The sequence below is a fragment of the Streptomyces sp. Y20 genome, from assembly GCF_043195475.1.
Lineage (GTDB): Bacteria > Actinomycetota > Actinomycetes > Streptomycetales > Streptomycetaceae > Streptomyces.
This window is the reverse complement of record NZ_JBIDDP010000001.1, coordinates 335582-390369: the sequence shown is the minus strand read 5'-3', so window position 1 is coordinate 390369 and position 54788 is coordinate 335582. Positions and strand designations below refer to the sequence as shown.

Sequence of the window (54788 nt, the reverse complement as noted above, 5' to 3'; positions counted from 1 at the left end):
CCGCGCTCGTGGGCACCGTCCCCCGAGGAGGTGCCGGCGCGCGCCCATCCGGAGCTGGTCACCGGGCGCGGACCGGCCGGAGGGCGGACGCTCTACGGGGTGGACGCAGCGCCGTGAACGCCCCCGGCAGGGACGGTTCGGCCCAGGGACGTGGGCCGGACGGCCCTTCCGGGTACCCGCCGGGCCGCCGGAGGGTGGGGTGCTGTGCCTCCGGCACGCGTCGTCACCCACCGACCGCCTCCCGACCCGGGGAAGGACCCAGATGTCCGTCGACACGCAGCAGGTGCCCGCCGAACTCACGGACGAGGAGCTCGCCACCCTGGACGCTCACTGGCGCGCCGCGAACTATCTCGCCGTGGGCCAGATCTACCTCCTGGCCAACCCGCTGCTGACCGAACCCCTGCGTCCGGAACACATCAAGCCGCGCCTGCTCGGCCACTGGGGCACCTCACCCGGCCTGAACCTGGTCCACACCCACCTCAACCGCGTCATCAAAGGCCGCGACCTGAACGCCGTCTGCATCTGGGGGCCCGGCCACGGCGGCCCGGCCGTCCTGGCCAACTCCTGGCTGGAGGGCTCGTACACCGAGACCTACCCGGACATCACCCGGGACGCGGCCGGCATGGCCCGGCTGTTCCGGCAGTTCTCCTTCCCCGGCGGAGTCCCGAGCCATGTCGCCCCCGAGACCCCGGGCTCGATCCACGAGGGCGGGGAACTCGGCTACTCCCTCTCGCACGCCTACGGCGCCGCCCTCGACAACCCGGACCTGCTGGTCACCTGTGTGATCGGCGACGGCGAGGCGGAGACCGGCCCGCTGGCCGCCTCGTGGCACTCGAACAAGTTCCTCGACCCGGTCCACGACGGTGCCGTGCTGCCGGTCCTGCACCTGAACGGCTACAAGATCGCCAACCCGACGGTGCTGTCGCGGCTGCCCGGATCGGAACTCGACGACCTCCTCAAGGGCTACGGCCACGACCCGATCCACGTCAGCGGCGACGACCCGGCGGCCGTCCACCGCGCGATGGCCGATGCCATGGACACCGCCGTCGACCGCATCACCGCCCTCCAGCGCGCCGCCCGCGAGGACGGCGCCACCGACCGGCCCCGCTGGCCGGTGATCGTCCTGCGCACCCCCAAGGGCTGGACCGGCCCCGCCGAGGTCGACGGGCTGCCGGTCGAGGGCACCTGGCGCGCCCACCAGGTGCCGCTCTCCGCCGTACGGGACAACCCCGAGCACCTGCGGCAGCTGGAGCGGTGGATGCGCTCCTACCGGCCCGGGGAACTGTTCGACGAGGACGGCGCTCCGCGCGCGGACGTGCTGGCCTGCGTCCCGCACGGAACCCGGCGGCTCGGCGCCACACCGCACGCCAACGGCGGCCTCCTGCTGCGCGAACTGCCCCTCCCGCCACTGGGCAAGTACGCCGTCGAGGTCGACAAGCCGGGCGCGAGCATGCACGAGCCGACCCGCGTCCTCGGCGACATGCTCCAGGACGTCATGGCCGCCACCACCGGCCGGCGCGACTTCCGCCTGGTCGGCCCCGACGAGACCGCCTCCAACCGGCTCCAGGCGGTCTACACGGCCAGCGGCAAGGCCTGGCAGGCCGAGACCCTGCCGGTGGACGAGCACCTCGACCCGCACGGCCGCGTGATGGAGATCCTCTCCGAACACACCTGCCAGGGCTGGCTGGAGGGTTACCTCCTCACCGGCCGCCACGGGATGTTCTCCTGTTACGAGGCGTTCGCCCACATCGTCGACTCGATGGTCAACCAGCACATCAAATGGCTGCGCACCACCCGCCGCCTGTCCTGGCGGGCTCCCGTCGCCTCCCTCAACTACCTGCTCACCTCCCACGTGTGGCGGCAGGACCACAACGGCTTCTCCCATCAGGACCCCGGGTTCGTCGACCATGTCCTCAACAAGAGCCCGGACGTGGTGCGGGTCTATCTGCCGCCGGACGCCAACACCCTGCTGTCCGTCGCCGACCACGCCCTGCGCAGCCGCGACTACGTCAACGTGATCGTCGCCGGCAAACAGCCCTGCTTCGACTGGCTGTCGATGGAGGAGGCGAAGGTCCACTGCGCCCGCGGCGCCGGCATCTGGCAGTGGGCCGGCACCGAGGACGGCACGCGTGAACCGGACGTGGTGCTGGCCTGCGCGGGCGACGTACCCACCCAGGAGATCCTGGCCGCCGCCCGGTTGCTGCGCCGCCACCTGCCGGAGGTGAGGGTGCGGGTGGTGAACGTCGTCGACATCGCCCGGTTGCTGCCGGCCGGGGAACACCCGCACGGCATGGGGGACTTCGAGTACGACGGACTGTTCACCACGGACAAGCCGGTGATCTTCGCGTACCACGGCTACCCCTGGCTGATCCACCGCCTCGCCTACCGCCGCACCGGCCACCCGCACCTGCACGTACGCGGCTACAAGGAGATCGGCACCACGACGACACCGTTCGACATGGTGGTCCGCAACGACCTCGACCGCTACCGCCTCGTCATGGACGTCATCGACCGCGTCCCCGGCCTGGCGGTGCGGGCCGCCGCCCTGCGTCAGCTCATGGAGGACACCCGGCAACGGCACCACGTGTGGATCCGCGAGCACGGTACGGACCTGCCCGAGGTGGCCGACTGGTCCTGGGACGACTGAACGGTCGGGCCGGGCGGGAGCACCCGGCACCGGGCCACTTCCAGGGCCGGGTTTCCCGCGCCGCCGGCGGCCGGGTGGCCGAAGCGGGGCCGGCCGACCCTGGTCACCGGACCCGCGGCGGGGGGAGGATCGGCGGGGAGGACCGCACACGTCACAAGGAGCGAGCGATGGCGGAGCACGAGCCGGCCGGACCCGACCACCCGATCCGGGTGTTCCTCCTCGACGACCACGAGGTGGTACGGCGCGGGGTGCATGACCTGCTGGACGACGAGCCGGACATCACGGTGGTCGGCGAGGCGGCCACCGCCGGGCAGGCCCTGGCCCGCGTCCCCGCCCTCCGGCCCGACGTGGCGGTCCTCGACGTCCGCCTGCCGGACGGCGACGGGATCACCGTGTGCCGGGAGCTGCGCTCGCACCTGCCCGGCCTGGCCTGTCTGATGCTGACCTCCTTCGACGACGAGGAGGCGCTCCTGGACTCGATCATGGCGGGCGCGTCCGGGTACGTCCTCAAGCAGATCCGGGGCTCGGACCTGGTGTCGGCCGTGCGGACGGTGGCCCGCGGGCAGTCCCTGCTGGACCCGAGCGCCACCACGCGGATCATGGCCAGGCTGCGCGGCGGGCAGCGGGCGGCCGAACCCGAGGCGCTGCCCGGACTCACCGAGCGGGAGCGGGAGATCCTGGCGCTCATCGGCGAGGGCCTCACCAACCGGCAGATCGGCCAACGGCTGTACCTGGCCGAGAAGACCGTGAAGAACCACATCTCGCGCCTGCTCGCCAAGCTCGGTGTCGAACGGCGTGTCCAGGCCGCCGTCATCGCCACCCAGGCGCAGGACCGCCCGCACACCCGGGGACGCTGAGCGCCGCCGCCGCTCGACCGCTCCCCGGCCCCCGCCCGCTCACCCGCCGCCCGGCAGCCGGCGCCCCGTGACCATCTCGGAGGCGATCCGTACGAACACCCGGTCCCGGACGGGCAGCCAGGAGTCGGGGCCGCACCGCGCGAGACGTTCGTGCTCGGCGGAATCCGTCACGAGTGTGGCCCGGCCGGTCACGACCACACTCCAGCCGGAGTGGGTCACCGCGTCGAACTCGTCCGCCTCGAAAGCGACCACGGCGCCGTCCACCGCGCGGACCAGGTCCGAGCCCGCCGAGGTCCCCAGCACCACGGAGGCGTCCCCGTCGAGGCGGAAATTGACCGGCAGTACGGCCGGGAGCGCCTGCCTGGTGTACACGACGCGGCCGACGGGGACCCTGCCCAGCAGCGACAGGCAGGCTTGCCTGCCGAGTTCGGGGAAGTCGCCGTCGTGAAGCACTGCACCATCGTCTGCGCGGGGCCCCCGGCAGGGGTAGGGCCGACCGGCCCCCTTGCCCCCGGGAAGCGGGCCGGGGCGGCGGAGGACACCCGGGTCCGATCGCCGTGCCGCCGTCCGCCGTGATCCCGTATCGTCCCCCTCGCGGGGCCCGGCTACCGTGGCAGGGGGCGGGGTCACCGTATGCGGGGCACGGGGGGCTGGGAGGAAGCAGTGGGAAGCTCCGAGGAGGCGCGCGCGGCAGGGGTGCGGTTGCCGCAGCTCGGGCTGGACGAGCTGCTGGCCGAGTTGCAGGCCCGCCTCGACGCGGCCCGCGGCACCCAGGACCGGGTGCACAGCCTGCTGGAGGCCGTGCTCTCCGTCGGCCGCGAACTGGACCTGGAGCAGGCGCTGCGCGGCATCGTGGAGGCGGCGGCGGCCCTGGTCGACGCCGAGTACGCGGCGCTCGGCGTGATCGGCTCGGACGGCAGACGGCTGTCGGCGTTCATCACGGTCGGGATCGGCGCGCAGGAGATCGCCCGCATCGGCCCGTACCCGGAGGGCCACGGCATCCTCGGCGAACTCATCCGCCACCCCGAGCCCCTGCGGCTGTCGAAGCTCTCCGAGCACGCGGCGTCGTACGGCTTCCCGCCCGGCCATCCGCCGATGAACAGCTTCCTCGGCGTCCCGATCCGCGTGCGGGACCAGGTCTTCGGCAACCTCTACCTGACCGAGAAGCGCGGCGGACGGCAGTTCGACGAGGACGACGAGTCGCTGCTGTCCACGCTGGCCGTGGCGGCGGGCGTGGCGATCGACAACGCCCGCCTGTACGAGGAGTCCAGGCTGCGGGAGCGCTGGCTGGCGGCGAGCGCGGAGATCACCAGCAGTCTGATGTCCGGCGCCGACCAGCACGAGGTGCTGGGGCTGATCGCCGAGCGGGCCCGGGACATCACCGGCGCGGCCCTCGCCACGCTGGCCATCCCCGTGCCCGGCACCGGCACCCTCGCGGTGGAGCTGGCCATCGGCCGGGAGGCGCAGGCCCACCGTGGCCTCCTGCTCCCCGTGGAGGGCACCCTCACCGGAGCGGCCTTCGCCCTCGGCGCGTCCGTGAGCAGCCCGGACGTCGCGCACGACGAGCGGATCAGCGCGGGCCCGGCGCGGTTCGCCGGTCTGGGCCCGGCCGTGGCCGTGCCGATCGGCCGTGAGGACCGCGTGCGGGGGGTCGTCCTGCTGGCCCGCCGGGCGGGTGCCGGAGAGTTCTCCGACAAGGAGACCGTGCCGCTGAAGGGGTTCGCCGCGCAGGCCGCCCTCGCCATGGAACTCGCAGAGCGCCGCCGGGACGCCGAACAGATCGCGCTGCTGGAGGACCGCGACCGGATCGCCCGGGACCTGCACGACCTGGCCATCCAGCGGCTCTTCGCCACCGGCATGACGCTCCAGAGCGCGGGCCGGTTCATCGAGCACACCCAGGCCTCGGAGCGGGTGCTGCGCGCCGTGGACGACCTCGACGAGACCATCAAGATCATCAGATCGACGATCTTCGGTCTGCGCACCCATGACGCCGACGAGGTCTGCGGGCTGCGGGCCCGTGCGGTACGGGTGGCCGGCGAGGCGGCACCGGTGCTGGGCTTCGCGCCCAGTGTCCGGATGGAGGGCCTGCTCGACACCCGGGTACCGCCCGAGGTCGCCGACCACGTCGTGGCCGTCCTGTCCGAGTCCCTGACCAACATCGCCCGCCACGCGCACGCCGACCGCGCGGACGTGGTGCTGGAGACCGACGGGAACGAGGTGCGGCTCACCGTCACCGACAACGGCGTCGGCGTCCCGGCCGGGGGCCGCCGCAGCGGTCTGCGCAACATGACGGAGCGGGCCCAGGGCCTCGGCGGGGACCTGGAACTCGTCCGTCCGCGGGACGGGGGCACCCGGCTGGTGTGGCACGCGCCCCTGAAGCGGACGCCGCCGGCCCCACGCGGTTAGCCCGCGGTCTGCGGCGTACGGCCGGACCCGGCCCAGAGTTTCAGCGTGAACCAGGTCGTCTTGCCCTCGTCGGTCGGCCGCACCCCCCAGCTGTGGGCGAGCGTGCGGACCAGCAGGAGGCCCCGGCCGGACTGCTCGTCCTCGGCCGCGTGGCGGGGCTGGGGAAGCTGCGGGCTGTGGTCGCTGACCTCCACGGTGAGATCGGTGGAGGTGTGGCACAGACGGAGCCCCAGCGGGCCCGCGGCGTGCTGCACGGCGTTGGTGAGGGTCTCGGACAGCAGCAGGAGGGCGTCGTCGGCCGGTGCCGCGCACTCCCACGAGGCCAGCGTCCGCCGGAGGAAGGCGCGGCCCTCGGGGACGGAGGACGCGGTGGCGGGCAGCTCGGTGGTCACGGCGGCCAGGGGGGCGGCCGGGAGCTGGGTCAGCAGGAGCGTCACGTCGTCGTTGTGGCCCTCCGCGTCGGGCAGCAGCGTGGCCAGCACGTGGTCGGCGGCGGCCTCCAGCCCGTCCGCCCGGAGGAAGAAGGCGTCGAGGACGGCGGTGAGTTCGTCGAGGCGCGCTTCGATGTCACTGTCGGGCGTCTCGATCAGGCCGTCGGTGTACAGCACGAGCGTGGCGCCGGGCGTCATGTCGGTGCGGGACTGCTCGTAGAGGACGTCGCCGACGCCGAGCGGGGCGTTGACCGGGGCAGGAAGCGCGCGGACGCCGTCCCGGGGGCCGATGACGAGGGTCGGCAGATGCCCGGCGGAACACACCGTCACGGTACCGGCGTCCGGGGCGATGATCAGATAGCAGCAGGTGACCAGCTGGTCCGGCACGTCCAGGTCCGTGACGACCGTGTCGAGAGCCTGCATCAGCTGGCGGGGCTGCATGCCCGTCTTGGCGAGCGCGTGCGCGGCCGAGCGCAGCTGGCCCATCACGGCAGCCGCCTCCAGCCCGCGGCCCATCACGTCGCCGATGAGGACCCCGACCCGCCCCGCGCCCAGCGGTATGAGGTCGAACCAGTCACCGCCGACGCCGGCGCCCTGCGTCGCGGGCCGGTAGCGGCTGGCGGTGGCCAGGCCGGGGATGGCGGGCGGCGTCCCCATGAGACTGCGCTGCAACGTGAGGGCGATGTGCCGCTGTTGCTCCAGCAGGGCCGTGAGTTCGGCCTCCGCGCGCTTGCGGTCGCTGATGTCCCGCACGATGGCACAGGCGCTGACGACCTTCCCGCAGCTGTCCCGGGTCGGCCACAGCGTGACGTCCACGTCCAGCAGCGCCCCGCCCCTGGTGACCCGCAGGGCCTCGAAGTGCTCGACCTTCTCGCCCTCGCGGAGCCGTTCCAGCAGGGCCCGGATGTCGTCCTGCATCTCGGCCGGGGCGAGCAGCGATACGTGCCGGCCGATCGCCTCCTGGGCGGTGTAGCCGTACAGCCGTGTCGCGGCGGCGTTCCAGTAGGTGATGTAGCCGTCGAGGGTCTTGGCGAGGATCGCGTCCTGGGAGGACTCGACGAGCGCGGCGAGTTCGTTGATGCGGGCCTCGGCCGCCTTGCGGTCGCTGACGTCGCGCACGGCGGCCGACACCAGCAGTCCGTCCGCCGTCTCCATCGGGCTGAGGCTGATCTCCACGGGGAACTCGCTGCCGTCCTTGCGCAGTCCGTGCAGTTCCAGCCCGGCCCCCATGGGACGCACCTGGCGGTTGGCGGCGTAACCGTCGCGGTGACGGGTGTGATGGCTCCGGAAGCGGTGCGGGACCAGCAACTCCACGGGCCGGCCCAGCAGTTCCTCGCGCCGGTAGCCGAACAGGGCCTCCGTCTGGGCATTGACCAGCCTGATGGTGCCGGTGTCGTCGACGATGACCATGGCGTCCGGCGCCGCCTCCAGCAGCCCGCGGAACCGCTCCTCGGCCGCCGACGGACCGCCCTGCCGCACGTCGGCACCGCACCGGCACTGCCCGGGGACCGCAGGCGCCGCGGAGTGCGCCGGCCCGTACACGAAAGTGTTCATACGTACCCGCCAGTTCGTTCGTGATGCTGCGGCCATCCCAGCGCATGCGGGGCACGACGGCCGTGACTTGTCGCGCCCTGTCCGGACGGTGCGCGGAACGCTTCGAGCAGTGGCGAAATTGTCCGTTGTCCGCCCCTGTCTGATCACAGCCGGTCATGTGGTGGCCGTGCCGTAGGGCCGGTCGGCCTCACACGTAGACCTGCGGACCCTGCCCCCGCCCCGCCGCGGGCCGCGAGGCTGAGAGGGTCCCGACATCAGGAGGCGGACCCCACGTCCCGCACCGTCACCGCGCGGGCCTCGACGGTCCGCAGGAGAGCCGGACCGCCGCCGAGTGGGCGGACCGCGAAGCGCGGCTGCGCGCGCTGCCGCTGCGGCTGGTGCGCGTGTGGGAGCCGGTGGCCCCCATGGCGCGGGCCCCGCTGCCGGGCGCGAAGACGCACCAGCGGTGGACCGAGCGCGTTCCGGAGGAGACGGCCGAGGGCCTGCGGCTGCGGCACCCCGCGGTGGAGGTCGTCGCCGGGCAGCGCGCAGGCAGCCCCGGCGAGGTATTCACGGCGGTGGCCGGCGGGGCCGAGCCGATGGTGCCCGGTCCCCGGAGCGACGGCGGTGTCGGGGGCTTCCTGGTGGGCTCCGTCGGCCTGACGGTCGCCGCACACGCCCGGCGCCCCGTGGTGCTCGTACGGGGCGGGCGGGGGACAGGCCGCCGACGAACACGAAGCAGGACCCCGCCGGGGTACCGTCCGCCGCGACGCCCTACCGGTCCGTCGTGCTCGGCGTGCACATCACCGCCCCGGACGACACGGTTCCCGCGTTCGCCTTCGGGGAGGCCGCCCGGCGCGGGACGGCCGTGCGGGCCGTGCGGGCCGTGCGCGCCTGGGCCGCACCTCCGTACTACGTCTGTCTACGGACTGGCCGTCGACCCGGCGTTCGAACGGGAGGTCGCACGGCAGGAGACGGCCGCGCTGTCCGAGGCGCTGCGGCCCTGGCGGGGAATACCCCTCCGCGGCGGTCGGCGAGGCCTGCGGGGCCGGAAGCTCGTCCGTGCGTCCGGTCGACGCCTCGCACGAGGCGCCCCCGGTCGTCGCGGGCCCCGCACGCGCCCGGCCCCGCTGGGCCTGCGCGTCGGCCCGATCGCCCACGCCTGCACCGCGCCACCGCACCGGTCGCCGCCGTCCCGCACGGGTGACCGTAGGGCTGGACGCCCGCGGGCAGCCGGCCCCGCCGGCCGACGGGGCCGCTGACCGCGGGGCCTGACAGGGCCGGGCGGCGCACGGTCACGAACGGCTGCCGCTGCCACTGCCGTACGGGGCGTAGAGGTCCAGGAGGCGGATGCGGGCGGCCTGGAGGCGGTGGGCCACCACACGGCCGACCCACACGGCGACCGCGCGGCCGATCTCGGCGTCACGCGCGCACAGGTCCCGCACGGCCTGCGCGTCGAACTCGTAGGCGCGCACCGGACTGGTGGTCTCGGCGCCCAGCTGCCAGATGTACGGAGCGAAGTGCCAGGACCAGCCGACGAGTTCGCCGTAGCCGAGGGTCTCGATCACGGCGGCGCGGCGGCCGGGCACATGCAGGTCCAGGGCGACGGTTCCGGTGCGGATGATCCAGAACCGGTCGGCCCGCCGCCCTTCCTCGAACAGGCGCGTACTCACCGGAAAGGACACCTCGCGGGCGAGGTTCATCAGCCGCTCCCGGTGGCCCACCGGGAGGGCCGCGGCCAGGGTGGTGGAGGTCATGACTCCGGCTCCTTTCGTTCCCGCCGCTGCCGGCCGGCGGGGCGCAGTGACGCTGCTGCCTTCCAGCTTCCGCGCGGCCGGTGCCGGGCACCACTGGCCGCCCGGCCCCCCACGCAGGGCCGACCGGCCCTGCGTACGAGGGGGCCGTACCGGTGCGGCCCGGCGAGCGTGCCGGCCGAGCATGGTCCGCCCGGTCCGGGCCGAAGGTCCCGTGGAGGGGGCGGACCGGCCCTTCGCGGCGGGCCGCGGCGCGTGTCACGGTGGGACGGCAGGTCCCGGACCGCCGGCATGCCGGCCCGGAGGAAGGCGGTGAACCCGATGACGGAACTGCCCCTCGTCGTGGGCGTGGACGGATCGGCGTCCAGCCTGACGGCGGTCGACTGGGCGGTGGACGAGGCCGCCCGCCACGGACGGGAGCTGCGGCTGGTGTACGCCTGCCTCTGGGAGCGCTACGAGGGTGTCCTGCCGCCGGACAGTCCGGACCGCCCGTCGGAGCAGATGATGGCCGAGCACGTCGTCGCCTCCGCGGTGGAGCGGGCCAGGCTGCGCGGCCCGGACGTCAGGACCGCCACCGCCGTCCTCCCCGAGGAACCGGTGGACGCCCTGCTGCGTGAAGGCGACGAGGCCTTCGCCGTGGTGACCGGAGCACGCGGACGGGGCGGGATCAAGGGGCTGCTCCTCGGCTCGGTCGGTCTTGCCGTGGCCGCCCGCGCCCACTGCCCGGTCGTCGTCGTCCGCGGGGACCGGGCCGGCCTCGCCGGCGACCATGAACGTGTTCTGCTGGGCGCCGGGGAACCGGCCACCGGCGGCGAGGCCGCGCGCTTCGCCGTCCAGGAGGCGGAGGCGCGCGGCTGTGTCCTCGACGTCGTACGGGCCTGGCGCTGCCCCGCCGGCCCTGACCGGGTCACCGGGGACCTCGCGCACCGGCACGGTGAGGAGGCCGCCGTCCTGCTCGACGCCGTGCTGCGCGACGCGACCGCCGGCCGGCCGGCGGTCCGTGTGCGGCGCTCCACACCGCAGGGAGCGGCCCGGAAGGTGCTGGTGGACCGTTCGGCCGCCGCCGACCTCGTCGTCATCGGTGCCCACCGGCGCGAGGACCACCGCGGGCTCCAGCTCGGCCGGGTGGCGCACACCCTGCTGCACCACGCCCGGTGCCCGGTGGCGGTCGTACCCCGGCGGAGGTGACCCGGCCGGTGGCGGCGGGGACGGTACGCCGACCAAGGGGCGGGGAGTGGCTGACCGAGCCGGGCGCGCCGGAATCGGTCATGGTGGACAGGCGGGGCGACAGCGGAAGCGGGCGAGTGGGCCGAGGGACACCGGAAGGTGGGTCGGCGGACCGGGGAGTGAAGGACGATGGCGGAACAGGGAGCACCGGAACAGACCCCGTCGACGGCGGCGGACGGTCCCCCGCAGGGCGACCTCGGACGACGCATCGAGCGACGGCGGACAGAGCTGGGCCTGACCCAGGAGGAGCTGGCCCTGCGGGCGGCCATGGCCCCGAGTTACCTCGCGCACCTGGAGAGGCACAGCACCGCGGCACCGGAGGCCGGTACCCTCATCCGGCTGGCCGGGGCGCTGGGTACCAGCCTCGCGGAACTCGGCGGCGGACACGCCGGCCTGCCGGCGGGCATCGGCCACGCCGCCCGCGCCCCCCGGCTGAGCGCACTGGACGAGCAGGAGTGCCGTCGGCTGCTGTCGACGCACGGTGTGGGAAGGATCGCGGTCTCCACCGAGGCCGCCCCGCTCGTCGTCCCCGTCAACTACAGCATCGTCGACGACGCCGTCGTCTTCAGGACCCAGCCGGGAACGCTCTCCCTCCAGGCACTCGGCCGTGAGGTGGCCTTCGAGGTCGACCGCGTGGACGACGCCCTCAGTCAGGGCTGGAGCGTCGTGGTACGGGGACCCGCGGAGGCGGTGACCGATCCCGACGCCGTACGACGCCTCGCCGAGCGCGCCTGGACCACGCCCTGGGCCGGCGGGGAGCGTGACGCGTGGGTACGCATCGGCATCACCGCTCTGACCGGCCGCCGCATCGACGTGCAGTGAGCCCGCCCGGCGCCTCGGCCGGGCACCGGTGGCCCTCCCTTCCAGGGTGCTGGATCACGGAAAGCGGCACCCCGTGCGCCGCGATCCCCGTGGGGTCGGACCCTCGCACGCCGCCCACCTCGATCACGCAGGTGTGCGCGGGCGTGAACCCGCTCCGCGGCCGCTGCCGGCCCGCTGCTCGTCGTCCCTGCCCGAGCCGCTCCGGTCGGCCCGCAACCCGGCCACGGCCTCGACGCCCGCCGCCGAAGCCGGCCGCGCCCCCAGTCCGACATGATCGTCACACTGGCGCGCGGTTTGCCCGGCCCCGGGTGATCCTGGTCGCGGCCGGGCCCGAGGGCCCGGGGCGGGCTGGTCACATCAGGGGGGTGTGTGCGACGCTGCGATGAGCCAGCCTGGTCTCGTGAGAGACCCCGCGCTGTCTCCAGGCCATCCCACCCCGGTGACCGGAGAACGGTACGGGTGGTCTTGCTCGGCTGTGCGTGGCCCGACGCCGCGCGCTTGACGGCCCGCCCTCGGGCGGCAGCCGTGAGAGGCTCGATCCCGGAACTGGGGACGATCCATGCCCGAATTCACCGTGACAGTAGCCCAATACCCCGAAGAGACCGTCATCGCCGTGACCGGCGAGATGGACATGAGCACCTGCCCGCAGGTGGAGGAAGCCACCATGGCGCTGCCCGCCGGCAACGTCTCGCTGCGCCTCGATCTGTCCGGCATATCCTTCATGGACTCCATGGGGCTCAACCTGCTGCTGACCCTGCGGCGCCGTCTCCGCGCCGACGGTGGCCGCCTGGCCCTGACCGGTGTGCAGGACCAGCCCTGCGCTCTGCTGCGCCTGACCGGGGCGTACCCGCTCTTCGACATCACCGAGGCCGCCGACAGCCTCGCCGGCTCGGGGCACTGACCGCGCGTCGCCCAGCGGCCCGGCGACGCGTCATCGGAGTCCGTCGCCCGTACGAGGCCCCCCGTCGCCGCACCTGCCGGCCGCCCGTCTCCGCGCCGCCGTAAGGCGGTCCGCACGTCCGTGTCCAGCCGGCCGCGTGCCACCGAAGCGGAACCGCGCCCATCCCGGTCCCTTCCCGCCGTCCGCCGCGCCCGCCCGTGCTGCCCGGTGTTCCGTACGACACACCTCGTTCCCCCGGACGTGGGCCGGACGAGGGTGCGCGCGCAACCGGCATGTTGCCCCCGCAGGCCGGGGGTACTGGAGAGGGCGAGGATGCGGAAGCGGCGGGCACCCGCCGCCCGCCGTACGGAAAGGGGGGCCGTCGTGCCGGATCGGGACGAGGCGGTGCAGGGCATGCTGGCGGGCCTGCTGGCCGAGAGCCACCTGATGCCGTTCGAACGCCTGCCCTCCCGCGTGGTCGACCACGCCGCCAGGGCCGGGTTCGGCGACGTACGGATCTACCTGGGCGACCTCCAGCGCGACGTCCTGCGCCTGCTCACCGGCAACGGAGGGGACGCCGCGCGGGGCGCGCCCGAGGACACCGGCGAGCTGACCGTGGAGGGCACCCTCGCCGGCCGCGCCTACATGCACGGGGAGATCGTGGCCGCCGGCGGCGCCCGGCCCGGGGTGCACGGATGGTGGGTACCGCTGCTGGACGGGAGCGAGCGGCTCGGCGTGCTGCACCTGACCTCCGCGGCGGACGACGCGCGGGTACGACGCGACATGTACGCCCTGGCGTCCCTGGTCGCGATACTCGTCGCCGGCCACCGGGACGTCAGTGACTCGTACGCCCGGCTGGCCCGTGTCAAGCCGATGAACGTCGCCGCGGAGATGCAGTGGACGCTGATGCCGCCGCGCACCTACGCCGACGGCCGGGTCGTCGTCAGCGCGGTCATGGAACCCGCGTACGAGGTCAGCGGCGACGCCTACGACTACGCCACCGCCGACGACGTCGTACACCTGTCGATGTTCGACGCCATGGGCCACGACACCGCGGCCGGTCTCACCGCCAACCTCGCCGTGGGCGCCTGCCGCAACCAGCGCCGGCAGGGTACGCGCCTGCCCGACCTGGGCAACGGCATCGAGCAGGTGCTCCTGGGGCAGTTCGGCTCCAGCCGGTACGTGACCGGCGTCCTCGCCGACCTGAACACCTCCACCGGCATGCTGAGCTGGACCAACCACGGTCACCAGCCACCGATCCTCATCCGCGGCGGCCGCTGGAGCACCCTCCTGAGGTGCCCGCCCACCCACCCCATGGGCACCAACCTGCACCTGCCCACCACCGTATGCCACGAGCAGCTCCAGCCCGGTGACCGGCTCGTCCTCTACACCGACGGCATCACCGAGGCACGCACCGCCGACGGCCGGGAGTTCGGCCTCAGCCGGTTCACCGACTTCCTCATCCGCCACCACGCCGACCACCTGCCCGTCCCGGAAACCCTGCGCCGGCTCATGCGCGCCGTCCTGCGGCATCACGACGACCACCTGCGCGACGACGCCAGCATCCTGGTGTGCGAATGGCTGGGCCCCGGCTCCCACCTGCCCCGCGCCGCGCCCCTCGCCGGCATCCCCGGCCCCTACGGTCCGGGCTGAGGAGCGGCGAGGGCACCGGCGTGGCACACACGGCGAAGCCCGGGCACACACGGCGAAGCCCGCCGCGGGGACGGCGGGCTTCGTACGGGGGAGCGGACGGGTATATGTCAGTTGCTGGTGAGCATGCCCTCGCGCAGGCGGGCGAGGGTGCGGGACAGCAGCCGGGAGACGTGCATCTGCGACACGCCCAGGCGTTCGCCGATCTGGGCCTGCGTGAGTTCCTCCACGAACCGCATGTGGATGATCTGCCGGTCACGCTCGTTCAGTTCGGCGATCAGCGGGGCCAGCGCGTGGAAGTCCTCCACCAGCTCCAGGGCCGCGTCCTCGGTGCCGATGAAGTCCTGGAGCGCGGTCTCACCGTCCTCGCTGGAGCCGAGCGCGGCGTCGAGGGAGGAGGAGTTGTAGCCGTTGGCGGCGAGGCGGGCCTCGCGCACCTCGTCCTCGGGCAGGCTCAGCAGCTCCGACAGTTCGCCGACCGTCGGGGTGCGGCCCAGCCGGCTGCGGAGTTCCTCGGTGGCGCGGGCCAGCTGGACCCGGGCCTCCTGAAGGCGCCTCGGCACGTGCACGGCCCACGTGGTGTCACGGAAGAACCGCTTGATCTCACCCACGATGTAAGGGATGGCGAAGGAGGTGAACTCCGCCTCCCGCGACAGCTCGAACCGGTCGATCGCCTTGATCAGTCCGATCATGCCGACCTGGACGATGTCCTCCATCTCCTCCGGCCCACGGCTGCGGAACCGGCCGGCCGCGAAGCGGACCAGGGACATGTTCATCTCGATCAGCGTGTTGCGGGCGTAGCTGTACGCGGGGGTGCCCTCTTCCAGCACCGCCAACTGCTCGAAGAACAGCCGCGACAGCTCGCGGGCGTCCTTCGGCGCCACCTTGGAGGGGTCGGCGACCTCCGGCACCCCGGCTGTCCGTAGGTCCGTCGCCGTCACGCTCGTGAGCGCCATACTGTTTCCCCTCCCACAATCGGATCCCATCGCTGCCGCCCGCCTGGAGCGGCCGTCGGCGCAGCGCTTACCCCCTCATCCTGCACCCATGCACGCCATCCGCACCAATTTCCGGAACCGGGGCCCGCGGCGAGGACCGCGGCGCCCGGCCGCGGAGCCCGGAAAAGGTTTTCTCGCGGCGATGTCGAGAACCCCCGGCCGGCTCCGTCCCCGGGGTGGATGTGACCACAATGGGTCGCGTCGGCACACCGAGGAGAGACACGATGGCCAAGTACCTGCTGCTCAAGCACTACCGCGGCGCTCCCGCTCCGATGAACAACGTCCCGATGCACCAGTGGACGCCCGAGGAGGTCACGGCGCACATCCGCTACATGCAGGACTTCGCTGCCCGGCTGGAGGGGACCGGCGAGTTCGTCGACGCCCAGGCGCTCGCCCCCGAGGGGACCTTCGTCCGGTACGACGGTGAGGGGCGGCCGCCGGTCACCGACGGGCCGTTCGCCGAGACCAAGGATCTGATCGCCGGCTGGATGATGATCGACGTCGACAGCCACGAGCGCGCCGTCGAGCTGGCGGGGGAGCTGTCGGCCGCCCCCGGGGCGGACGGGAAGCCGATCCACGAGTGGATCGAGCTGCGCCCGTTCCTGGCCGCGCCGCCCACCATCACGGAGTGACCTCTCGATGAACGAGGCCCTGCTCCGGAGCCTCACGCCGAGCGTGCTCACCGCCCTCGTCCGCCGCGGTGCCGACTTCGCGGCGGCCGAGGACGCCGTACAGGACGCGCTGGTCGAGGCGGTCCGCGCCTGGCCGGCCGACCCGCCGCGGGACGCGAAGGGCTGGCTGATCACCGTGGCCTGGCGCCGGTTCCTCGACGCGACCCGGGCGGACGCCGCCCGCCGCCGGCGGGAGGACCGCGTCGACGAGGAGCCGGCGCCCGGGCCCGCGCCCGCGACGGACGACACCCTCCAGCTCTACTTCCTGTGCGCCCATCCGTCGCTGACGCCGGCGTCCGCGGTCGCGCTCACGCTGCGCGCCGTCGGCGGGCTCACCACCCGCCAGATCGCCGACGCCTACCTGGTGCCCGAGGCGACGATGGGGCAGCGGATCAGCCGGGCCAAGCGCACCGTCTCGGGTGTGCGGTTCGACCGGCCCGGTGACGTCGCCACCGTGCTGCGCGTCCTCTACCTGGTCTTCAACGAGGGCTACTCCGGTGACGTCGACCTCTCCGCCGAGGCCATCCGGCTCACCCGGCAGCTCGCGGCCGTGATCGACCACCCCGAGGTGGCGGGGCTGCTCGCCCTCATGCTGCTCCACCACGCCCGCCGCGCCACCCGGACCACCCCCGACGGCAGCCTGGTACCGCTCGCCGAGCAGGACCGCGGCCGGTGGGACACCGCGTCGATCGCCGAGGGCGTCGCCCTCCTTCAGGCGGCCCTCGCCCGGGACCGGCTGGGCGAGTTCCAGGCCCAGGCCGCCATCGCGGCACTCCACGCCGACGCGCCCACCGCCGGGGAGACCGACTGGGTGCAGATCGTGGAGTGGTACGACGAGCTGACGCGCCTCACGGACAGCCCGATCGTCCGGCTCAACCGCGCGGTGGCCGTCGGCGAGGCCGACGGACCGCGCGCCGGCCTGGCGGCACTCGCGGCGCTGGACGACTCGCTGCCCCGCCACACCGCGGTGGCGGCCTACCTCCACGAGCGCGACGGCGACCTGACGACGGCGGCCCGCCTGTACGCCGAGGCGGCCCGCCGGGCAGCCAACCTCGCCGAGCGCGACCACCTGACCCGTCAGGCCGCCCGGCTCAACGCCCGCCGGCCCCGCTGACGAGACCCGTCAGCAGCCCCCGCAGTCGTGGTACGGGACATCCCAGTGGCTGCTCTCGCGGGCGTGGATGTCGCCCGAGCCGGACCTGTACTGCCGGGCGCCGTCGCCGCGGTCGGCGATGTGTGTGGAGGGGATCCGGGCCGCCTCCGGGATCCGCTCTCCAACGAGTCGATCACCCGGCACCTGGCAGTCGGCGGCAAGACGGTCCAGACGCATGTGCGACGTCTCCACGAAGCCGGGTCCGGAACGGGACCTGCAGGGCCACCGGCGGGGGCTGGCCGTGCTCAGGTACCCGCAGGCGCGGGGCGAGCCGGGCCGCCGGGGTGCCGGGCGGGCTTCGCCGGTCAGTCCACCGTCACGTGCAGGCGCACGGTCAGGCCGGTGGGCAGGGCCCGGATCTCCACCAGGTCACAGAGCTGGTGCATCATCCACACGCCCCGGCCGCCGGCGGGGGAGAGCGGATCGGGGCGGCGCCGGCCGACGAGGGGATCCGTGAGCCGGCCGCGGTCCTGAGTCTCGGCGATCAGTGTGCCGTCCCAGCGCCACAGCCGCAGGGTGCCCTGTCCTCCGCCGTGGCGCACCGAGTTGCCCGTGGCCTCGTTGACGGCGAGCAACCAGTCCGTACGGCGCCGCGGTGACAGGCCCGCCGCCTCGGCCCAGCCCGCGGCGGCGTCGCGCACGCTCCCGAGATCCCGCTCCTCGAAGCGCAGCACGACCGCGTCCGCCGGTTCGGGCAGCGGTGTGTCGCAGTCGCGGCCCACCTCGTGCGCGTCCACGTGCTGCGGACTGTGCCGGTAGTCGCCGGGGCCACCGATGACCGGGTGAGTCCGGTAGGCCTGTGCCAGGACCGTCTCGGGCAGCGCGGTGTCGTAGGGGCACAGGATGGTCGCGGGGCGGCCGGCGAACGCCAGGTTGATCAGGGCCTCGTGGCGGGTGGCCTCGCGTGCCTCCGCGGGGGTGCGGCCCGGCCAGATCGGCTCGCCCACGATGGACGGGTGCCGGTCCGCGTGCCGGTCGGCGAACTCCTGGAGCATCGACAGGATGCGCCCGGGGTTGCGTCCGGCCTGCCGCATGTCGACCCAGGTGACGTCCCCGGCCTCCGCGCCGAGGACGTCCCGGAGGAGACTCAGGCGTGTGCCGGGCACGGCGACAAGCTGGGGGCGGCCCCGCAGCGCCTCCGCGCGGACGAAGCCCCCGACGCCCTTCAGGTAGTCGTCCTCCGTGGCGTAGAAGAGCGCCGGATGGTGGAAGTCCGCGTACTGCCCCGGCTCGGCGGACGCTCGCGTGTAGGTGGTCATCGGCCTGCCGTCTCTATGCCGGCGCCCAGCTCCGGAAAGAGTTCCAGCATGCGGTGGAGCGCGGGCGGCGCCCCGAGGATGCGCACGGGTGTGTCAGAGGGGCGCCGCAGCGCCGCCTGGGCGATGTCCGCCAGCGCCGCGACGTCCAGGTGGTCGAGGCCCGACAGGTCCAGCGTGACGTCTTCGGCCGGGGACGCGGAGAGCGCCGCCGCCGCCGAGGCGATCACGCGCCGGTTCTCCCAGCCGGCCGACCCCGACAGCCGGAATCCGGCCGGTCCGGCCAGCGGCGCGACCGCCAGTCCCGGCTCGCCGCCCGGGCACCCGGCGGGGCCCGACCGCGCCAGGTGTGCCGCCGACAGCGCCGCCAGGTCCTCGGGGGGCACCAGGCGCCGGTCGTAGAAGCAGCAGGCCCGCAGGGGCAGCTGCTCGAAGACCTCGTGGTGGATCCGCAGCTCGTACTCCAGCAGACGCTCGGCGCCGGCTATCTCCCGGGTGCCCCAGGACATCTCGCCGATCGCCCGCAGCCCCCGGTATCCCTGTGCCGCGGCCGCCTGCACCGCCTGCCGCCACACACCGATCATCGCCTCCGGGTCGAAACGGTCCCCGGCCAGATAGGTCTCGGCGGCGGTGATCACCACGAGCTGTCCACTTCGTACGGCGGAGGGAGCGTCGACGCCCCGGTCGACGAGCGTGCGCGTCACCAGATCGGGCGCGGTGGCATCCGCGAAGTAGCGGACCTGTTCGCCCCGGTCGAATCCGGCCCGGACGAAGCCGGCGAGATGGCCGGCCCATTCCGCATCGGTCGAGTACGCCACGGCGGCATGCCGGTCCGCCGCGCTCTCACCGCCGGCGCTCATGGACGTGGCGTACATCGGACCACCCTGCCCCTCCCGGTGCGACCGGATCCGCCACACAGATTCACCAGACTACCGCAGAGTCTCCACCGTTCCGTTTCCGTTCCGCTCCGGTCAGGACAGGGCGGCGTTCTCGCTGCCGTTGCTGCTGCCGGTGCCCGTGTCCTTGCCGGGCAGGAGCGGGAAGACCTGGTCGAGGCCGACGATGCGCAGGATGCGCAGCGTGTGGGCGGGTACGGCGGCGAGCGCCATGTCCGCGCCGGCGGCGACGGCGTGGTGGTGGGCGGCGATCAGGGCGGTGATGCCGCTGGAGTCGCAGAACGTCATGCCGGCCAGGTCCAGCACGAGGCGCCGGCCTGCCGGCAGGGCGAGGGCGGGGAGCAGTTCACGCAGCTCGGTGGCGGTGCCGTAGTCCAGGTCGCCACTGATCTCCAGAACGGGACCGGTCGGGGTCTGTCGGACGATGATCTTCAGCGGGCTCATCGTCGGTCATCGGTCCAGCGGTCGGGGGCGGAGACGCCGAGGGCGAGCAGGGCGGTGTCGTCGTCGAGGCCGTCGCCGAAGCTGTCCAGCAGTGCGGCCAGGGCTTGGATGACGGCTTGCGGGGACTTTCCCGCCTGGCCGGCGGCGAAGGCGAGCAGGGCCTCGTCCCCGTACAGGCCGGTGCGGTCCTCGCCGGTACGGGCTTCGGTGAGGCCGTCGGTGTAGAGCAGGAGGGTGTCACCGGGGGCCAGGGCGGTGGAGGCGGTGACGAAGCGCGCGTCGGGCAGGATGCCGACGAGGAGGCCGCCCGGGGTGGGCAGGAACTCGGCGGTGCCGTCGGCGCGCAGGACGACGACCGGCGGATGGCCGCCGGAGGCCAGCCGGACGGTGACCCGGCCGGTCGTGGGGTCGGGTTCGAGCGTGCCGAAGACGGCGGTGCAGTAGCGCGGGTCGCCGCTGCCGGAGTAGCGCTCGTGGAGCACCTGGTTGAGGGTCGACAGGGCGGCGACGGGGTCGGCGTCGTGCAGGGCGGCGGCACGCAGGGTGTAGCGGGTCAGTGAGGTCACCGCGGCGGCCTGGGGCCCTTTGCCGCACACGTCGCCGAGGAAGAAGGCGAAGCGTTTGCCGCCGGTGGGGAAGACGTCGTAGAAGTCGCCGCCGAGCCGGTCGGGGGACGCGGTGTGGTAGTGGGCGGCCGTCTCCATGCCGGGCACCGGCGGCAGCGCGTCGGGCAGCAGGGACTGCTGGAGCACGGCGAGCGCGTCCTGGAGCCGGGCCCTGTCTGCCTCCGCCTGCTTGCGCGCTTCCTCGGCGACCTTCCGGCCGCGCAGGAGTTCCTGCTCGTAGGCGCGGCGGTCGCGGGCGTCGAAGACGGTGGTGCGGATCAGCAGCGGCTGGCCCGTGCTGCCGTGCTTGACCAGGGAGGAGACCAGCACCGGGATCCGGCCGCCGTCGGCCTGCTTGATCTCCAGGGCGATGCCGCTGATCTCACCCTGCATCCGCAGCAGTGGCGCGAAGTGCGTCTCGTGGTACAGCTTGCCCCCCACGGTCAGCAGGTCGGTGAACCGCATCCGGCCCACCACCGCCTCCCGCTCCAGGCCGAGCCAGTCCAGCAGCGTGGCGTTGATCTTCGCGATGGTGCCGTCCATCAGCGTGGACAGGTAACCGCAGGGCGCGTTCTCGTACAGTTCCTCGGCGCTGTCCTCCAGCAGGGCGGCGAAGGCGGCGTCCGAAGTCTTCCGGGCACCGGCTTCGTAGGGGTCGGGCTGCTGCCCGGTGCGGCACATCACCGCAGGCCCGCCAGGAAGCCGGTGATCGCTTCGTTGGTGGCCTGGGGCGCCGACAGCTGCGGGCAGTGCCCGGTCGCGTCGAGGGTGACGAGCGTCGAACCGGGAATCGCCTGGTGGACGAAGGCGCCGACCTCGCGGGGAGCGATGACGTCCTGGGTGCACTCCAGCACCAGCGTCGGCACCTGCACACTCTTCAGGTCGTCCCGCGAGTCCGACAGGAACGTGGTCCGGGCGAAGGCGCGCGCGATGTCCGGGTCGGTGGCGCAGAAGCTGTTCTTCAGCTCCTCACCCAGTTCGGGCCGGTCCGCGTTGCCCATGATCACCGGTGCCATCGCCGCCGACCAGCCCAGGTAGTTCGACTCCAGGGACGCCAGCAGCTCGTCGATGTCCGGGGCGCTGAAGCCGCCCCGGTACCCCTCGTCGTCGATGTACCGCGGGGACGGCGCGACCATGACCAGCGCCCCGATGCGCTCCGGAGCCGCTGCGGCGGCCAGGACCCCGATCATCGCGCTGACCGAGTGGCCCACGAACACCGCGTCGCGCAGATCGAGCTCCTCGCACACCTCCACCACGTCCCGGGCGTACCCGTCCAGTGAGGCGTAACGCTCCTCCGAGAAGGCGGAGGCGTCCGAGCGGCCCGAGCCGACGTAGTCGAACAGGACCACCCGGTAGTCGCCGGCGAGGGCGGCCACCGTGAGCCGCCACATGTTCTGGTCACAGCCGAACCCGTGAGCCAGCACCACCGTCGGCCCCTGCGGGTTGCCGGTGATGGTGACGTTGTTCCTGCGACCGATATCCATACCATCAGTGTCGCAGGCCGCGACGGCCTTCACCGCAGGGGCCCCGACCGCCCCGTGCCCCACCCGACACCTTCACGGGTGCACCCGTTCACCTGCACATATGTCCGTACGGCAGAGGCCCGGGGGCGCGGATGCGGAAGGCCCTCGGGCGGGTCGGATCACCCTGACCGCGCGGCCGGGGTGACGGCGGCGCAGGAGTTGCGGGCGCCGGCGGTGCGGGCGCGTACGGAGATCGGTACGGACAGCGAGGAGCGTCCCCCCGGACCGGCCGCGAGCCTCGGGCAGCCACCCCACCGGGTCTCCTCCGGCACGTCCGGCAGGTGCACGACGCGCCCGGTCCGCGGGGCCTGGAGGCAGGGGCCGTCGTCCTGGCCGTACTGCCTCTCGTCGAGCTTGTCCGCGGCGCCTCCGGTGCCGACCGCGGTCAGGGGCCGCTGACATCCCGCAGCGCACTGCGATCCCGCTCGGCCTCGCCGCGACCGGCACCCCCGCCGGTGGAAGTGTCCCCACCGGCCAGGGGCCGGCCCTCCGTTCCCCGGTCAGACGACCGTCAGGACGATCTTGCCGGTGGTGCGGCCCTGTTCGCCGATCTCGTGCGCCTTCGCGGCCTGTGCCAGCGGTACGACCGTGTCGACCACCGGCCTCAGCGCGCCGCGTTCCACCAGGGCGGCGATCTCGCGCAGACCCAGGTGGTCCGGCTCGACCAGCATCCACACCGCCCGCACCCCGTCCCGGGCGGCGGGGACGTCGTCCGGGCCGGGCAGGGTGACCAGCCGGCCGCCGGCCCGCAGCACCCGCAGGGACCGCTCGGCGATCTCGCCGCCGAGGCCGTCGAGCACGACGTCGATGCCGGACACGACGTCCTCGAACCGTACGGCGCGGTAGTCGACCACCTCGTCCGCGCCCAGCTCGCGCACCAGGTCGTGCTTGCCGGCACTGGCGGTGCCGATGACGTACGCGCCACGCGCCTTGGCGATCTGCACCGCGAGATGGCCGACCCCGCCGGCCGCCGCGTGCACCAGCACCCGTTCACCGGGACGCACGTCCGCGGTGTCCACCAGCGCCTGCCAGGCGGTCAGCGCGGCCAGCGGCAGCGCCGCCGCCTCCACGTGCGTCAGGCTCGCCGGCTTGCGGGCGAGATGCCGGGCCGGCGCCGCCACGTACTCGGCGTAGGCGCCCGCCTGACGCGGGAACAGCGGCATGCCGAAGACCTCGTCACCGGGACGGAACACGCCCACGCCGGGGCCGACGGCCTCGACCGTGCCGGACACGTCCCAGCCGACCGCCGGCACGGCGCCCCACTCGATGAGGGCCCCGCCGGCCCGGGTCTTCCAGTCCACCGGGTTCACCCCGGCCGCGTGGACGCGCACCAGGACCTCGTTCGGTGCGGGTTCCGGCATCTCGACCTCACGCTCGACCAGATTCTCCGGTCCGCCCCACTGTTCCACGACCACCGCGCGCATGATGTCCGCCTCGTCTTCCGTATCGATCGGGCCCGGCGCCGGGACCTCCCCGGCGCGACGCGGTCCACGATCCGGCACCCGGGCCCGGCGCGGCTTTGGCCGTACGGCCATGATGTGCCAGGATCTGGCCATGAGTGACATGTGGTGCGCGGTGGCGGAGGACGAGCGGGACCCGGCGGAGCCGGTGCCCCGGCGGCACCGGATCGCGGTGCTCGCCCTGCCCGGGGTACCGCCCTTCGAGCTGGGCATCCCCTCCCGTGTCTTCGGCAGCGTCCAGGACGCCGGGGGCCGCCCGCTCTACGCCGTCACCGTCTGCACCGCCGACGGCGCCCCCGTCCTCAGCGACGCCGGGTTCACCGTGCAGCCCGCGGCCGGACCCGAGGCCCTGGCCGGCGCCGACACGGTGATCGTCCCGCCCACGCACGCCATGCCCGAGCTGGGCCGCGGCGGCCCGCTGCCGGCCGAGGTCACCGCGGCCATCGCCCGCATCCGGCCCGGCACCCGGCTGGTGTCCATCTGCACCGGGTCCTACGTGCTGGCCGCGGCCGGGCTGCTGGACGGCCGCCCGGCCACGACCCACTGGAACCTCGCCCCGGAGTTCCGCCGTGCCTACCCCAGGGTCAAGGTCGACGAGGACGTCCTCTTCGTCGACGACGGCGACGTGCTGACGTCCGCCGGCGTGGCCGCCGGGGTCGACCTGTGCCTGCACATGATCCGCCGGGACCACGGTGCCGCCGCCGCCAACCGGGCCGCCCGCATGTGCGTCGTACCGCCCTGGCGGGACGGCGGGCAGGCCCAGTACATCGACCGCCCGGTCCCCGTGCCCACCGTCGCCAGCACCACCGCCACCCGTGCCTGGGCCCTGGAGCACCTCGGCGAGCCGCTGTCCCTCGCCCAGCTCGCCGAACACGCCCGGATGAGCCTGCGCTCCTTCTCCCGGCGGTTCCGCGACGAGGTCGGCACGACCCCCGTGCAGTGGCTCACCGCGCAACGCCTCGAACTGGCCAAGCAGTTGCTGGAGACCACCGACCTGTCGATCGATCTCGTCGCGCACCGGGCCGGCTTCGGTTCCGCGAACTCCCTGCGCGCGCACATGAGGTCGGCCTTCGGGGTGTCACCCGCCACCTACCGCCGGACCTTCGGCGCCACCGACCTCGTCGGCAGCCACGGTTGACCTCACCCGCCGGCCCCCGGCGGCGCCACCGCCGCCGGACCCGGTGAGCGAGCGCCTCCTCAGGAGGACGTCGACGGCGCAGGCGCCGGGTCCCAGGCACGCGATCAGGAGGAACGACCAGCAGAACAGGACGGCCGGCTCGCCTCCGTTCTCGATCGGGAACAGGGCGTGGGACTGGTGGACGCTGAAGTAGGCGTAGGCCATCGAGCCGGAGCAGAGGACGGCCGCGCCGCGGGTGAACAGGCCCAGGCATACGAGGGCGCCTCCGGTTAGCTCGATGGCCGCGGCCCACCAGGCGGGCCACTGCATGGCGGGCACCGTGCCGCCGCCGTGGGCGCCGCCCAGCACGCCGAACAGGGACGCCGCGCCGTGGCAGGCGAAGAGGAAGCCGGTCACCAGCCGGAACAGGGCCTCCAGGGCGGAACGCGCCGCGCCCGACGGTTGTGCCGGTGAGAAGTTCATGGGGGTCACTCCTCAGGGGGAGGCCCGGATGACCCGGGCCTGCATTTCATGGACATGACAGTCCTGGTGTAGCGGGGTCCGTCCGCGGGCGCCAGTCGCCAGAGACTCTGAGTTCCCTCTGAAGGCCGGACACCCGCGGAGATCGTTCCGGCACAGGTGGCGCCCGTCTGGGTACTGGTCCGGGGCACAGGGGTGCGGCGACCGCGTGGAGCCGGACGCCGGCCCGTGCCGCCAGGCGGCCGTCACCGCTGACCGGCCGCCCCCACCCACCGTCAAGGCCGAGCGGAGAACCTCTCATGCGAGCCACATTCATGTACGGCAGCGGCGACGTCCGGGTGGAGGACGTCCCCGAACCGACGATCGAGCAGCCCACCGACGCGGTGGTCCGCGTCGTACGTTCCTGTATCTGCGGCAGCGACCTGCACCCCTACCACACCATGGAGAAGGCGGACCAGGGCGCTCCCATGGGGCACGAGTTCCTCGGCGTCGTCGAGGACCTCGGCGCCGAAGTGCCGGGCCTCCACCGCGGAGACCTGGTGGTGGCACCGTTCGCCTTCGCGGACAACGCCTGCGCGCTGTGCCGGGAAGGCCTGCACACGTCCTGTCCCCAGGGCGGTTTCTTCGGCCCCGCCAGCGGCTGCGGCGGCCAGGCCGAGGCGGTCCGCGTCCCGCAGGCGCAGGGCAGTCTCGTGAGGCTGCCCGTCGGAGAGGACTCCGAACTGCTGCCGTCACTGCTGACGCTGTCCGACGTGTACGGCACCGGGTACCACGCCGCCAGGACGGCGCACGTCGGCCCGCGCACCACGGTGACCGTCATCGGCGACGGCGCGGTCGGTCTGCTGGCGGTCCTCTCCGCCCGGCGGCGAGGCGCCGAGCGGGTCATCCTCATGGGGCGGCACAAGGACCGTACCGACCTGGGCCGCGAGTTCGGTGCCACCGACGTCGTCCCCGAGCGCGGGGAGAGGGGCGTCGAGCGTGTGCGGGAACTGACCGGCGGCGACGGCACGCACGCCGTCCTGGAATGCGTCGGCTACATGAACGCCTACGAGACGGCGGTCGGCGTGGTGCGCCCGGGCGGTGTGATCAGCCGGGTCGGCGTACCGCAGTACGAGGAGGCGCCGGTCGGCTTCGGCAGCCTGTTCCGCCACAACATCACCCTGACCGGCGGTCCCGCCCCGGTCCGCGCCTACATCGAGGAACTCCTGCCCGCCGTGCTGGACGGCACCGTCGACCCGGGGCGCGTCTTCACCCGCACGATCGGCCTGGACGAGGTGCCCGACGGCTACCGGGCCATGGACCGGCGAGAGGCATTGAAGGTCCTGGTCACCCCCTGACGCCGCCGGGCGGGAAGCCCGGCAGCCTTCGGCCGGGGTCGTCGCGGACGGCGCGAGGCGGTTCGGACGGTACCGGGCGAGAGACTCGGCCTCTGACGCCGAGGGCGCCCGGGACCCGCGGGCGCATCGGCGTACTCCAGACGGAAAAGGGCGGGCAGACGGACCGACGCGGCCCGGCCGAATCCGGCGGGGCGCGGGTGCCTGCTTCCCCAACACTCCTCCGGAGCCTGACCACGCCCTCGCAGGACGAACACCCAACCCCCGGCCCCCGGCCACCCGCCGTCCCGCCCCGCCCCGGGCGGTGAGCAGAGCCCGTCGAATTACCGGGTGCCGGGGGTGAATCGCCGGAAAAAGGGGGACCCGGGCGCCAGTACAACGTTCCGCGAGGAGTCGATATGAGCAGCCCCCAGGAGAACGAGGCCTCGAGCCCGCTGGAGCAGGTCACCGGTGAGCAGGACGTGCACCCCGAGGAGGAGGGCCGGCAGCCCGAGTCCGCGTCGGGCGCGTCCCCCGACGAGGAGGACGGCGCCACGGACGCCGGGGACACGTCCGGGCAGGCCGGGACATGACCGTCTCGATCGCGCAGCGGGATGCCACGGCGCTCGGCGGCGAGGGCAGCATCCTGATGCGCCAGCGCCGCGACCACGCCCGGCTCGACGCGATGATGCGGCGCCATGCCGCCGCCCACGGTTCGAGCCGTGACCTGGAGCGGCTGTGGCAGGACATCGTGCAACTGGTGTTCAGCCACGCTTTCGCCGAGGAAACCGTTCTGTGGCCGGTGCTGCGCCGGGTCGCCCCCGGCGGGGAGAGCCTGACCGCCCGGGTCGAGGAGGAACACCAGGCGATCAACGATCTGATCGCGCGGGTCGAGAGGTCGCTCGACGACCCGCGGCGCACGGCCTGGATCGATGAGGCGTTCGCTCTCATCCGCCAGGACATCCGGGACGAGGAGGACGAACTCCTGCCACGCCTGCGGGAGGCCTTCGACGACCGCCGGCTGCGGCGGATCGGCGCCGCCTGGGAAGCCGTACGGGCGACAGCCCCGACGCACCCTCACCCCGGCGTCCCCCGCCGCCCGCCCGGCAACGCGGTGCTGGGCGTCCCCCTCAGCGTCTTCGACCGCATCCGTGACGCCGTACCCGGCATCAGCCCCACGGTCCGCACTGCCGTGACGGTCACCGGCGCGGCGGTGACCACGGCAGCCGTCGCCCTGCTGGTGCGCGCCGTCCGGGGCCGGCCGAGGCAGGCGCGCGGTTCCACGTGACGGACCGCCGGGCCTTTGCCGGTACGGCCCGTGCCCGGCCACCCCCGACACACCAGACAGACCCCGTTTGTGAAGGTGAGAATCATGGCAACTTCCCCCAAGCCGTCGATGGAGACGCACCCGGACATCATCGACATGCGGCAACGCCACGAGATGGCCGAGCGCGCGACCACCACCCCCAAGGGCCAGGCCATCGAGACACTGGCACTGCTCACCGGCCTGTACCTCGCCGCGTCGCCCTGGATCACCGGGTTCAACGGCCTGTCGACGCTGGCCGTCAGCAACCTGATCACCGGCATCGCCTACGCGCTGCTGATGAGCGGCGGCTTCGGCCGCGCCTACGAGCGCACCCACAGCATGGCCTGGGCGGCCTGCGCCCTGGGCGTGTGGGCCATCGTCGCGCCCTGGGTGGTGGCCGGCAACGTCAGCACCACCAGGACCATCGTGAACAACATCATCACCGGTGCGTTGGCCCTGCTGCTGGCGCTGGCCGCCAGCGCGGCCGCCCGGGCGGCGGAGACATCCCACGCCCGGCGCGACATGTCCGCGCCCTATGGGTCGGGCCGCGGCTGACCGGCGCCGGCCGACACGGCTGACGGTACGGGGCGCGTGCGCCGGGTGAACCGCCCGGCGGACGCGCCCCGTACATGTGGGCTGCGTACATGTGGGTCCCGTACATGTGGGCCACGCACGTATGGGCCCGTCAGGGCATGCCGCTCGTCTCGACCAGCATGTCGATGACGGCGTCGAGACCGCCGTCGGCCAGCGCCTGCCGCTGTCGGTCCGCACCGGTTCCCTGCTGGAGCAGCCGGTGGACCAGCGAGGTCACCTCGCGGGTGTCACCGGCCGCGTCCAGGGCCGGCCCGATGTGCGCCACCAGCCGGTACACGGCATCGCCCGCCCGGCAGCGCTCACCCCCGGGAAGGATCAGATCACCGCCCAGCCCGTACCGCGCCGCCTGCCACATCGCCACATCCACCAGCTCGGGAGGGGTGTCCGGCGCCGGGACGCCCGCCGCCGCCTCCTCCCTCGCGGTGTCGACCAGGGCGCGCACCAGGCCGGCGAACATCGCGGCCTCGTCCGTGCGCAGCTGCACGTCCAGACAGCGGACCTCGACGGTGGGATACGTCTCGGACATGCGGGCCTGCCAGTACAGCTGGCCGGTGTCACCGATCACCCCCGTGGACAGCAGCCGCTGCACCCGCAGGTCGTAGTCCGCCTCGTCGGTGAAGCACGGCGGGACGCCGCTGACCGGCCAGCGGTCGAAGACCACGGTGCGCCAGCTGGCGAACCCGGTGTCGTGCCCGTTCCACAACGGGCTGTTCGCCGACATGGCGGTCAGGACCGGAAGCCACCCCCGGATCCGGTTCAGTACCTGCACGCCCACCTGCCGGCCGGCGATGGCGACGTGCACGTGCATGCCGTTGACCATCTGCTCGGCCACCAGCTGCGGCGCCTGCTGCTGCATGGCACGGTAGCGGGCCTGGTCGGTGACGGGGACGGGCAGCGCCTGGCGCAGCGGCGGCGTCCCGCTGGCCACCAGGCGGCAGCCGTGCGCCTCGGCCGCCCCGGCCACGGCGTGCCGCAGACGCAGCAGGTGGCCGCCGACCTCGTCCAGCGACTCGCACACCGGAGTGGCCACCTCGACCTGGGCCTGCAGCAGCTCCGGCTGGATCTCCCGCGGTGCGACGAAGGGTTCGAGGCCGGCCGCGGCGCGGACCTTCTCCGCGCGCGCCGCCAGCCGGCCACTGGCCGGCTCGACGAGCAGGTACTCCTCTTCGACACCGACGGTCGTCATCCTGGGCCTCCCGTTCCCGCGGCGCGCTGCCCGGAAGGCAACGGGCACGCCCTTCGGGCCGGCGCGCTGCCGCTCCGTGCCCGGCGCCGCCCCGATCGTGTGCGGGGACGTATCCAAGTGCCACCATGGTTCCGCCTCCGAACCCGCCGCGCATCCTGTGCCGGGCGGGCGTGCGGTGCCGAGGATGCGCGAGGCGGCTCAGTGCTTGCCCGTCGCCTTGCGCATGGCGTCCTTGGTGCGGTCCATGAGGGCCGCCACCGGGCCGAGCGCCATGTTGGCCGCGGCCGTCTGGGCACCCGGGTGGGGCCGTGTGGGGGCCATGGCCTCCGCGGCCTTGACCGCCTTGGCCATGGTGGAGAGGTTGGTGACGTCGGTGCTGCGGCGGATGTGGGAGAACTCGTAGCGTTCCTCCGCCCGCGCGTGCTCCTGCACGTCCGCGCGCAGCTTCATCAGCCGCGGCATGAACGCCGGGTCGTCGGTGTCCATGTCGTCCAGCTCCGCGAGGGTCTCCTTGGCGGCCTTCTCCTCGGCGAGCCGGTCCTCGACGACCCGCTCCCCACCCGACACCGCCCGCCGGACGAAGGGGTGCACGACCTCCTCCTCGGCGGTCTCGTGCACGGCGAGCAGCCGTACCAGGCGGCGGAAGGCCTCGCGGCGCTCGTCGCCCTCGCTCCGCTCGACCTCGTCGAACAGGTTGCGGATGTCACCGTGCTGACGCATCAGCAGGGCGACGACATCGATGTCGGGCGCGTGGTCGTCACCGGCCTGCGGGGTGTGCAGCTCGGACATGTGCGGCCGCCTCACTTCTCGCGCTGGGCGGGGTCGGGGTGCTCGCCCTCGGACTGCACGCGGTACTCGCGGCCGAACATGGCGTCGTGCTCGGCCATGACCCGGTCGCTCGGGGGATCCTCGCCGCCGTGGATGCGCTCCTGCATCCTCTCGAACCGCTCGTGGGCCTCGCGGACGTAGCCCGCGCCGAGGGTGGTCAGGTCCATCTGGGTGTCGAGCAGTTCGCGCAGGTACTGCTTGTTCGGCTCGAAGGTGAGCACGTTGGGCAGCTCCGGAGCCAGGACCTCCTGCGGGTCGCGGCCGTCGTGGCGGCGCATCAGGTCGCAGGCGATGTGCAGGTGCTCCAGCTCCATGTTCAGATGCAGCTCCCAGATCGCCTTCACCCTGGGGTCGCTCTCCTGCTCCATGAAGGAGTGGTACAGGTAGCACTCGTTGTACTCGTGGTTGACCAGCTGCTCCCACCAGGTCTCGCCCGGGTCGACGAGGGACTCGTAGTGGGTGACGTGTTCCTCCTCGATCAGCCCGATCTCCTGATAGAGCTGCCGGGCGATCGGTTCCATGTAGGTGGGGCCGGTGTTCATGTAGAAGTTCATCGTCTGCTGTTCCGCCGACAGGATCGTCAGCGCGTGCAGCTTCGACAGCGGGTTCGTCGTGTTCTTGTCGTACGGGTCACGGACGTTGTCGACCGGGTCGCGGTGGTGGTACCGGGTGGGACGGCCCGGCATGACCTCGGTGAGGTCGTCGACGATCGACTCCGCCTTGCGGTGCTCGATCATCTCGTACAGGTTCGCGTACCGGTACAGGTGGTCGAAGTCCTCCAGCACGCCGAACTGGTACGCCTGCTTGAGGTAGGGATCCGGCTCCATCCGTGCCACCCACGCCGTCAGGTCCACCGCGACCTGCTCGTAGGCGATCGTCGTCTCGAGCACCGAGGAGACACCCGGCAGCAGCCAGTTGACCACTTTCTGCTGCTGTGCCTCGATGTACCGGGTCCGGGCGAGCTGCCGCTTCAGCTCCGGGTCGGGCGTGTGACGGGCGAGCTGGTGGCTGAAGAGGATGGCCTCCACCTCGATCCCGTTCATCGTGATGATCCGGCAGCGGGTGTACGGGTCGCAGCGGTCGGGGTCGATCGGTTGCACGTTCAGCTCACGCCAGCTGCGCAGCTGGCGGTCGAGCGGGATACCCCGCTGCTCCAGTGGGTTGAACGTCATGGGGGGTGCCTCCAAGAGCAGGGCGAGTTGCGGGGCCGGCGGGTACCCCGCCAAGGACACGGGCCACAGGTCCGTCACCGAGTCTGGGCGCTACCGGTGCGTTTCAGCCACTGGTGGGGGCTCGGGTGATACATGATTCGCCCAGGTGGGCCAGCTGACGTGACATCGCGAGTGACGTGTGGGACGACCGGATCGACACCTGTGCGAGCGGCCCCGCCACCGGTCCCGAGGGCCGGCGCACGCCACCCGCGCGACGGCGGCGGGCCGGTGGCCCGCCGCCGCCCGTGTCCGCCGCGGGTCAGGTCTCCCGCCCGTCCCCCTGCCGGCCCGCCGGCGATCCGTGGTCCCGTTCCGGCCGGCGCAGCCGCACCTCGACGTGACCGTCGACGGTCCGCGCGTCGAAGGCGGGCTGGGGCGCGGTGGCGGGACCGCGTACGTTCAGGCCGTCGGAGAGCCGGAAGACGCTGCCGTGCCAGGGGCACCGGACACAGCCGTCGGCGACCGTGCCCTGGGACAGCGGCCCGGCGAGATGGCTGCACCGTTCGGCCAGCGCGTGCAGCGTCCCCCCGTCCTCCCGTACGACCAGTACGGGGACGTCGTCCACGCTGCGCCGCACCGCCTGACCGGGCGGGAAGGTCTCGACGGGGCCGACGCGGTGCCAGCCCTCGGTGACGACGTGCGGAACCTCTTCCGTGTGATTGGCGCCGGAAGCCTGGCGATAGGCCAGATGCCCGCCCAGGGCGCCGCCGAGCCCGACCGCGGTCAGTCCCAGGAACCCGTACGCGCGGCCCGCCGCCCCACGGCCCTGGAGACGGCGGACGAGCGAGACGCCGTACAGGCCGACGGCCGCGGTGTTGGCCAGGGCGTGCACCAGACCGATGCGCTGCTGCTGGGGGTGCAGTTCCGCCCAGTCCACGGCACCGGCCAGGGCGGCGGGCGCGGCCGTGGCCAGCCCGACGCCGATCAGCAGCGCCGACCCGGGGGAGCGTACGGGCCGCAGATCCAGCACCGCGGCGGACAGCCAGCTCCCGATCGGCACCTGCACCATCAGCGGATGCACCGGGTGGCCCAGCCACCTGCCATGGAGCGCGTCCCGTGCCGCGCCGAGCGGCAGGGACCGCGTGCCCGTGCGCAGGGCGCCGATCACACGGTCGGCCCGCGGATCCCGTTCCAGCCGGTCCAGCAGCCGAAGGAATGTGTTCTGCCGCGGGGAACGGCCGCGGCGACGAGGCGAAGTGCTCATGGGCGGCCGGGTCCCCCGCTGCCCGGACGGCAAACGGAGGCGGCCGCCGTACCGGCGGCCGCCTCCGTTCGCCATGCCCCGGCCCGCGGCGCGGGCCGGGGCATGGCGTCAGCTCACCGCCGGACCGGCGTCCTGCGTGCCGGACAGCTCGGCCAGGAACCGGTGGCAACGGGCGGCGCGCTCGGAGTCCTGCTCCATGACGCCGCGGAAGAAGTCGGCGATCTCCTTCTTGCCCGCGTTCTCCGCGTCCCGCACGTACTGGCCGTAGTCGTGTCCGGCCTTCAGGGAGTGGTACTGGACGGAGATGAGGTCGAACACGACATCACTGAATCCGGTCTCTCCTGTCGCCATGAGTCCTCCTGGGCCATCTCGTCATAGGGACAAGAGCTGGGTTTCACCGTTTCGGGGGCTGAAACGCCCGTACATGAGCAAGTCCCCGGCAGCGGGTGCTGACGGGGACTTCTCACGCGGGGTTTCAGGCGTGTCGTCGGGCCCAGAGCGGGGTGACGAAAGCGATGAGGAGAGCTGCGACGCCTATCTGGAAGATGTGGCGGATCCAGTCGATGCCGCCGGTGTCGCGGACCCCGAAAGCAGTGGCGAGCGCGTTGCCGGCGACCGCGCCGATGATGCCCATGATGACCGTCAGCCAGAGCGGGATGGGCTGACGCCCCGGGAGGACCAGCTTGGCCAGCAGTCCGATGATCAGTCCCGCGATGATGGCCCACAAGAACGACACGACTTCTCCTTCCACAGTGCACGAAGTCCGTTGATCCTCACGTGCCCCTGGACGGAGGGCTTACGCCTGCGCGTTGCGAAGACATCCGGCGTGAAGTCGCCTTCGCCCGCTGACGGCACCGCGACCGCGGCAACGGACGGACAGGGCCCGACGGCCCGCACGGCCGGTCAGTGGCCGTCAGGCGGAGAGGAGTTCGGTGAAGCGCCGGGTGTCGATGTTGCCGCCGGACGCGATCAGACCGATCCGCCGTGGCGGATCGTCGACGCGGCCGGCCAGCAGGGCGGCCAGCGGTGTGGCGCCGCTCGGTTCGAGGACGATCTTCAGGCGCTCGAAGGCGAAGCGCATGGCGGTGACGATCTCGGCGTCGCTGACCAGTGCGATGCCGTCCACCAGACGCTGGTTGAGGGGAAAGGTGATCTCGCCGGGCGTGGCCAGCGCCTGTCCGTCGGCGATGGTGCGGGGGACGGGGACGGTGACGCGTGCGCCGCTCTCCAGGGAGCGCTTGGTGTCGTCACCGGCCTCCGGCTCGACGCCGATGACCCGGATGCCCGGGTGCAGTGCCTTGGCGGCGGTGGCGCTGCCCGCGATCAGGCCGCCGCCTCCCACGGGCACCACGAGGGCGTCCAGCGGGCCGGTGTCCTCCAGGAGTTCGAGAGCGGCGGTGCCCTGCCCGGCGACGACGTGCGGGTCGTCGTAGGGCGGGATCAGGGCCAGGCCCCGGTCCGCGGCCAGGGCGTGGCCGAGCGCGGTGCGGTCCTGCGTGTAGCGGTCGTAGGTGACGACCTCCGCCCCGTACCCGGCGGTCGCCTCCCGCTTGGAGCGGGGCGCGTCCTCGGGCATCAGGATGACCGCGGTGGTGCCCAGTTCGCGGGCGGCCAGAGCCGTGGCCTGGGCGTGGTTGCCTGAGGAATAGGCCGCGATGCCCCTGGCCAGCTGCCCGGGCGGCAGCTGTGCGGCCGCGTTGTAGGCGCCGCGGAACTTGAAGGCACCGACCCGCTGGAAGTTCTCCGCCTTGATGAACACCTCGGCGCCCACGAGGGAGTTCAGGGTGCGGGAGGTGAGGACGGGGGTGCGGTGGGCGATGCCCTTCAGGCGGGCGGCGGCCTCACGGACGTCGTCGAACGAAACGGGCGGTACGGCGGCCATTCGGGGTCCTTGGGGGGTTGAGGAGGCGGGGGACCGGGTGATGCCGGGCGCAGGTCACCAGCCGGCGACGCGGGGCCAGAACGCCTCGATCGCGGGAGCGCCGGTGATGCTCCGGGAGCCGTCCACGACGTGGTAGCCCCGGTGCTGGGCGGCGGTGGCGCAGGCGTGGTTGGGCAGGACGCGCAGGCGGGTGCCGACGGGGAGGGCGGGCAGCGGGGCGCCGTCGCGGGCGGTGAGGGTGCCGTGCTCCTGGCTCGCGGCGGTCATGACCAAGCCGGGGATCAGCGTGCCGGACAGGTCGGCGACCAGCCCGTAGCCCTGGTCCCGTGCCTGCGCGGCGGTGCCGCGGTCGCGGGACATGGCCATCCAGCCGCCGTCGGTGATGAGCCGGCCGTACCCGGGGCGGTGGCCGATGACGGTGACGACGACCGACAGGGCGAGATCGTCGACGGTGCACACGCCGAGACCGGCCATCACCAGGTCGAAGAAGACGTAGGTGCCGGCGCGCAGTTCGGTGACGCCGGCGAGGTCGTCGGCGGCGTGGGCGGTGGGGGTGGAGCCCACGCTGACGGTGTGCACGGGCAGACCGCAGGCGCGCAGCCGGCCGGCCGCGGCGACGGCGCTGTCGCGTTCGTTGCGCGCCGCGACGCGCCGCTCCTCGTCGGTGGGGGCGAAGTACGACTCGCCGGCGTGGGTGAGGACGCCGTCCAGGCAGCCCGCGTCGTCCAGGACGCGGCCGATGCCGGTGAGTTCGGGCGCGTCGGGCTTCAGTCCGCCGCGGTGGCCGTCGCAGTCGATCTCGATCTGGGCGGGGACGGCGATGCCGGCCTCGCCCGCCGCCGCGGCGACGCACCGCGCCTGCTCGGCGCTGTCCAGCAGGACGCGCAGGGTGACCCCGCGGCGTGAAAGGGCGATGACGCGCGGGAGTTTGCGGGGGTCGATGCCGACGGCGTAGGTGATGTCGGTGTAGCCGGCGGCGGCGAAGGCCTCGGCCTCGGCGAGGGTGGAGACGGTGACGGGGCCGGGGGTGCCGTCGTGCAGGAGGGCGGCGGCGTCGAGGCTCTTGGCCGTCTTCACATGGGGGCGCAGCGGAACCCCGAGCCGGTCGGCCCTGGCCCGCAGGCGGGCGATGTTGCGTCGCATCCGGTGGACGTCGACCACGGCGAACGGGGTGTCGGGGCCTGCCAGGGTCGGGGCGGCGGGGGAGAGGGGGGCGGTCATGGGCGGGCCCTCACTTCGCGTAGTTGTAGACCGTCGCCCGGGACACGCCGAGCAGGTCCGCGATGGTCCGGGCGGCGTCGCGCGAGGCGAAGTAGCCGTCGCGCTGAAGCTGTCGTACGAGCGCCCTCTTGTCCTCCCGGCTCAGCGAGCGGGGCGTCGCCGCACGCTCCGCGGCGTGCGCCTCCACCGCTTGCCGGAGCTCGCGCGCGTTGCGGTCCCGCAGGGCCTCCAGCGGCTCGTCGCGGTGGCCGGTGTCCGTGGCCACGAGGTTCGACAGCGCCAGGGTCACCGGGGACAGGACGGACACGTCGAGGTTCAGGCACAGTGCCGCGATGTACTCGCCGGCCGCGTTCCTGATGCCGATGGACGTGCTCTTCGCGGGGCGGCCGTCGGGGAACCGGTTGGGGTAGTTCTGGAGGACGCTCGGGTACTCCGGGTCGGCGATGCGGGCCAGGCCCAACTCCGTGACGGAGTCGCCGATCCGGCGCCCCGACAGGTTGTTCTCGATCACCCGGACCGCGTGGCGCGGGGTCCGCAGGTCGTGCAGGACCACCTCGCACAGCCCCGGGAACATGCGGCCCAGGGCGACGGCGATCTTCTCGGCCTCCCGGACGAGGTGCTCGTCCGCCTCCGCGCTGTCGGCGAGGTCGTCCACGGAAACGTTCCTCCCCCGGCCTTCGACCGAACGTCCAACTCTGGACGGTAAGGCTAAGAAATTGTCCGGCCGGTGTCCAGTCCGCCGGGCGCCGCCCCTCGCGCACGGGGAGCCGGCGCCCGAGTACCGTCTGTCCGAGCGCATGCCGTACCGCACGTTCCACAGTCCAGCGAGGGGGAACCATGGCCGAACGGCCCGCCGCGGAGCACCAGTTGTGGCTGCGCAGTTTCCACCGGCCGACACCGGGAGCGCCGCGGCTGCTCTGCCTGCCGCACGCCGGCGGCTCCGCGAGCTTCTACTTCCCCCTTTCCAAGGCGCTCTCGCCCGCCGTGGACGTGCGCGCGGTGCAGTACCCCGGCCGGCAGGACCGCTGCGACGAACCCCTGGCCGGCGCCATCCAGGAACTGGCGCAAGGGGTGTTCCGCGCGCTGGACGATGGGCAGGACACGCCGCTGGTCCTGTTCGGGCACAGCATGGGCGCCATGGTCGGCTACGAACTGGCCCGACTCCTCGAGGCCGCCGGGCGGCCCCCCGCGATGTTCTTCGCCTCAGGCCGCCGGGGCCCGTCCCTGGTGCGGACCGAGACCCTCCACCAGGGCGACGACGCACAGCTGATCGCGGAGGTCACCAAGCTCGAAGGCACCGACGCCGCCCTGCTGGAGGACGAGGAGCTGCTGCGGATGGTCCTGCCCGTGCTGCGCGCCGACTACCGGGCGGTGGAGACCTACCGGCGCACTCCCGGACCGCGGCTGAGCTGCCCCGTCGTCGCGATGACCGGCGACGCCGATCCCCGGCTGACCCTCGACGAGGCCCGGACCTGGGCCGAGGAGACCGACGGGGCGTTCGAGCTGCGGGTCTTTCCCGGCGCGCACTTCTATCTGGTGGCGCAGCAGGAGGCCGTACTGGCCGAGGTCAGGGCCGCGCTACGGCGGCTGGGGCCCGCCGCGGGGACGGTGGCCTGAGCCGCGCCGGCGGCCCGGGACGGCACAGGCGGCACCGGCACAGCGGTGCCGCCCGCGTGGTGTGCGTCAGCCCAGGACCTTGGCGGACTCGATCACCACGGGCTCGGCGGGAACGTCCTGGTGCCCCTGCCGGCTGCCCGTCTTGACGCCCTTGATGGAGTCGACGACGTCCTGGCCCTCGATGACCCGGCCGAACACGGCGTAGCCCCAGCCGTTCGGGGTCTTCGCCGTGTAGTTGAGGAAGGCGTTGTCGGACACGTTGATGAAGAACTGGGCCGTCGCGGAGTGCGGGTCGCTCGTCCGCGCCATCGCCACCGTGTAGGCGTTGTTCTTCAGGCCGTTGTCGGCCTCGTTCTGGATCGCGCCCAGGGTGGGCTTCTGGGACATGTCCGGGGTGAAACCGCCGCCCTGGACCATGAAGCCGGGGATCACCCGGTGGAAGATCGTGCCGTCGTAGTGGCCGTTGCGCACGTACGTCAGGAAGTTCTCGACGGTCTTGGGCGCCTCGGCGTCGTTGAGCTCCAGCACGATACGGCCGAAGTTGGTGTTCAGCTCGACGGACGACATCACAATCTCCTTGTTCCCGTGGGCCCTGCCCACGCGTACGGTACGGCCGGGCGGCCGTTTCCCTGGTGCGACCGAGGGCCACGACGATCAGGACCTCGCGCGCACCAGGGAATATATGACCACAGAGGGCACACCCGGCGCGGCAGCGCCCCGGGCGCCGAACGGCCATCCGGGTCAGCGCCGGTGCCGGCCGCGGCACCTCCGGACGGCCCGTCGGCTCCGGACGGCCCGTCGGCTCAGGACGGCCACGGCGCGTCGTCGGGTGCCGGCGGCATGGCCAGGTGGGCCAGGTCCTCCGGCGGTGGCGTGGTCACCGGCCACAGCGGCGCCGCGGCCCCGTCGGCGAGCGCGGCCGGTGCGTCGGTGAGGTTCATGCGCTCGCGCAGCCGCCCGTAGAAGTCCGTCGGACCCAGCCGGACCGCCTTCAGCCGGCGGGGCGCGGCATACACGCCGATCCAGTCCCCGGGGCTCAGCACACCACGCAGCTGGCCGTCGATGCTGACCGCCGCCTGACCCGACCGTTCGAGCACGCGCAGCGCGATCGGCTCATCCGGCGCCGCCACGACCGAGCGGTTGAACACCATGTGCGGCGCGACCGGCGTGAAGACGAGCCCCTCCACCCGGGGCGAGACCACCGGGCCGCCCGCGGCGAAGCTGTACGCGGTGGAGCCCGTGGGCGTCGCCACCAACAGCGCGTCGGCCGAATAGGCGGCCAGGAGCCGGCCGGCCAGATAGACCCCGACCGACACCTGCCGGTCCCGCGCCAGTTTCTCCACCACCACGTCGTTCAGCGCGGTGACGTTGAGTGCCACTCCCCAGTCCCCGCCCGCCGTACAGTCCGTTCGCACCCGGGGCGGCGGCAGCAGGGGCCCGCGGCCGTACCGCAGCAGTGCCTCCATCTGCGCCGGCACCTCCAGCCGGCACGACGCCCGCAGAGTGAGGAGCATCCGGCTCTCCACGGTGATCCGCCGCTCCCGTACGGCGTCCAGCGCGGCCCGCACCGCCGTGGCCGGAACCTCCGTCAGGAAGCCGACGCGGCCCAGGTCGACGCCGAGCACCATGGCGTCGTTCTCGGCCGCCAGCCGGGCGCCGCGCAGGAACGTGCCGTCACCGCCCAGGGTGACGACCAGGTCGGGATCGCCCGCGGCCTCGACCTCCTCCCGGGCGCTGTGCCGCGCGCCCTCCCGCCACACGTCGATGTCGGTGCAGCCCACCGCGTGCTCGGCGCACCACTCACGCACCGCCCGCGCGGCGGCCACCGCCTCGGCACGCCCGCCGTGCACGACCAGGCCGACCCGGTTCACCGTCATACGCGCCACACCCGCACACCCGCCTCCCAGCCGGCTCGTCCCCGGCTGCCATCCTCGCCGCGGACCGGGCCCGCCCGGCGCGCGCCACGCCGCCCGGGACGCGGCGCGGGAGACTCGCCCGGCGTCCGGGAACCGGCGGCGGGGTATCGAGCGGAACCCCGCCCGGCCCGGCCGCTGTGACGGACCGGACCTGATCCCGTCACCGCCGTGTCACAGGACCGGCTCACGGGAACCCGGAGCCCCGGCGACCGGTCTGTGCACGTGAGTACCGGCGCCGCGCCGGTCGTCCTGGACGCACCGCACACATCGGGGGAACCCATGCAGAACCGACACACCAGCCGCGTCAGCGCGGCGGCCCTGGCCGCCGTCGCCGCCACCCTTTCGCTGACGGCCTGCCAGTCGGCGAGTGCGGCACCGGCGGTGGGCACACCGATCGCCAAGACCTCTTCCACCACTGCCGCTTCGACCACGGCACCGGCCACCGCCGGTCCCGCCACCACCCGCCCCGCCGTCACCTGGACCCCCACCGCCACCCGGCCCGTGTCAGCGGCCCCCACGTCAGCCGTGCCCGCCCCGGCCGCCACCGCGTCGGTCTGTGCGGCGAAGGCGCTCAAGGCGACGGCGTACCAGGCGGTCCACCGTCCCATCGGCACCGGCACCGGCGCGGCGATCGTCCAGTTCACGAATGTCTCCGCGACGGCGTGTGTGCTGCGGGGCCACCCGACGGTGGCCGGGGCGGCCAACGGCTCGCCCCAGCACTCCGTGCCGCTGACGGTGACCCGTAAGGGCACCGCGTCCGCCGTGCGGGTGGCCCCGGGCGGCAAGGCGTGGCTGAAACTGACCTTCGTGCAGGTACAGGGTGAGGGAGACGGGTACTGCGTGTCCGGCGCGACGCCCTCGGTGTTCCCGACACTGGTGGTCGGCCTGCCCGGTGCCGGTTCGCACCAGGTCGCTCTGGACGACGGGCAGTTCGCCGAGTGCGACAACAAGGTCACCGCGACGGCGGTCTCGTCGGTGAAGCCCTCCTGATCCGGCGGACACCGAACCGACCGGTGTCCTGATCTCATCGGTGCCCCGGCCCGGCGGCCACTCTCCGCCCGGACCGGGGCACCGTCGCGGTGTGATCTTCTCCATTGCGGCCGTGGCACCGCCCCTGTGAGTCTCACGTCGAACGATTTTCCGAAGAACTGTTATCGGCGCCGCATCCAGCGGTCTCCCGGGTAACGGACAGCATCGTTCGGCGTCGAGGACAGGGAAGCTCTGATGAGGACACAGCACACGGTGGACACGGCGGCACTGGTCGACGCCGCCCGAGGGGGAGATACGGCTGCCCAGGACGCCCTGGTCAGCGCCTACCTGCCGCTCGTGTACAACATCGTGGGCCGGGCCCTGAACGGTTCGGTCGACGTCGACGACGTGGTGCAGGAGACCATGCTCCGCGCCCTCGACGCGCTCGGCGACCTGCGGACCCCCGAGAGTTTCCGCTCCTGGCTCGTGGCCATCGCGATGAACCGGGTCCGGGCGCACTGGAAGGACCGGCAGCTCGCCCCCGGCGCCGTCGAGGAGGCCGCCGACGTCGCGGACCCGGGCGCCGACTTCGTGGACCTGACCATCGTCCGGCTGCAGTTGTCCGGCCAGCGCCAGGAGACCGCGCGCGCCACCCGCTGGCTGGAGCCGGACGACCGGGAGGTACTGTCGCTGTGGTGGCTGGAGTGCGCCGGTGAACTGACCCGGGCCGAGGTCGCCGCGGCGCTGGCCGTGCCGCCGCAGCACACCGCCGTACGAGTGCAGCGGATGAAGGCGAGGCTGGAGTCGGCCCGCGTGGTCGTACGGGCGCTCGACACCCGGCCGCCCTGCGGGGAACTGCGCGGTGTACTGGGATCCTGGGACGGCATGCCGTCCGCCCTGTGGCGCAAGCGAATAGCCCGGCACGCCCGTGATTGCGCGCGGTGCGGCGGGCTGTGGAGCGGCCTGCTGCCCGCGGAGGGGCTGCTGGCCGGACTTGCGCTGGTCGCCGTGTCACCGGCGCTGCTCGCGACGGTACGGTCCGCGATGGCCGGCACGTCCACGGGCGGCACGACCGCGGCGGGCATGACCACGACCGGCTCGGCCGCGCCCGTCCCGCCGGACACGGCAACCGCCCACCCGGCCGCGGACGCCGGGCAGACCGGATACGCGGGGCACGCCGAGTACGCGGCGCACACCGGCCCGGACGCGGGGGACACCGGTGCGGAACCGGACGGCGCGGACGGTACCGGTCCGGGCGCCCGGGCCGGGCTCCGGGGCGCTCGCCGGCGTACGACGGCCCGCGACGAGGCACGACGACGGCGGCGGAACCGGCGCCGGGCCGTCGGGGGAGCCGTGGTGGCGGCCTGCGTCGCGGGTGGCGGCCTCTGGTACCTCGGCACCGGCTCCGGGCCGCACTCCGGGGACGCCACCGCCGCGCACACCGCGGGCGCTCCCGTCGCCGACATGGCGGCCCCGCGCCCCGCCGAGACCTCGTCCTCGCCGTCCGCGTCCGCGTCCCCGTCACCGTCCGCGTCGCACTCGAAGAAGCCGAGCGTCTCCAAGAGCCCGCGTCCGGCCGGCACGAGCAGTACGCCTAAGGCGCAGCGCACCGCGCGCGTCACGCCCGGTGCCACCCGGCCCGCGCCGGCGCGGACACAGCCGGCGCAGGCCCCGGCGCCCGCGGGCACGGTGGCGCAGGTGGTCGCCCTGGTGAACAAGGAGCGGTCTGCCGCCGGGTGCGGTCCGGTCACCGAGGACGCGCAGCTGGACAAGGCCGCACAGGGCCACTCCGACGACATGGCCGCCCGCGGCTTCTTCGACCACACCGACCCGGACGGCACCGGCCCCGGCGAACGCATCACCGCGGCCGGCTACCGCTGGTCCACGTACGGCGAGAACATCGCCCAGGGCCAGCAGACCCCGCAGGCCGTCATGGACTCCTGGATGCACAGCCCCGGTCACCGCGCCAACATCCTCAACTGCTCGTTCAAGAACCTCGGCGTGGGCGTCCACAACGGCTCGGGCGGCCCGTGGTGGACCCAGGACTTCGGCACCAGGCAGTGACCGCGGCGCCCCTCACCGGGCGGTGGCGAAGTCCTGCGTCCAGTAGCTGCCGGGCTGCGCCAGACCGACGCCGATCTCCTGGAAGGAGCAGTCGAGGATGTTGGCCCGGTGGCCCGGGCTGGCCATCCAGCCGGCCATGACCTGCTCCGCCGTGCCGTAGCCGTAGGCGACGTTCTCGCCGTAGCCGCTCCAGGCGTAGCCGGCGGCCGTGATGCGGTCGCCCGGGGACGACCCGTCGGAACCGGTGTGCGACATGTTCTGGTGGGCCGCCATGTCCGCGCTGTGCGTCTGCGCGGCCTTGGTCAGCGCCGAGTCCAAGGTCAGGGCCTGGCAACCGACCTTGGCCCGCTCGGCGTTGACCAGTCGCACGATCTCGGCGGTGACCCCGGACGCCGCGGCGGTGGGCGTCGGGGTGCTCGGCGCGGAGGGGACCGCGGAGGCCGGTGCGGAGGGAGTGGCCCTGGGCGTCCCGGGAGCAGTCGTCGCCCCGGGCTCGTGGGCGGCGGCCGTCTTGGTGGGGCTCGGGTGGGCCGTCGGACGGGCCGTGGTCTTCCTGGCGGCGCTCGGGCGGGCCGTCGGGCGGGCCGTGGCCTTCTTCGCGGCGCTCGCAGGGGTCGCCCCCCGGGGCGCGGGCGGCGAGGTGGTTCCCGGTACTGCGGTGTCCTGGGCGTTGCGGTGGTGATGCCTGTGCGCGTGCGGCCACTGCCCCACGGGCGCGCTCGTCGCGGCGGCTTGCGACTGCCCGTCCGGGCCGTACGGCCAGTCGGAACAGGCCAGGGCGACGGACGGTACGCCCACGGTGCCGATGGCGAGGGCGGTGATGACTATCCGCCGGTAGTGCTTCGTCTTGCGGTGCTGGCCCATACGTCAACCTCACTCGGTGATCGCCGAGCGCTCATTCTCGGGACGCCTTCACAGACAGCGCAAAGAGCCCTTTTTACTAAGGCGCGTAGTAGGCCCGCCCGACTCTTGTCAGGCGGCCCGAGAGATGCTGACTTCGCGACAGCGATGTTTGCGCTCTCGTGACCGCCCGTCAGGAGCGCGTGGACGGCGGGCAACGCGGTGAGGAGCCGAACGGCCGGTGCGGCGCCGCGCGACACGTGGTCGTGTGCACGGCAAGCCGGACAAATCCCTTATGTCGTCCGAATGGCTTCTACTATGCGGAGCGCTTAGTGGCCGCCCCCGGTGTGATGGATGTCTCGTCCCCGCCCGATGTGCCGGGCGCCGGCCCACCGGCAGCGGAACGCGAACGCCGCCAGGTGAGGGGCCTGTGGCGCAGGGGTACCCGGAGGCCGCTGACGCGTATGCGATCCATGTGCGGGAGGAGACCCGATGAGCGAGAACACCCCGTCCCAGGCCGAGGGCGAACCGGAAGAGGAGGCCCCCGAGACGGAGCAGCCGCCGCGCACCACCCCGTCCCAGGCGGAGGGGGAGGACCCGGACGAGGACGCGGACGACGCGTGAGGGAGGCGCCATGGGCGCTGCGCACACCAGGGTCCCCGAGGTGCTGGACGCGCTGAAGGACGTGTCCTACCCGGCGGACAGGGACCGGCTGCTCACGGCCGCGCGCGAGGCGGGCGCCTCGGACGAGATCGTCAGGGCCCTGCGCGGCATTCCCGCCGCGGAGTACGGCGGCCGGGAGGAGGTGGCGCGGGCGGTCCGGGCGGCCCCGGACTCCGGCCCCGGTCACGACACCACCCGGCGGGCGCCACAGGCACGGCGCGGCGGCAGGCCCGGGGTCGCGCAGCACCTGCGGGAAGAACCGAAGACCCCGATCCACGAGGAGTTCGACCGCTGAAGCGGGCACGGTGACGCCCGTGGCAGCCCGGTCGGGCGGCGGTGCGGCTCGTGCGCGCGCCGCCCGGGCCGCTCGACACCCCGGGGCGGCGGTCCGGCGTCAGCGAACATGTGCCGGACAGGCAGGGCGGGTGGCCCGGTGACGGTTTCTCCGCGGAACTCGGCCCACCAGGGCCCCTCTCCGCGGAGCCCCCTCGGCAGCGGCCCCGCCGGCCGCCCGATCAGGGTCGATCGGGCACGCGGAGCGCGGGGCGCCCCGACGGCCGAGCCGGCACGGACACCGCGCAGGACGGACACCGGCACCGCAGGGCGGACACCGGCACCGCAGGGCGGACACCGGCACCGCAGGACGGGCACCGGCACCGCAGGCACGGACACCGGCACCACGCAGCGACCAGGACGACGGCTCCGCGGAACGCCGGACACGACCTGGGCCCCGGCTGCCGCGCCGGTCACCCGGCGGGAAGCGGGGCGGCCCCGGCCCGGCATCGCTCACCGGCGCCCCGCCACGGGGGAAGGCACGGCCGCGTCCACGCGGCCCACCGGACCTGCCCGGCCCGCGACCTCCCGTCGGCCCCGACGCATGTCGCGCACCCCACCGGGTACGCGAGGCGGAGCACGCCCGGGCAGCAGCCTGCCCGGCTGGCCCGTAACACCGCCGCTACCTGGGGATCTGCCATGGAAACACCCGCACCCGACGACATGCCGACACCGACGCCGGCCCAGCAGGCACTGGACGCGCTCGCCGTGAACGCCGAGGACCAGACCGCCCTGGACACCCTCGCCCACAGCGAGGTACTCGTCCCGGTCCCGGACGACGCGGTCAACGGGGAGGGCGTCGACGCCTCGACGGTGGCGCTGCCCGTCCTCGAGCAGCCCGGCGGCGATCCGATCGTCCCGGTGTTCACCTCGGAGGGCGAGATGGCCGAGCTGCTGCCGTTCGTGTCCCGCTACCGCCTGATCCCGCTCGGCGCACTCGCCTCGCAGTGGCCCGAAGAGGACCTGTCCCTCGCCATCGACGGCAGTTCCGCCCACGGCCTGACCCTCACCTCGCAGGGCGTACGCACCCTGCTCGTCCGCTGACCCCGCGCCCGGACCACCCGGGAAGGCGCGTGCATGCGCGCGCCGCCGGACATGACGCCGTGGACCGGTTGCCGGCGTCGTGCCGCCCGCAAGGGCGCGGAGATCCCGCCGGGCGGGCTCAGCCGCCGCTCGGGCCCTCCCGCTCGGCCAGCATGCGCCGCAGTACGGCCCGCTGGAGCGGCAGCACCTCGGCGTGCAGCGCGCGGCCCGTCGAGGTGAGCGCGACCCACACCCCGCGCCGGTCCTCCGCGCACACGGAGCGCTCCACCAGACCGTCCTTCTCCAGCCGCCCGATCAGCCGGGACAGCGCGCTCTGGCTGAGATGGACCCGGCCGACCAGGTTCTGCACCCGGCACTGATCACCCTCACCGGGCGACTCGGTGGCCAGGATGTCCAGCACCTCGAAGTCGCTGGCGCCCAGACCGTGGGGATGCAGGGCGCGGTCGATCTCGCACATCGTGCGCGCGTGCACCGTGAGAATGCCCCGCCAGCGTTCCTCCAGCCGGGCCTCGGCCGTCTTGACTGCCATACCGGCACCGTAGCACCGATCCAGCCACTTGTTGAGTGTGCAACTAACGGTCCGGACCGGCCCGCCACGGGCCTCAGGCGGCCGGGTCCTGGAGGAGCCCCACCAGGTTGCCGTCGCTGTCCTTCACCGAGGCGATCAGCCGGCCGCCACCGACGTCCTGCGCGTCCTGGAGCAGTTCCGCGCCGGCGTCCAGCAAAGCCGCGAGCCGCTTGGCGAGATCGGTGACGTGCCAGTACGGCACCGGCCCGGTCATGCCCTTCGCATGCCCGTTCGGGTCCAGGCCGACGTCCTGCCCGGCGGCCTTGTAGCCGACGTAGTAGGGCTCGTCCGCGTACGGCTCGACACCCAGCAGCGCGGAGAACAAGGCCTTGGCGCGGTCCAGGTCGCGCACGGGGTAGATGATCGTCCGGAGACCCTCGGTCATGGGACTCACTCCTTCGGGATGCGGGCCCGACGGGTTTCCGCCGGTGCTCCCAACGTAGGGCCGCGGTACCCGCCACCGCTTCTTCGATCCTGACCGGTTGCCGGCCCCAGCCCGTGCCGGGAGGCGGCGACGGGTGCCGGCCGTCACGCCGAGTCGCGCCGGACCAGCTCCGTCGGCAGGATCACCGCCGCCGGGTCCTCACCGCCTATCTGCGCGAGCAGCACCCGCACCATCTCGGCGCTGATCCGGTCCCACGGCTGCCGGATCGTGGTGAGCGCCGGACTGGCGGCGGTCGCCGCCGGCGAGTCGTCGAAACCACCGACGGCGATGTCGTCCGGCACCCGCCTCCCGGCCCGGTGCAGGGCCGCCAGCACGCCCTGCGCCATCAGGTCGGAGGCGACGAACACGGCGTCCATGTCCGGCGTCCGGGCCAGCAGCCGTTCCGCGCCCGCCTCGCCGCTGGCCCGGCTGTAGTCGCCGGAGACGACGAGCCGCTCGTCGGCCGCGATGCCCGCCTCGGCGAGGACCTCCCGGTAACCGGCGAGCCGCTCCACGCCGCCGGGGGTGTCCAGGGGGCCGGTGACCACGCCGATCCGGCGGCGGCCCAGCGACAGCAGGTGCCGGACCATGTCCCGGGCCCCGTCCCGGTCGTCGGCGGCCACATAACTCACCTTCGAACCGAGGCCGATCGGCTTGCCGCAGGCGACCAGCGGCACCCCCGCCTCCCGCAGCTCCTCGGCCACCGGATCACCGGAGTGGCTGGAGACCAGCAGCACCCCGTCGACATGCCCGGCCGTGATGTACCGCGTGATCCTGCGCCGTTCGTCCTGCGTGCCCGCCAGCATCAGCAGCAGCGGGACGTCGTGCGCGGCCAGCGCCTGCGTGCAACCACGCAGCAGCACATTGAAGTTGGGGTCCTCGAAGAACCGCTCCTGCGGCTCGGTCAGCAGGAAGCCGACCGAGTCCGACCGCCCGGTGATCAGCGAACGGGCGTGCCGGTTGACGACGTAACCGGTCCTGCGGATCGCGGCGTTGACCGCCTCCTGGGCCGCGGGGCTGACGTAATGGCCGCCGTTGAGCACGCGTGAGACCGTGCCACGCGAGACACCCGCCTCGCGCGCCACGTCGTGGATCGTCGGCGGTCTGCGCCGGCCCCCCGTATGGCTCATGGTCATGACTTTACGGCCCCGGACAGCAGGTCCAGGCTCCAGAACCGCTGAATGACCAGGAAGAGCGCGATGAGCGGGAGGACCGCGAGGAAGGCGCCCGTGATCACCAGGGTGTACAGCGCGGGCGTGTTCGAGCCCTGCTCCAGCAGCGTGTACAGACCCAGTGTGAGCGGGAACTTCTCGTCGTCGCTCAGCATGATGTACGGCAGCAGGAAGTTGTTCCAGATGGCCACGAACTGGAACAGGAACACGGTGACCATGCCGGGGATCATCATCGGCAGCGCGATCCGGGTGAAGATCCGCCACTCGCCCGCCCCGTCCATCCGCCCGGCCTCCACCACGTCGTCCGGCACGGCGGCGGACGCGTAGACCCGGGCGAGGTAGACACCGTAGGGGGACAGGATCTGCGGCAGCAGCACGGACAGGTAGGAGTCCGTGAGGTCGGCCTTCGCCAGCAGCAGGTACTGCGGGATCGCGAGGATCACCGGCGGCATCAGCACGCCCGCTAGCAGCACGTCGAACATCGCCTCGCGGCCCCGGAAACGGTAGGCCGCGAGCGCGTACCCGCTGACCGCCGACACGGCGGTCGACAGCAGGGCGCCCAGACCGGCGTACAGCGCCGAGTTGCCCATCCAGGTCCAGTAGACACCGCCCCGGTAGGCGTTGAGGTCGGCGAGGTTGCCGGCGAACCCGGTGCCCGGCAGGAAGGTGAAGGTGGAGAACAGCTCGTGCCCGGACTTGGTGGACGCGATCACCACCCAGGCGACCGGCAGCAGGGTGTAGACCGCGCCGAACAGCAGGGTGACCGTCGGGACCGGTGCGATCCGGCGGCGCCGCGGCGGTCCCTGCGCCGTGCCCGGGGTGGTGCCCGCGGCCGGGGCGGCCTTGTGGACGGCGAGAGTACTCATCCTGCTTCTCCTTGACTGACGTCCCGCTTGTCGCGGCGGTTCGCGGCCCGCAGGAAGCCGAACGACAGCAGCAGCGTGACGACGGCGATCAGCGTCGCCTCGGCCGCCGCCGAGTAGACGTCGTTCCGGCCGAAGGCGTCCTGGTACACCTTCATCAGCGGACTCCAGGTCGTGCTGACGGAGTTGGTGAGCGGCTTCAGGGTGGTCGGCTCGTTGAACACCTGGAGCGTCGCGATGATCGAGAAGAAGAAGGTCAGCACCAGCGAGGGCACCACCATCGGGATCTTGATCCGCAGCGCGATCTGCGTGGGGGTGGCGCCGTCCAGCTTCGCCGCCTCGTACACCTCCGCCGGGATGGACCGCAGCGAGGTGTAGATGACGATCATGTTGAAGCCGGTGCCGCCCCAGACCGCGATGTTCGACAGGGCGAGGAAGAGCGGCCCGCCGTCCAGCAGGTCCGGCTGCGGCAGACCCAGCCGGCCGAGCACGAAGTAGAACGGGCTGACGTCCGGCAGGTACAGGAAGCCCCACAGCAGCGCGGCCACCACGCCGGGGATGGCGTACGGCAGGAAGATCGCGAGCCGGGTGACCGGGGCGAGCCGTACCTTCTCGGAGTCCAGCATCAGCGCGAACAGCAGCGCCAGGCCCAGCATCACCGGGACGACGACGCAGCCGTAGCCGAGCACGCGCAGCGCGCCCCGCAGCAGCTCGCTGTCCCGGAAGGCGTCGGTGTAGTTCTCCACGCCCGCCCACACCTCCGTGCGGGCACCCGAGCCGAGGCCCAGCCCCGAGACGTGCGCCTTGCGGAAGCTGAGCCAGACCGCGTAGCCGATGGGCAGCGCGAAGAAGAGGGCGAACAGCAGGCTGGCGGGAACCAGGAAGACGTAGGGCGCGCTCCGCGCGCGGCGGACGGTGCTGGGTGACGGGTGGCCGTGCGGAGCCCCCTCGGCCCCGTACGGCGTCCCGCTCGCGGAGCTGCTCACCGAGCGACCTCGAAGCCCTGCTTCTTCATGTCGGCGACCGTGTCGTCCTGCATCGCCTTCAGGGCGGCGGTGAAGTCCGACCTGTTCTTCGCGGCGGCGCCGAAGGCGTCCTTGAAGGACGTGTAGGCGACGTTCACGTTCGGGCCCCACGCGGACGGTGCGGTGGTCTTCGCGATGGCGGCGGCCCGGGTGTAGAAGTCCGGCTGGCCGGCGAAGAACGCCGGCGGGTCGGAGAAGGCGCCGCTGAGCTGGGCGGAGGTGGACGCCGGGTAGATGCCGCTCTCCCTGGCCAGCGCGTTGAGGGCGTCGTGGTCGGTGTTCAGCCAGGTCGCGAACTCGGCGGCGGCCTTCTGGTGCGCGGAGTCGGTGGTGACCGCCGTCGAGGAGCCGCCCCAGCTGCCGGTGGCGTCCTGGTCCAGCGACCACTGGGGGAGCGGGGCCATGGCCCACTTGCCCTTGGTGTCCGGCGCCGCCGTGGTCAGGGTGCCCGGCGCCCATACGGCGCTCACCCAGGCGATCTGCTTGCCGGTGTCGAGGGCCTTGTTCCAGGAGGGCGTGTACATCGGCTGGTTGTCGATGACGCCCTCCTTGACCAGGCCGCCCCAGAATCCGGCGACCTTCCGGGTGGCCGCGTCGTCGATCGCGACCTTCCACTTGTCGCCGGACGTCGTCCACCACTTGGCGCCGGCCTGCTGGGCGAGCCCCGCGAAGAGGCCGGAGTCGTTGGCGGAGAAGGTGGTCAGATCCTTGTCGGGCGCCTTGCGCTTCAGCTGCCGTGCCGTCTCGGCGAACTGCTCCCAGGTGGTGGGGACCTTCAAGCCGTACTTCCCGAAGAGGTCCTTGCGGTAGTAGAACATCATCGGACCGATGTCCTGCGGTACCGCGTAGACGGCGTCCGTGCCGAGCGTGGTCTGCTGCCAGACGCCGTCGGCGAACTTGTCCTCGGCGCCGCCGACCTCCTGGGAGATGTCGGCCAGCGCGTCGTTGCTGACCAGCGTCGGCAGCGCCTGGTACTCGGCCTGCACCAGGTCGGGGGCCTTCTTCGCCTTGTGCGCGGTGAGGATCTTGGTGACCAGCGTGTCCCCGGACGCCTGCTTCTTCACCGTGACGGTGATCCGGTCCTTCTTGCCCGGCCCCTTGTTCCACAGGTCCACGACCTTGTCCATGCCGGGGGTCCAGGTCCAGTACGTCAGCGAGACGGGACCCGACTCGGCCTTGCTGCCGTCCTCGGAACCGCAGGCCGCGAGGGCGGTGGCACCGAGAGAGACGGCGAGGGCGGTTGTCACGAGGCGGCGGCGCTTCGTGTGCGGCATGGTTTCTCCCCTGACCTGGGCCCCCGCCCGCTGCGGGGACCTGCCATGCAGATGTGCACGTTCACATGACCCGGGCGCTTCCAGCCGGAGAGCGCCCTGCCATGCTTCTGTGAGCGTTCACAGTAGAGAAACATCCCGGACACTTGTCAATGGTTGTTGCTGTGCGGTTATGTTGGGTTCACGCCGCTGACGATGTGTGTGCACGTTCCCAAATGATCGATTCCCGGAGGCATTCATGCCTGACCTCAGCCCCAGGGGCCTCACCAGGCTCGCCTTCGGCGGGGACTACAACCCCGAGCAGTGGCCGGAGTCCGTCTGGCAGGAGGACGTCCGGCTGATGCGCGAGGCCGGCGTCACCATGGTCAGCGTCGGGATCTTCTCCTGGGCCCTGCTCGAACCCGCCCCGGGGGAGTACGACTTCGGCTGGCTGGACCGGGTCCTCGGTCTCCTCCACGACCACGGCATCCGCGTCGACCTCGGCACACCGACCGTGGTGCCACCGGTCTGGTTCTACCGGGCGCACCCCGAGGCGCTGCCGGTCACCGCGGAGGGCATGCGCTACGAGTTCGGCTCACGCGGCGCGATCTGCCACAGCAACACCGACTACCGGGCCGCCGCGGCGGCCGTCACCACCGCACTGGCCGAGCGCTACGGAGACCACCCGGCGCTGGCGATGTGGCACGTCCACAACGAATACGGAGTCCCCGTCTCGGCCTGCTACTGCGACTCCTGCGCGGCCCACTTCCGCCGCTGGCTCGCGGACGCCTACGGCACGGTCGACGCCGTCAACGAGGCCTGGGGCACCGCCTTCTGGGGCCAGCGCTACACCGGCTTCGAGCAGATCAACCCGCCCCGGGCCACCCCGACCGCCGGCAACCCGGGCCAGGCGCTCGACTACCGGCGCTTCGCCGACGCCACCGTCCGGGAGAACTTCCGCGCCGAACGGGACATCCTGCACCGCCTCGCACCGGGCGTGCCGGTCACCACCAACTTCATGACCGCCCTCAGCCAGTGCGACTCCATGGACTACTGGGCCTGGGGCCGCGAGGTCGACCTCGTCACCAACGACCACTATCTGATCACCGACGGCCGCCGCACCCACGTCAACCTCGCCATGGCCGCCGACCTCACCCGCTCGGTCGCCGGCGGCGCCCCCTGGCTGCTGCTGGAACACTCCACCTCGGGCGTCAACTGGCAGCCCCGCAACCCCGCCAAGGCCCCCGGCGAGATGGCCCGCAACTCCCTCGCGCACGTCGCCCGCGGCTCCGAGGGGGCGATGTTCTTCCAGTGGCGGCAGTCCCGGCGCGGCGCCGAGAAGTTTCACTCGGCGATGCTGCCGCACGGCGGCACCGACACCCGCGTCTGGCGCGAGGTGGTCGAACTCGGTTCGTCCGTCGACGCGTTGAGCGCCGTCCGCGGCACCCGCACCGAGGCCGACGTGGCCATGCTGTGGGACTGGCAGTCCTGGTGGGCGCAGAACCTCGCCTGGCGCCCCAGCGAGGACCACGACCCGCGCGAACGCGCCGACTCCTTCTACGAGGCCCTGTACGACCGACACCTCACCGTCGACTTCGCCCACCCGGAAGCCGACCTGTCGGCCTATCCCCTTGTCGTCGTGCCGGCCCTTTACCTGATGACGGAGGCGGCCGGGAACAATCTCCGGAAGTACGCCGAGAACGGCGGCACGCTCGTGGTGTCGTACTTCTCCGGCATCGTCGACGAGCACGACGCCGTGCACGAGGGCGCCTGTCCGGGCGTGCTGCGCGACGTCCTCGGGCTGACCGTGGAGGAGTTCTCGCCGCTGCTGAAGGACGAACGTGTACGTCTGGCCGCCGCGGACGGCTCCGCACTGACCGGGGACGTGTGGAGCGAGTTCGTCGTCCCGCGCGGTGCCGAGGCCGTATGGACGTACGCCGACGGACTCACCGCGGGCCGGCCGGCCGTCACCCGGCACCGGACCGGCCGGGGCACCGCCTGGTACGTCTCCACCCGCCTCGACGCCCGGGGCCTGGACGCGGTCCTCGCCCGGGCGGCCGGCGACGCCGGGATCGCCCCGCGCGCCGACCTGCCGCGCGACGTCGAGGTCGTGCGCCGCGGCGGCCCGTCGGGCACCTATCTCTTCGTGATCAACCACACCGCCGGCGACGCGAAGGTGCCGCTGGACACGCCCGGCACCGAACTGCTGACGGGCGAACGCGCCGCCGGCCGCCTCGCGGTCCCGGCGGGGGCCGTCCGGGTCGTGCGACTCGACGGCTGAGCCGGCTCCCCTCCGTCCGTGTGTGCCACGAGAGCCGCGGGCGGAGGGGTCCTCCTCCGGCTCCACCGGAGGACACCCTCCCCAGTTACGTCGAAGGGACGACGGACGATGAAGTTCCATCCCAGACGCACCATCAGGACCCTGCTGCTGCCGCTCGCGGCCGGGCTCGCCCTCACCGCCCTGCCCGCCCAGCCCGCCCAGGCCGCCAGCACCGTCACCAACGGCGGCTTCGAGTCCGGCGGTACGGGCGCGGCCACGCCCGCCGGCTGGTCCGAGTACGGCGACACGGGCGCCTCGTACACCGAGCCCGGCGGCCACGGCGGGAGTTACCGCCTCAGCCACTACTCGGCGTCCGCCTACAAGGTGGAGACCTACCAGTACCTGTCCGGACTGGCCGACGGGAACTACACGCTCACCGCGTGGGTCCGCTCCAGCGGCGGGCAGAACGCGGCCTATCTCGCCCTGAGGAACTGCGGCAGCCCGGAACAGCGCACCGATCTGCCCGTCTCGTCCAGTGGGTGGATACGCATTGTCACGCCGGTCAAGGTGACCGGCAGTCAGTGCACCATCAGCGTCAACAGTGATGCCCATGCGGGCAACTGGATCAATGTTGACGATGTGACCTTCACGTCCGGTGCCACCGGCACCTCCATCCACGGAGCCGACATCTCCTCCCTCGCCAAGAGCGAGGCGAAGGGCGGCGTCTACCGGACCGGCTCCGGCACCGCCGGTGACGCCCTGGGCATCCTCAGGTCGTCCGGCATGAACTACGCCCGCCTGAAGGTGTGGGTGAACCCGGCCGACGGCTACAACGACAAGGCCCACGTCCTGGCCCTGGCCAAGCGGGTCAAGGCACAGGGCATGAAGCTCCTGGTCGACTTCCACTACTCGGACACCTGGGCCGACCCCGGTGCCCAGACCAAGCCGGCCGCCTGGGCGGGCCACAGCTACAGCCGCCTGAAGACGGACGTGTACAACCACACGTACGACGTGCTCAGCGCCCTGAAGGCGCAGGGCACCACCGCCGACATGGTCCAGGTGGGCAACGAGATCAACGGCGGCATGCTGTGGTCCGAGGGATCCACGGACAACTGGAGCCAGCTCGCAGGACTGATCAACTCGGGCTACGACGCCGTCAAGGCGGTCAACCCCGCCACCCTCGTCGCCCTGCACCTGGCCAAGGGCGGGGACAAGGCCGGCACCGAGTGGTGGTTCGACAACGCCCTCGCCAACGGAGTCAGGTTCGACGCGATCGGCCTGTCCTACTACGGGTACTGGCACGGCCCGCTCGCCGACTTCCAGACCACCCTGGACGACGCGGCCGCCCGCTACGGCAAGCCCGTCTTCGTCGCCGAGACGGCCTACCCCTTCCGCCTCGACAGCGACGACCCGCTCACCGACCAGATCGACACCACCGCGGAGCTGGTCCCCGGCTACCCGGCGACCGCGGCGGGCCAGGCCAGGTGGATGAACGACGTGGCGAGCATCGTGGAGGCCGTGCCGAACGGCCGGGGCCTCGGCGTCTTCTACTGGGAGGCGACCTGGACCGCCGTCCCCGGCAACGGCTGGGACCCGGCCGACGCCACCTCCGGCAACGGCTGGGAGAACCAGGCCCTGTTCGGTTACGACGACCGGGCGCTTCCCTCCCTGTCGTGGTTCGGCCACCGCTGAGCCGTCCGCGGCGGGCCCGTTCGCACACCGCGGCCGGGCCCGCTCCCTGCCCGCCGCGACCCCTCCCGGTCACACCGCCGTCCGGTACCGGACAACGGGCGCCGAGTCCCGGGCGCGGCGGGGTCGCCCCGGGCCACAGTGGGAACACTGCGTAGGCGGAGGCCGGGGAGCGGAGGCGGACGGATGACGGGAACTCCCTCGGGCCGGATGCGGCAGACCATCCTGGAGTGGCTCAAGGACCCGGCGGCCCACTTCCCCGCCGCCCGCCGCGCCTCGGCCGACACCGGTGTCACCGCGCGGGCCGTCGCCGCCAAACTGGGGGTACCGCGCCGGACCGCCACAGCCCACCTCGACCTCCTCACCCGCCTCGGCGTGCTGCGCACCCGCCGGGTCTGCTGCCGCACCTACTACCGGCGCGACGAGATCCGCATCGCCGAGGTGGCCCGCATGTTCGAAAAGGGCTGGTGAAGAGAGGAAGGGACCGCACATGGACCGACCCACGCCACTCGTCCCGCTCCACCACGTCCGTCTGGGCG

The 54788-nt window shown here is 73.1% G+C and carries 55 protein-coding genes (1 of these 55 cut by a window edge); 25 read left to right on the top strand and 30 right to left on the bottom strand.

Annotated features, from left to right (window positions below):
* The first annotated feature begins 262 nt into the window (after positions 1–262).
* The gene (locus tag ACGFT1_RS01835) at positions 263–2647 is read left to right on the top strand and encodes a phosphoketolase (RefSeq protein ID WP_373907041.1); all 2385 of its coding nucleotides are present in this window, start codon (positions 263–265) and stop codon (positions 2645–2647) included.
* A 167-nt stretch (positions 2648–2814) separates the two neighbouring features.
* Positions 2815–3504 carry a response regulator gene (locus tag ACGFT1_RS01830; RefSeq protein ID WP_373907040.1) on the top strand — a complete coding sequence of 230 codons (690 nt, stop codon included), beginning with the start codon at positions 2815–2817 and terminating at the stop codon, positions 3502–3504.
* Positions 3505–3543: 39 nt separating this feature from the next.
* On the opposite strand, the gene ACGFT1_RS01825 is transcribed toward ACGFT1_RS01830, so the two are convergent.
* Positions 3544–3957 carry a pyridoxamine 5'-phosphate oxidase family protein gene (locus ACGFT1_RS01825; protein WP_373907039.1) on the bottom strand — a complete coding sequence of 138 codons (414 nt, stop codon included), beginning with the start codon at positions 3955–3957 and terminating at the stop codon, positions 3544–3546.
* Positions 3958–4137: 180 nt separating this feature from the next.
* Here ACGFT1_RS01825 and ACGFT1_RS01820 point away from each other — a divergent pair, with 180 nt between their 5' ends.
* A complete protein-coding gene (locus ACGFT1_RS01820) occupies positions 4138–5910 on the top strand; it encodes a GAF domain-containing protein (RefSeq protein WP_373907038.1) in 1773 nt (590 codons plus the stop codon).
* On the opposite strand, the gene ACGFT1_RS01815 is transcribed toward ACGFT1_RS01820, so the two are convergent.
* Positions 5907–7895: a PAS domain S-box protein gene (locus tag ACGFT1_RS01815; RefSeq protein ID WP_373907037.1), complete on the bottom strand. Its 1989-nt coding sequence runs from the start codon at positions 7893–7895 to the stop codon at positions 5907–5909. The two genes, ACGFT1_RS01820 and ACGFT1_RS01815, sit on opposite strands and share 4 nt — an antisense overlap.
* Positions 7896–8248: 353 nt before the next feature.
* On the opposite strand from ACGFT1_RS01815, the gene ACGFT1_RS01810 reads away from it, so the two are divergent.
* Positions 8249–9136: a universal stress protein gene (locus tag ACGFT1_RS01810; RefSeq protein ID WP_373907640.1), complete on the top strand. Its 888-nt coding sequence runs from the start codon at positions 8249–8251 to the stop codon at positions 9134–9136.
* Positions 9137–9169: 33 nt separating this feature from the next.
* Here ACGFT1_RS01810 and ACGFT1_RS01805 read toward each other — a convergent pair whose 3' ends face one another.
* Positions 9170–9631, bottom strand: a complete 462-nt coding sequence (locus tag ACGFT1_RS01805; protein WP_373907036.1) for a Crp/Fnr family transcriptional regulator — start codon at positions 9629–9631, stop codon at positions 9170–9172.
* A 318-nt stretch (positions 9632–9949) separates the two neighbouring features.
* On the opposite strand from ACGFT1_RS01805, the gene ACGFT1_RS01800 reads away from it, so the two are divergent.
* The 4 genes from ACGFT1_RS01800 to ACGFT1_RS01785 all read left to right on the top strand — a co-directional run bounded on the left by ACGFT1_RS01800 (position 9950) and on the right by ACGFT1_RS01785 (position 14210).
* Entirely contained in the window at positions 9950–10816 is an 867-nt protein-coding gene (locus tag ACGFT1_RS01800; RefSeq protein WP_373907639.1) for a universal stress protein, read from the top strand.
* Between the two features lie 168 nt (positions 10817–10984).
* Positions 10985–11677, top strand: coding sequence for a helix-turn-helix domain-containing protein (locus ACGFT1_RS01795; RefSeq protein WP_373907035.1), 693 nt, complete (start codon positions 10985–10987; stop codon positions 11675–11677).
* 574 nt (positions 11678–12251) lie between these two features.
* Positions 12252–12578, top strand: a complete 327-nt coding sequence (locus tag ACGFT1_RS01790) for an STAS domain-containing protein (protein ID WP_373907034.1) — start codon at positions 12252–12254, stop codon at positions 12576–12578.
* 393 nt (positions 12579–12971) lie between these two features.
* Positions 12972–14210, top strand: coding sequence for a PP2C family protein-serine/threonine phosphatase (locus ACGFT1_RS01785; protein WP_373907638.1), 1239 nt, complete (start codon positions 12972–12974; stop codon positions 14208–14210).
* 107 nt (positions 14211–14317) lie between these two features.
* Here ACGFT1_RS01785 and ACGFT1_RS01780 read toward each other — a convergent pair whose 3' ends face one another.
* A complete protein-coding gene (locus ACGFT1_RS01780) occupies positions 14318–15163 on the bottom strand; it encodes an RNA polymerase sigma factor SigF (RefSeq protein WP_373907033.1) in 846 nt (281 codons plus the stop codon).
* Positions 15164–15426: 263 nt separating this feature from the next.
* Here ACGFT1_RS01780 and ACGFT1_RS01775 point away from each other — a divergent pair, with 263 nt between their 5' ends.
* Together ACGFT1_RS01775 and ACGFT1_RS01770 are read left to right on the top strand one after the other, a co-directional pair.
* Positions 15427–15834 carry a YciI family protein gene (locus ACGFT1_RS01775; RefSeq protein ID WP_373907032.1) on the top strand — a complete coding sequence of 136 codons (408 nt, stop codon included), beginning with the start codon at positions 15427–15429 and terminating at the stop codon, positions 15832–15834.
* A 7-nt stretch (positions 15835–15841) separates the two neighbouring features.
* Complete coding sequence (locus tag ACGFT1_RS01770; protein WP_373907031.1) at positions 15842–16987, top strand: RNA polymerase sigma factor; 1146 nt, start codon at positions 15842–15844, stop codon at positions 16985–16987.
* Between the two features lie 9 nt (positions 16988–16996).
* Here ACGFT1_RS01770 and ACGFT1_RS01765 read toward each other — a convergent pair whose 3' ends face one another.
* The 7 genes from ACGFT1_RS01765 to ACGFT1_RS01735 form a co-directional block, all read right to left on the bottom strand.
* The gene (locus ACGFT1_RS01765; RefSeq protein ID WP_373907671.1) at positions 16997–17203 is read right to left on the bottom strand and encodes a hypothetical protein; all 207 of its coding nucleotides are present in this window, start codon (positions 17201–17203) and stop codon (positions 16997–16999) included.
* Between the two features lie 128 nt (positions 17204–17331).
* Entirely contained in the window at positions 17332–18285 is a 954-nt protein-coding gene (locus tag ACGFT1_RS01760) for an anti-sigma factor RsbA family regulatory protein (RefSeq protein ID WP_373907030.1), read from the bottom strand.
* Positions 18282–19157, bottom strand: coding sequence for an MEDS domain-containing protein (locus tag ACGFT1_RS01755; RefSeq protein WP_373907029.1), 876 nt, complete (start codon positions 19155–19157; stop codon positions 18282–18284). Before ACGFT1_RS01755 ends, ACGFT1_RS01760 begins: the two co-directional genes overlap by 4 nt.
* A 96-nt stretch (positions 19158–19253) precedes the next feature.
* Positions 19254–19622 (bottom strand): STAS domain-containing protein, encoded by a 369-nt coding sequence (locus ACGFT1_RS01750; protein ID WP_373907028.1) that lies wholly within the window; start codon positions 19620–19622, stop codon positions 19254–19256.
* Positions 19619–20908 (bottom strand): PP2C family protein-serine/threonine phosphatase, encoded by a 1290-nt coding sequence (locus ACGFT1_RS01745; RefSeq protein ID WP_373907027.1) that lies wholly within the window; start codon positions 20906–20908, stop codon positions 19619–19621. The genes ACGFT1_RS01750 and ACGFT1_RS01745 overlap by 4 nt, the downstream gene beginning before the upstream one ends.
* On the bottom strand, positions 20908–21711 hold the full coding sequence (locus ACGFT1_RS01740; RefSeq protein ID WP_373907026.1) for an alpha/beta fold hydrolase: 804 nt from the start codon (positions 21709–21711) through the stop codon (positions 20908–20910). The genes ACGFT1_RS01745 and ACGFT1_RS01740 overlap by 1 nt, the downstream gene beginning before the upstream one ends.
* Before the next feature lie 539 nt (positions 21712–22250).
* Entirely contained in the window at positions 22251–23174 is a 924-nt protein-coding gene (locus ACGFT1_RS01735; RefSeq protein ID WP_373907025.1) for an NADP-dependent oxidoreductase, read from the bottom strand.
* Between the two features lie 139 nt (positions 23175–23313).
* On the opposite strand from ACGFT1_RS01735, the gene ACGFT1_RS01730 reads away from it, so the two are divergent.
* Positions 23314–24348: a GlxA family transcriptional regulator gene (locus tag ACGFT1_RS01730; protein WP_373907637.1), complete on the top strand. Its 1035-nt coding sequence runs from the start codon at positions 23314–23316 to the stop codon at positions 24346–24348.
* Here ACGFT1_RS01730 and ACGFT1_RS01725 read toward each other — a convergent pair.
* A complete protein-coding gene (locus ACGFT1_RS01725) occupies positions 24289–24810 on the bottom strand; it encodes a DoxX family protein (protein WP_373907024.1) in 522 nt (173 codons plus the stop codon). The genes ACGFT1_RS01730 and ACGFT1_RS01725 overlap by 60 nt on opposite strands.
* A 296-nt stretch (positions 24811–25106) precedes the next feature.
* Here ACGFT1_RS01725 and ACGFT1_RS01720 point away from each other — a divergent pair, with 296 nt between their 5' ends.
* The 4 genes from ACGFT1_RS01720 to ACGFT1_RS01705 all read left to right on the top strand — a co-directional run bounded on the left by ACGFT1_RS01720 (position 25107) and on the right by ACGFT1_RS01705 (position 27981).
* Positions 25107–26144 carry a zinc-dependent alcohol dehydrogenase family protein gene (locus ACGFT1_RS01720; RefSeq protein ID WP_373907023.1) on the top strand — a complete coding sequence of 346 codons (1038 nt, stop codon included), beginning with the start codon at positions 25107–25109 and terminating at the stop codon, positions 26142–26144.
* A gap of 395 nt (positions 26145–26539) precedes the next feature.
* Complete coding sequence (locus tag ACGFT1_RS01715; RefSeq protein WP_373907022.1) at positions 26540–26713, top strand: hypothetical protein; 174 nt, start codon at positions 26540–26542, stop codon at positions 26711–26713.
* Positions 26710–27408 (top strand): hemerythrin domain-containing protein, encoded by a 699-nt coding sequence (locus tag ACGFT1_RS01710; RefSeq protein ID WP_373907021.1) that lies wholly within the window; start codon positions 26710–26712, stop codon positions 27406–27408. The genes ACGFT1_RS01715 and ACGFT1_RS01710 overlap by 4 nt, the downstream gene beginning before the upstream one ends.
* Before the next feature lie 108 nt (positions 27409–27516).
* Entirely contained in the window at positions 27517–27981 is a 465-nt protein-coding gene (locus ACGFT1_RS01705) for an SPW repeat protein (protein ID WP_373907636.1), read from the top strand.
* A 130-nt stretch (positions 27982–28111) separates the two neighbouring features.
* Here the strand turns inward: ACGFT1_RS01705 and ACGFT1_RS01700 are convergent, their stop codons facing one another.
* The 9 genes from ACGFT1_RS01700 to ACGFT1_RS01660 all read right to left on the bottom strand — a co-directional run bounded on the left by ACGFT1_RS01700 (position 28112) and on the right by ACGFT1_RS01660 (position 36207).
* Positions 28112–29206, bottom strand: a complete 1095-nt coding sequence (locus ACGFT1_RS01700; protein ID WP_373907020.1) for a glutamate--cysteine ligase — start codon at positions 29204–29206, stop codon at positions 28112–28114.
* A gap of 198 nt (positions 29207–29404) precedes the next feature.
* Complete coding sequence (locus ACGFT1_RS01695; protein ID WP_373907019.1) at positions 29405–29995, bottom strand: hemerythrin domain-containing protein; 591 nt, start codon at positions 29993–29995, stop codon at positions 29405–29407.
* 11 nt (positions 29996–30006) lie between these two features.
* Entirely contained in the window at positions 30007–31206 is a 1200-nt protein-coding gene (locus tag ACGFT1_RS01690; RefSeq protein ID WP_373907018.1) for a hypothetical protein, read from the bottom strand.
* A 298-nt stretch (positions 31207–31504) separates the two neighbouring features.
* Positions 31505–32449, bottom strand: a complete 945-nt coding sequence (locus tag ACGFT1_RS01685; protein WP_373907017.1) for a Rieske 2Fe-2S domain-containing protein — start codon at positions 32447–32449, stop codon at positions 31505–31507.
* Between the two features lie 108 nt (positions 32450–32557).
* On the bottom strand, positions 32558–32800 hold the full coding sequence (locus tag ACGFT1_RS01680) for an acyl carrier protein (RefSeq protein ID WP_373907016.1): 243 nt from the start codon (positions 32798–32800) through the stop codon (positions 32558–32560).
* Positions 32801–32924: 124 nt separating this feature from the next.
* Positions 32925–33185, bottom strand: coding sequence for a GlsB/YeaQ/YmgE family stress response membrane protein (locus ACGFT1_RS01675; RefSeq protein WP_373907015.1), 261 nt, complete (start codon positions 33183–33185; stop codon positions 32925–32927).
* 177 nt (positions 33186–33362) lie between these two features.
* Positions 33363–34331, bottom strand: coding sequence for a threo-3-hydroxy-L-aspartate ammonia-lyase (locus tag ACGFT1_RS01670; protein ID WP_373907014.1), 969 nt, complete (start codon positions 34329–34331; stop codon positions 33363–33365).
* Between the two features lie 54 nt (positions 34332–34385).
* Positions 34386–35552: an alanine racemase gene (locus ACGFT1_RS01665; protein ID WP_373907013.1), complete on the bottom strand. Its 1167-nt coding sequence runs from the start codon at positions 35550–35552 to the stop codon at positions 34386–34388.
* A 10-nt stretch (positions 35553–35562) separates the two neighbouring features.
* A complete protein-coding gene (locus ACGFT1_RS01660; RefSeq protein ID WP_373907012.1) occupies positions 35563–36207 on the bottom strand; it encodes a transcriptional regulator in 645 nt (214 codons plus the stop codon).
* A gap of 182 nt (positions 36208–36389) precedes the next feature.
* Between ACGFT1_RS01660 and ACGFT1_RS01655 the strand changes: the two genes are divergently transcribed.
* The gene (locus tag ACGFT1_RS01655; RefSeq protein ID WP_373907011.1) at positions 36390–37169 is read left to right on the top strand and encodes a thioesterase II family protein; all 780 of its coding nucleotides are present in this window, start codon (positions 36390–36392) and stop codon (positions 37167–37169) included.
* 66 nt (positions 37170–37235) lie between these two features.
* On the opposite strand, the gene ACGFT1_RS01650 is transcribed toward ACGFT1_RS01655, so the two are convergent.
* The gene (locus tag ACGFT1_RS01650) at positions 37236–37736 is read right to left on the bottom strand and encodes a peptidylprolyl isomerase (RefSeq protein WP_373907010.1); all 501 of its coding nucleotides are present in this window, start codon (positions 37734–37736) and stop codon (positions 37236–37238) included.
* Positions 37737–37972: 236 nt separating this feature from the next.
* Positions 37973–39046: an NAD(+)/NADH kinase gene (locus tag ACGFT1_RS01645; protein ID WP_373907009.1), complete on the bottom strand. Its 1074-nt coding sequence runs from the start codon at positions 39044–39046 to the stop codon at positions 37973–37975.
* Positions 39047–39364: 318 nt separating this feature from the next.
* Here ACGFT1_RS01645 and ACGFT1_RS01640 point away from each other — a divergent pair, with 318 nt between their 5' ends.
* Together ACGFT1_RS01640 and ACGFT1_RS01635 are read left to right on the top strand one after the other, a co-directional pair.
* Positions 39365–40075 carry a DUF4232 domain-containing protein gene (locus ACGFT1_RS01640; RefSeq protein ID WP_373907008.1) on the top strand — a complete coding sequence of 237 codons (711 nt, stop codon included), beginning with the start codon at positions 39365–39367 and terminating at the stop codon, positions 40073–40075.
* Between the two features lie 234 nt (positions 40076–40309).
* Complete coding sequence (locus ACGFT1_RS01635; protein WP_373907007.1) at positions 40310–42118, top strand: sigma-70 family RNA polymerase sigma factor; 1809 nt, start codon at positions 40310–40312, stop codon at positions 42116–42118.
* A 12-nt stretch (positions 42119–42130) separates the two neighbouring features.
* Here the strand turns inward: ACGFT1_RS01635 and ACGFT1_RS01630 are convergent, their stop codons facing one another.
* Entirely contained in the window at positions 42131–42982 is an 852-nt protein-coding gene (locus ACGFT1_RS01630) for a CAP domain-containing protein (protein ID WP_373907006.1), read from the bottom strand.
* A 468-nt stretch (positions 42983–43450) separates the two neighbouring features.
* Here ACGFT1_RS01630 and ACGFT1_RS01625 point away from each other — a divergent pair, with 468 nt between their 5' ends.
* The 3 genes from ACGFT1_RS01625 to ACGFT1_RS01615 all read left to right on the top strand — a co-directional run bounded on the left by ACGFT1_RS01625 (position 43451) and on the right by ACGFT1_RS01615 (position 44998).
* Positions 43451–43582 (top strand): hypothetical protein, encoded by a 132-nt coding sequence (locus tag ACGFT1_RS01625; protein WP_373907005.1) that lies wholly within the window; start codon positions 43451–43453, stop codon positions 43580–43582.
* A gap of 10 nt (positions 43583–43592) precedes the next feature.
* A complete protein-coding gene (locus ACGFT1_RS01620; RefSeq protein WP_373907004.1) occupies positions 43593–43916 on the top strand; it encodes a DUF2795 domain-containing protein in 324 nt (107 codons plus the stop codon).
* 677 nt (positions 43917–44593) lie between these two features.
* Entirely contained in the window at positions 44594–44998 is a 405-nt protein-coding gene (locus ACGFT1_RS01615; protein ID WP_373907003.1) for an SseB family protein, read from the top strand.
* A gap of 118 nt (positions 44999–45116) precedes the next feature.
* Here the strand turns inward: ACGFT1_RS01615 and ACGFT1_RS01610 are convergent, their stop codons facing one another.
* The 6 genes from ACGFT1_RS01610 to ACGFT1_RS01585 all read right to left on the bottom strand — a co-directional run bounded on the left by ACGFT1_RS01610 (position 45117) and on the right by ACGFT1_RS01585 (position 50324).
* Positions 45117–45527, bottom strand: a complete 411-nt coding sequence (locus ACGFT1_RS01610) for a MarR family winged helix-turn-helix transcriptional regulator (RefSeq protein ID WP_373907002.1) — start codon at positions 45525–45527, stop codon at positions 45117–45119.
* Between the two features lie 73 nt (positions 45528–45600).
* The gene (locus ACGFT1_RS01605) at positions 45601–45951 is read right to left on the bottom strand and encodes a VOC family protein (protein WP_356819548.1); all 351 of its coding nucleotides are present in this window, start codon (positions 45949–45951) and stop codon (positions 45601–45603) included.
* Positions 45952–46094: 143 nt separating this feature from the next.
* Positions 46095–47126, bottom strand: coding sequence for a LacI family DNA-binding transcriptional regulator (locus ACGFT1_RS01600; RefSeq protein ID WP_373907001.1), 1032 nt, complete (start codon positions 47124–47126; stop codon positions 46095–46097).
* Positions 47123–48028, bottom strand: coding sequence for a carbohydrate ABC transporter permease (locus ACGFT1_RS01595; protein WP_373907000.1), 906 nt, complete (start codon positions 48026–48028; stop codon positions 47123–47125). The genes ACGFT1_RS01600 and ACGFT1_RS01595 overlap by 4 nt, the downstream gene beginning before the upstream one ends.
* Positions 48025–49011, bottom strand: a complete 987-nt coding sequence (locus ACGFT1_RS01590) for a carbohydrate ABC transporter permease (protein ID WP_373906999.1) — start codon at positions 49009–49011, stop codon at positions 48025–48027. The genes ACGFT1_RS01595 and ACGFT1_RS01590 overlap by 4 nt, the downstream gene beginning before the upstream one ends.
* Complete coding sequence (locus tag ACGFT1_RS01585) at positions 49008–50324, bottom strand: extracellular solute-binding protein (protein ID WP_373906998.1); 1317 nt, start codon at positions 50322–50324, stop codon at positions 49008–49010. Before ACGFT1_RS01585 ends, ACGFT1_RS01590 begins: the two co-directional genes overlap by 4 nt.
* Positions 50325–50559: 235 nt before the next feature.
* Here ACGFT1_RS01585 and ACGFT1_RS01580 point away from each other — a divergent pair, with 235 nt between their 5' ends.
* The 4 genes from ACGFT1_RS01580 to ACGFT1_RS01565 form a co-directional block, all read left to right on the top strand.
* Positions 50560–52581, top strand: a complete 2022-nt coding sequence (locus tag ACGFT1_RS01580; protein ID WP_373906997.1) for a beta-galactosidase — start codon at positions 50560–50562, stop codon at positions 52579–52581.
* A gap of 108 nt (positions 52582–52689) precedes the next feature.
* Complete coding sequence (locus ACGFT1_RS01575; RefSeq protein ID WP_373906996.1) at positions 52690–54252, top strand: glycosyl hydrolase 53 family protein; 1563 nt, start codon at positions 52690–52692, stop codon at positions 54250–54252.
* 183 nt (positions 54253–54435) lie between these two features.
* A complete protein-coding gene (locus tag ACGFT1_RS01570) occupies positions 54436–54720 on the top strand; it encodes an ArsR family transcriptional regulator (RefSeq protein WP_373906995.1) in 285 nt (94 codons plus the stop codon).
* 19 nt (positions 54721–54739) lie between these two features.
* Positions 54740–54788, top strand: partial view of an SMP-30/gluconolactonase/LRE family protein gene (locus tag ACGFT1_RS01565; RefSeq protein ID WP_373906994.1) — the beginning only. 908 nt of this gene lie beyond the right edge of the window; only the first 49 of its 957 coding nucleotides appear in the window; the start codon lies at positions 54740–54742; its stop codon lies off the right edge, out of view.

Bases quoted from the DNA above. Each gene is read 5' to 3' on its own strand.
- ACGFT1_RS01835 (WP_373907041.1), top strand. From the start codon at position 263: ATGTCCGTCGACACGCAGCAGGTGCCCGCCGAACTCACGGACGAGGAG.
- ACGFT1_RS01830 (WP_373907040.1), top strand. From the start codon at position 2,815: ATGGCGGAGCACGAGCCGGCCGGACCCGACCACCCGATCCGGGTGTTC.
- ACGFT1_RS01820 (WP_373907038.1), top strand. From the start codon at position 4,138: ATGCGGGGCACGGGGGGCTGGGAGGAAGCAGTGGGAAGCTCCGAGGAG.
- ACGFT1_RS01815 (WP_373907037.1), bottom strand. From the start codon at position 7,895: ATGAACACTTTCGTGTACGGGCCGGCGCACTCCGCGGCGCCTGCGGTC.
- ACGFT1_RS01805 (WP_373907036.1), bottom strand. From the start codon at position 9,631: ATGACCTCCACCACCCTGGCCGCGGCCCTCCCGGTGGGCCACCGGGAG.
- ACGFT1_RS01800 (WP_373907639.1), top strand. From the start codon at position 9,950: ATGACGGAACTGCCCCTCGTCGTGGGCGTGGACGGATCGGCGTCCAGC.
- ACGFT1_RS01795 (WP_373907035.1), top strand. From the start codon at position 10,985: ATGGCGGAACAGGGAGCACCGGAACAGACCCCGTCGACGGCGGCGGAC.
- ACGFT1_RS01785 (WP_373907638.1), top strand. From the start codon at position 12,972: ATGCTGGCGGGCCTGCTGGCCGAGAGCCACCTGATGCCGTTCGAACGC.
- ACGFT1_RS01780 (WP_373907033.1), bottom strand. From the start codon at position 15,163: ATGGCGCTCACGAGCGTGACGGCGACGGACCTACGGACAGCCGGGGTG.
- ACGFT1_RS01775 (WP_373907032.1), top strand. From the start codon at position 15,427: ATGGCCAAGTACCTGCTGCTCAAGCACTACCGCGGCGCTCCCGCTCCG.
- ACGFT1_RS01770 (WP_373907031.1), top strand. From the start codon at position 15,842: ATGAACGAGGCCCTGCTCCGGAGCCTCACGCCGAGCGTGCTCACCGCC.
- ACGFT1_RS01765 (WP_373907671.1), bottom strand. From the start codon at position 17,203: ATGCGTCTGGACCGTCTTGCCGCCGACTGCCAGGTGCCGGGTGATCGA.
- ACGFT1_RS01760 (WP_373907030.1), bottom strand. From the start codon at position 18,285: ATGACCACCTACACGCGAGCGTCCGCCGAGCCGGGGCAGTACGCGGAC.
- ACGFT1_RS01755 (WP_373907029.1), bottom strand. From the start codon at position 19,157: ATGTACGCCACGTCCATGAGCGCCGGCGGTGAGAGCGCGGCGGACCGG.
- ACGFT1_RS01750 (WP_373907028.1), bottom strand. From the start codon at position 19,622: ATGAGCCCGCTGAAGATCATCGTCCGACAGACCCCGACCGGTCCCGTT.
- ACGFT1_RS01745 (WP_373907027.1), bottom strand. From the start codon at position 20,908: ATGTGCCGCACCGGGCAGCAGCCCGACCCCTACGAAGCCGGTGCCCGG.
- ACGFT1_RS01740 (WP_373907026.1), bottom strand. From the start codon at position 21,711: ATGGATATCGGTCGCAGGAACAACGTCACCATCACCGGCAACCCGCAG.
- ACGFT1_RS01735 (WP_373907025.1), bottom strand. From the start codon at position 23,174: ATGCGCGCGGTGGTCGTGGAACAGTGGGGCGGACCGGAGAATCTGGTC.
- ACGFT1_RS01730 (WP_373907637.1), top strand. From the start codon at position 23,314: ATGTGGTGCGCGGTGGCGGAGGACGAGCGGGACCCGGCGGAGCCGGTG.
- ACGFT1_RS01725 (WP_373907024.1), bottom strand. From the start codon at position 24,810: ATGAACTTCTCACCGGCACAACCGTCGGGCGCGGCGCGTTCCGCCCTG.
- ACGFT1_RS01720 (WP_373907023.1), top strand. From the start codon at position 25,107: ATGCGAGCCACATTCATGTACGGCAGCGGCGACGTCCGGGTGGAGGAC.
- ACGFT1_RS01715 (WP_373907022.1), top strand. From the start codon at position 26,540: ATGAGCAGCCCCCAGGAGAACGAGGCCTCGAGCCCGCTGGAGCAGGTC.
- ACGFT1_RS01710 (WP_373907021.1), top strand. From the start codon at position 26,710: ATGACCGTCTCGATCGCGCAGCGGGATGCCACGGCGCTCGGCGGCGAG.
- ACGFT1_RS01705 (WP_373907636.1), top strand. From the start codon at position 27,517: ATGGAGACGCACCCGGACATCATCGACATGCGGCAACGCCACGAGATG.
- ACGFT1_RS01700 (WP_373907020.1), bottom strand. From the start codon at position 29,206: ATGACGACCGTCGGTGTCGAAGAGGAGTACCTGCTCGTCGAGCCGGCC.
- ACGFT1_RS01695 (WP_373907019.1), bottom strand. From the start codon at position 29,995: ATGTCCGAGCTGCACACCCCGCAGGCCGGTGACGACCACGCGCCCGAC.
- ACGFT1_RS01690 (WP_373907018.1), bottom strand. From the start codon at position 31,206: ATGACGTTCAACCCACTGGAGCAGCGGGGTATCCCGCTCGACCGCCAG.
- ACGFT1_RS01685 (WP_373907017.1), bottom strand. From the start codon at position 32,449: ATGAGCACTTCGCCTCGTCGCCGCGGCCGTTCCCCGCGGCAGAACACA.
- ACGFT1_RS01680 (WP_373907016.1), bottom strand. From the start codon at position 32,800: ATGGCGACAGGAGAGACCGGATTCAGTGATGTCGTGTTCGACCTCATC.
- ACGFT1_RS01670 (WP_373907014.1), bottom strand. From the start codon at position 34,331: ATGGCCGCCGTACCGCCCGTTTCGTTCGACGACGTCCGTGAGGCCGCC.
- ACGFT1_RS01665 (WP_373907013.1), bottom strand. From the start codon at position 35,552: ATGACCGCCCCCCTCTCCCCCGCCGCCCCGACCCTGGCAGGCCCCGAC.
- ACGFT1_RS01655 (WP_373907011.1), top strand. From the start codon at position 36,390: ATGGCCGAACGGCCCGCCGCGGAGCACCAGTTGTGGCTGCGCAGTTTC.
- ACGFT1_RS01650 (WP_373907010.1), bottom strand. From the start codon at position 37,736: ATGTCGTCCGTCGAGCTGAACACCAACTTCGGCCGTATCGTGCTGGAG.
- ACGFT1_RS01645 (WP_373907009.1), bottom strand. From the start codon at position 39,046: ATGACGGTGAACCGGGTCGGCCTGGTCGTGCACGGCGGGCGTGCCGAG.
- ACGFT1_RS01640 (WP_373907008.1), top strand. From the start codon at position 39,365: ATGCAGAACCGACACACCAGCCGCGTCAGCGCGGCGGCCCTGGCCGCC.
- ACGFT1_RS01635 (WP_373907007.1), top strand. From the start codon at position 40,310: ATGAGGACACAGCACACGGTGGACACGGCGGCACTGGTCGACGCCGCC.
- ACGFT1_RS01630 (WP_373907006.1), bottom strand. From the start codon at position 42,982: ATGGGCCAGCACCGCAAGACGAAGCACTACCGGCGGATAGTCATCACC.
- ACGFT1_RS01625 (WP_373907005.1), top strand. From the start codon at position 43,451: ATGAGCGAGAACACCCCGTCCCAGGCCGAGGGCGAACCGGAAGAGGAG.
- ACGFT1_RS01620 (WP_373907004.1), top strand. From the start codon at position 43,593: ATGGGCGCTGCGCACACCAGGGTCCCCGAGGTGCTGGACGCGCTGAAG.
- ACGFT1_RS01615 (WP_373907003.1), top strand. From the start codon at position 44,594: ATGGAAACACCCGCACCCGACGACATGCCGACACCGACGCCGGCCCAG.
- ACGFT1_RS01610 (WP_373907002.1), bottom strand. From the start codon at position 45,527: ATGGCAGTCAAGACGGCCGAGGCCCGGCTGGAGGAACGCTGGCGGGGC.
- ACGFT1_RS01605 (WP_356819548.1), bottom strand. From the start codon at position 45,951: ATGACCGAGGGTCTCCGGACGATCATCTACCCCGTGCGCGACCTGGAC.
- ACGFT1_RS01600 (WP_373907001.1), bottom strand. From the start codon at position 47,126: ATGACCATGAGCCATACGGGGGGCCGGCGCAGACCGCCGACGATCCAC.
- ACGFT1_RS01595 (WP_373907000.1), bottom strand. From the start codon at position 48,028: ATGAGTACTCTCGCCGTCCACAAGGCCGCCCCGGCCGCGGGCACCACC.
- ACGFT1_RS01585 (WP_373906998.1), bottom strand. From the start codon at position 50,324: ATGCCGCACACGAAGCGCCGCCGCCTCGTGACAACCGCCCTCGCCGTC.
- ACGFT1_RS01580 (WP_373906997.1), top strand. From the start codon at position 50,560: ATGCCTGACCTCAGCCCCAGGGGCCTCACCAGGCTCGCCTTCGGCGGG.
- ACGFT1_RS01575 (WP_373906996.1), top strand. From the start codon at position 52,690: ATGAAGTTCCATCCCAGACGCACCATCAGGACCCTGCTGCTGCCGCTC.
- ACGFT1_RS01570 (WP_373906995.1), top strand. From the start codon at position 54,436: ATGACGGGAACTCCCTCGGGCCGGATGCGGCAGACCATCCTGGAGTGG.